This window comes from Sphingomonas hylomeconis (assembly GCF_025370105.1).
GTDB lineage: Bacteria > Pseudomonadota > Alphaproteobacteria > Sphingomonadales > Sphingomonadaceae > Sphingomonas > Sphingomonas hylomeconis.
Window position 1 is genome coordinate 56,216 of record NZ_JANQBK010000012.1, and the last position, 57,671, is coordinate 113,886.

At 67.9% G+C, this 57,671-nt stretch carries 50 protein-coding genes, 1 tRNA gene and 1 pseudogene (2 of these 52 running past the window's edge); 30 read left to right on the plus strand and 22 right to left on the minus strand.

What is annotated here, in order from left to right; all coding sequences use genetic code 11:
- Positions 1-1,879: the 5' portion of a putative bifunctional diguanylate cyclase/phosphodiesterase gene (locus tag NV401_RS13655; RefSeq protein ID WP_261294993.1), read on the minus strand. The gene continues 98 nt to the left of window position 1, outside the view; 1,879 of the gene's 1,977 nt are visible here — the first part of the coding sequence; the start codon lies at positions 1,877-1,879; its stop codon lies beyond the left edge, outside the window.
- Positions 1,880-2,004: 125 nt separating this feature from the next.
- Here NV401_RS13655 and moaA point away from each other — a divergent pair, with 125 nt between their 5' ends.
- From moaA to NV401_RS13670, 3 genes are all read left to right on the plus strand, one after another.
- A complete protein-coding gene (gene moaA, locus NV401_RS13660; protein ID WP_261294994.1) occupies positions 2,005-3,015 on the plus strand; it encodes a GTP 3',8-cyclase MoaA in 1,011 nt (336 codons plus the stop codon).
- Positions 3,012-3,788: an NAD kinase gene (locus NV401_RS13665; protein ID WP_261294995.1), complete on the plus strand. Its 777-nt coding sequence runs from the start codon at positions 3,012-3,014 to the stop codon at positions 3,786-3,788. Before moaA ends, NV401_RS13665 begins: the two co-directional genes overlap by 4 nt.
- A gap of 68 nt (positions 3,789-3,856) precedes the next feature.
- A tRNA-Asn gene (locus NV401_RS13670) sits at positions 3,857-3,931 on the plus strand.
- 123 nt (positions 3,932-4,054) lie between these two features.
- On the opposite strand, the gene asd is transcribed toward NV401_RS13670, so the two are convergent.
- Entirely contained in the window at positions 4,055-4,906 is an 852-nt protein-coding gene (gene asd / locus NV401_RS13675; protein ID WP_261294996.1) for an archaetidylserine decarboxylase, read from the minus strand.
- A gap of 182 nt (positions 4,907-5,088) precedes the next feature.
- Between asd and NV401_RS13680 the strand changes: the two genes are divergently transcribed.
- The 3 genes from NV401_RS13680 (at position 5,089) to NV401_RS13690 (ending at position 6,867) form a co-directional block, all read left to right on the plus strand.
- A complete protein-coding gene (locus NV401_RS13680) occupies positions 5,089-5,388 on the plus strand; it encodes a putative quinol monooxygenase (protein ID WP_261294997.1) in 300 nt (99 codons plus the stop codon).
- Positions 5,389-5,512: 124 nt separating this feature from the next.
- The gene (locus NV401_RS13685) at positions 5,513-6,679 is read left to right on the plus strand and encodes a PepSY-associated TM helix domain-containing protein (protein WP_261294998.1); all 1,167 of its coding nucleotides are present in this window, start codon (positions 5,513-5,515) and stop codon (positions 6,677-6,679) included.
- The gene (locus NV401_RS13690; RefSeq protein ID WP_261294999.1) at positions 6,676-6,867 is read left to right on the plus strand and encodes a hypothetical protein; all 192 of its coding nucleotides are present in this window, start codon (positions 6,676-6,678) and stop codon (positions 6,865-6,867) included. The genes NV401_RS13685 and NV401_RS13690 overlap by 4 nt, the downstream gene beginning before the upstream one ends.
- A 24-nt stretch (positions 6,868-6,891) precedes the next feature.
- Here the strand turns inward: NV401_RS13690 and NV401_RS13695 are convergent, their stop codons facing one another.
- The 4 genes from NV401_RS13695 to NV401_RS13710 all read right to left on the minus strand — a co-directional run bounded on the left by NV401_RS13695 (position 6,892) and on the right by NV401_RS13710 (position 9,415).
- Positions 6,892-7,779, minus strand: a complete 888-nt coding sequence (locus NV401_RS13695) for a hypothetical protein (RefSeq protein WP_261295000.1) — start codon at positions 7,777-7,779, stop codon at positions 6,892-6,894.
- 52 nt (positions 7,780-7,831) lie between these two features.
- On the minus strand, positions 7,832-8,437 hold the full coding sequence (locus tag NV401_RS13700; protein ID WP_261295001.1) for a TetR/AcrR family transcriptional regulator: 606 nt from the start codon (positions 8,435-8,437) through the stop codon (positions 7,832-7,834).
- A gap of 73 nt (positions 8,438-8,510) precedes the next feature.
- Positions 8,511-8,972 carry a DUF5991 domain-containing protein gene (locus NV401_RS13705; protein WP_261295002.1) on the minus strand — a complete coding sequence of 154 codons (462 nt, stop codon included), beginning with the start codon at positions 8,970-8,972 and terminating at the stop codon, positions 8,511-8,513.
- A gap of 50 nt (positions 8,973-9,022) precedes the next feature.
- Positions 9,023-9,415, minus strand: a complete 393-nt coding sequence (locus tag NV401_RS13710; RefSeq protein WP_261295003.1) for a hypothetical protein — start codon at positions 9,413-9,415, stop codon at positions 9,023-9,025.
- Positions 9,416-9,614: 199 nt separating this feature from the next.
- Here NV401_RS13710 and NV401_RS18790 point away from each other — a divergent pair.
- Together NV401_RS18790 and NV401_RS13715 are read left to right on the plus strand one after the other, a co-directional pair.
- Positions 9,615-9,680 (plus strand): annotated as a pseudogene (locus NV401_RS18790) (zinc-ribbon domain-containing protein); the annotation flags it as partial.
- A 6-nt stretch (positions 9,681-9,686) separates the two neighbouring features.
- Positions 9,687-10,304, plus strand: coding sequence for an OB-fold putative lipoprotein (locus NV401_RS13715; RefSeq protein ID WP_261295004.1), 618 nt, complete (start codon positions 9,687-9,689; stop codon positions 10,302-10,304).
- A gap of 14 nt (positions 10,305-10,318) precedes the next feature.
- On the opposite strand, the gene NV401_RS13720 is transcribed toward NV401_RS13715, so the two are convergent.
- Positions 10,319-10,654, minus strand: coding sequence for a hypothetical protein (locus tag NV401_RS13720; protein WP_261295005.1), 336 nt, complete (start codon positions 10,652-10,654; stop codon positions 10,319-10,321).
- Between the two features lie 57 nt (positions 10,655-10,711).
- On the opposite strand from NV401_RS13720, the gene NV401_RS13725 reads away from it, so the two are divergent.
- From NV401_RS13725 to NV401_RS13735, 3 genes are read left to right on the plus strand one after another with little or no spacing between them, the layout of a single operon-like run.
- The gene (locus tag NV401_RS13725) at positions 10,712-11,134 is read left to right on the plus strand and encodes a DUF4383 domain-containing protein (protein WP_261295006.1); all 423 of its coding nucleotides are present in this window, start codon (positions 10,712-10,714) and stop codon (positions 11,132-11,134) included.
- Positions 11,131-12,198: a hypothetical protein gene (locus NV401_RS13730; RefSeq protein WP_261295007.1), complete on the plus strand. Its 1,068-nt coding sequence runs from the start codon at positions 11,131-11,133 to the stop codon at positions 12,196-12,198. The genes NV401_RS13725 and NV401_RS13730 overlap by 4 nt, the downstream gene beginning before the upstream one ends.
- Positions 12,199-12,205: 7 nt before the next feature.
- Positions 12,206-12,490 carry a hypothetical protein gene (locus NV401_RS13735; RefSeq protein ID WP_261295008.1) on the plus strand — a complete coding sequence of 95 codons (285 nt, stop codon included), beginning with the start codon at positions 12,206-12,208 and terminating at the stop codon, positions 12,488-12,490.
- Here NV401_RS13735 and NV401_RS13740 read toward each other — a convergent pair.
- The 5 genes from NV401_RS13740 to NV401_RS13760 all read right to left on the minus strand — a co-directional run bounded on the left by NV401_RS13740 (position 12,418) and on the right by NV401_RS13760 (position 17,280).
- Positions 12,418-14,022: an FAD-binding oxidoreductase gene (locus NV401_RS13740; RefSeq protein WP_261295009.1), complete on the minus strand. Its 1,605-nt coding sequence runs from the start codon at positions 14,020-14,022 to the stop codon at positions 12,418-12,420. The genes NV401_RS13735 and NV401_RS13740 overlap by 73 nt on opposite strands.
- A 138-nt stretch (positions 14,023-14,160) precedes the next feature.
- A complete protein-coding gene (locus tag NV401_RS13745) occupies positions 14,161-14,481 on the minus strand; it encodes a hypothetical protein (protein WP_261295010.1) in 321 nt (106 codons plus the stop codon).
- Positions 14,482-14,566: 85 nt separating this feature from the next.
- Positions 14,567-15,223: a UPF0149 family protein gene (locus NV401_RS13750; RefSeq protein ID WP_261295011.1), complete on the minus strand. Its 657-nt coding sequence runs from the start codon at positions 15,221-15,223 to the stop codon at positions 14,567-14,569.
- Positions 15,224-15,346: 123 nt separating this feature from the next.
- Entirely contained in the window at positions 15,347-16,591 is a 1,245-nt protein-coding gene (locus NV401_RS13755; RefSeq protein WP_261295012.1) for a dipeptidase, read from the minus strand.
- Positions 16,588-17,280 carry a helix-turn-helix domain-containing protein gene (locus NV401_RS13760; RefSeq protein ID WP_261295013.1) on the minus strand — a complete coding sequence of 231 codons (693 nt, stop codon included), beginning with the start codon at positions 17,278-17,280 and terminating at the stop codon, positions 16,588-16,590. The genes NV401_RS13755 and NV401_RS13760 overlap by 4 nt, the downstream gene beginning before the upstream one ends.
- 119 nt (positions 17,281-17,399) lie before the next feature.
- On the opposite strand from NV401_RS13760, the gene NV401_RS13765 reads away from it, so the two are divergent.
- From NV401_RS13765 to NV401_RS13800, 8 genes are read left to right on the plus strand one after another with little or no spacing between them, the layout of a single operon-like run.
- On the plus strand, positions 17,400-19,409 hold the full coding sequence (locus NV401_RS13765; RefSeq protein ID WP_261295014.1) for a serine hydrolase domain-containing protein: 2,010 nt from the start codon (positions 17,400-17,402) through the stop codon (positions 19,407-19,409).
- The gene (locus tag NV401_RS13770) at positions 19,409-20,422 is read left to right on the plus strand and encodes a dipeptide epimerase (RefSeq protein ID WP_261295015.1); all 1,014 of its coding nucleotides are present in this window, start codon (positions 19,409-19,411) and stop codon (positions 20,420-20,422) included. Before NV401_RS13765 ends, NV401_RS13770 begins: the two co-directional genes overlap by 1 nt.
- The gene (locus NV401_RS13775; RefSeq protein WP_261295016.1) at positions 20,419-21,690 is read left to right on the plus strand and encodes a peptide MFS transporter; all 1,272 of its coding nucleotides are present in this window, start codon (positions 20,419-20,421) and stop codon (positions 21,688-21,690) included. The genes NV401_RS13770 and NV401_RS13775 overlap by 4 nt, the downstream gene beginning before the upstream one ends.
- 53 nt (positions 21,691-21,743) lie before the next feature.
- Positions 21,744-23,984 (plus strand): TonB-dependent receptor, encoded by a 2,241-nt coding sequence (locus tag NV401_RS13780; protein WP_261295017.1) that lies wholly within the window; start codon positions 21,744-21,746, stop codon positions 23,982-23,984.
- Positions 23,985-24,017: 33 nt separating this feature from the next.
- On the plus strand, positions 24,018-25,040 hold the full coding sequence (locus tag NV401_RS13785; RefSeq protein WP_261295018.1) for a DUF1611 domain-containing protein: 1,023 nt from the start codon (positions 24,018-24,020) through the stop codon (positions 25,038-25,040).
- Complete coding sequence (locus NV401_RS13790; RefSeq protein WP_261295019.1) at positions 25,037-26,137, plus strand: YkvI family membrane protein; 1,101 nt, start codon at positions 25,037-25,039, stop codon at positions 26,135-26,137. Before NV401_RS13785 ends, NV401_RS13790 begins: the two co-directional genes overlap by 4 nt.
- Positions 26,137-27,732 (plus strand): serine hydrolase, encoded by a 1,596-nt coding sequence (locus tag NV401_RS13795; RefSeq protein ID WP_261295020.1) that lies wholly within the window; start codon positions 26,137-26,139, stop codon positions 27,730-27,732. The genes NV401_RS13790 and NV401_RS13795 overlap by 1 nt, the downstream gene beginning before the upstream one ends.
- Positions 27,729-29,702, plus strand: coding sequence for a serine hydrolase domain-containing protein (locus NV401_RS13800; RefSeq protein ID WP_261295021.1), 1,974 nt, complete (start codon positions 27,729-27,731; stop codon positions 29,700-29,702). Before NV401_RS13795 ends, NV401_RS13800 begins: the two co-directional genes overlap by 4 nt.
- 45 nt (positions 29,703-29,747) lie before the next feature.
- On the opposite strand, the gene NV401_RS13805 is transcribed toward NV401_RS13800, so the two are convergent.
- The 4 genes from NV401_RS13805 to NV401_RS13820 form a co-directional block, all read right to left on the minus strand.
- A complete protein-coding gene (locus NV401_RS13805; protein WP_261295022.1) occupies positions 29,748-31,394 on the minus strand; it encodes an FAD-binding dehydrogenase in 1,647 nt (548 codons plus the stop codon).
- 312 nt (positions 31,395-31,706) lie between these two features.
- Entirely contained in the window at positions 31,707-32,189 is a 483-nt protein-coding gene (locus tag NV401_RS13810) for a hypothetical protein (protein WP_261295023.1), read from the minus strand.
- Positions 32,190-32,357: 168 nt separating this feature from the next.
- Positions 32,358-32,810 (minus strand): DUF2147 domain-containing protein, encoded by a 453-nt coding sequence (locus NV401_RS13815; RefSeq protein ID WP_261295024.1) that lies wholly within the window; start codon positions 32,808-32,810, stop codon positions 32,358-32,360.
- A 37-nt stretch (positions 32,811-32,847) separates the two neighbouring features.
- Positions 32,848-36,198 carry a TonB-dependent receptor domain-containing protein gene (locus tag NV401_RS13820; protein WP_261295025.1) on the minus strand — a complete coding sequence of 1,117 codons (3,351 nt, stop codon included), beginning with the start codon at positions 36,196-36,198 and terminating at the stop codon, positions 32,848-32,850.
- 268 nt (positions 36,199-36,466) lie between these two features.
- On the opposite strand from NV401_RS13820, the gene NV401_RS13825 reads away from it, so the two are divergent.
- From NV401_RS13825 to NV401_RS13850, 6 genes are all read left to right on the plus strand, one after another.
- On the plus strand, positions 36,467-37,144 hold the full coding sequence (locus tag NV401_RS13825; protein WP_261295026.1) for an ABC transporter ATP-binding protein: 678 nt from the start codon (positions 36,467-36,469) through the stop codon (positions 37,142-37,144).
- Positions 37,141-38,358 carry an ABC transporter permease gene (locus NV401_RS13830; RefSeq protein WP_261295027.1) on the plus strand — a complete coding sequence of 406 codons (1,218 nt, stop codon included), beginning with the start codon at positions 37,141-37,143 and terminating at the stop codon, positions 38,356-38,358. Before NV401_RS13825 ends, NV401_RS13830 begins: the two co-directional genes overlap by 4 nt.
- Positions 38,348-39,808, plus strand: a complete 1,461-nt coding sequence (locus NV401_RS13835; protein WP_261295028.1) for a TolC family protein — start codon at positions 38,348-38,350, stop codon at positions 39,806-39,808. The genes NV401_RS13830 and NV401_RS13835 overlap by 11 nt, the downstream gene beginning before the upstream one ends.
- On the plus strand, positions 39,805-41,094 hold the full coding sequence (locus NV401_RS13840; protein WP_261295029.1) for an efflux RND transporter periplasmic adaptor subunit: 1,290 nt from the start codon (positions 39,805-39,807) through the stop codon (positions 41,092-41,094). The genes NV401_RS13835 and NV401_RS13840 overlap by 4 nt, the downstream gene beginning before the upstream one ends.
- 87 nt (positions 41,095-41,181) lie before the next feature.
- A complete protein-coding gene (locus tag NV401_RS13845; protein WP_261295030.1) occupies positions 41,182-41,733 on the plus strand; it encodes an RNA polymerase sigma factor in 552 nt (183 codons plus the stop codon).
- Positions 41,730-42,710, plus strand: a complete 981-nt coding sequence (locus NV401_RS13850) for a FecR family protein (protein WP_261295031.1) — start codon at positions 41,730-41,732, stop codon at positions 42,708-42,710. The genes NV401_RS13845 and NV401_RS13850 overlap by 4 nt, the downstream gene beginning before the upstream one ends.
- A 33-nt stretch (positions 42,711-42,743) precedes the next feature.
- On the opposite strand, the gene NV401_RS13855 is transcribed toward NV401_RS13850, so the two are convergent.
- The 6 genes from NV401_RS13855 to NV401_RS13880 all read right to left on the minus strand — a co-directional run bounded on the left by NV401_RS13855 (position 42,744) and on the right by NV401_RS13880 (position 50,286).
- Complete coding sequence (locus NV401_RS13855) at positions 42,744-43,472, minus strand: PP2C family protein-serine/threonine phosphatase (RefSeq protein ID WP_261295032.1); 729 nt, start codon at positions 43,470-43,472, stop codon at positions 42,744-42,746.
- The gene (locus NV401_RS13860) at positions 43,469-44,461 is read right to left on the minus strand and encodes a type VI secretion system-associated FHA domain protein (RefSeq protein ID WP_261295033.1); all 993 of its coding nucleotides are present in this window, start codon (positions 44,459-44,461) and stop codon (positions 43,469-43,471) included. The genes NV401_RS13855 and NV401_RS13860 overlap by 4 nt, the downstream gene beginning before the upstream one ends.
- A gap of 16 nt (positions 44,462-44,477) precedes the next feature.
- Positions 44,478-46,136, minus strand: a complete 1,659-nt coding sequence (locus NV401_RS13865) for a serine/threonine-protein kinase (protein ID WP_261295034.1) — start codon at positions 46,134-46,136, stop codon at positions 44,478-44,480.
- Positions 46,133-46,867 (minus strand): LysM peptidoglycan-binding domain-containing protein, encoded by a 735-nt coding sequence (locus NV401_RS13870; RefSeq protein ID WP_261295035.1) that lies wholly within the window; start codon positions 46,865-46,867, stop codon positions 46,133-46,135. The genes NV401_RS13865 and NV401_RS13870 overlap by 4 nt, the downstream gene beginning before the upstream one ends.
- Positions 46,864-48,477, minus strand: coding sequence for a putative bifunctional diguanylate cyclase/phosphodiesterase (locus NV401_RS13875; RefSeq protein ID WP_261295036.1), 1,614 nt, complete (start codon positions 48,475-48,477; stop codon positions 46,864-46,866). Before NV401_RS13875 ends, NV401_RS13870 begins: the two co-directional genes overlap by 4 nt.
- A 408-nt stretch (positions 48,478-48,885) precedes the next feature.
- Positions 48,886-50,286 carry an amidase gene (locus tag NV401_RS13880; RefSeq protein ID WP_261295037.1) on the minus strand — a complete coding sequence of 467 codons (1,401 nt, stop codon included), beginning with the start codon at positions 50,284-50,286 and terminating at the stop codon, positions 48,886-48,888.
- A gap of 579 nt (positions 50,287-50,865) precedes the next feature.
- On the opposite strand from NV401_RS13880, the gene NV401_RS13885 reads away from it, so the two are divergent.
- The 5 genes from NV401_RS13885 to NV401_RS13905 form a co-directional block, all read left to right on the plus strand.
- Entirely contained in the window at positions 50,866-53,502 is a 2,637-nt protein-coding gene (locus NV401_RS13885) for a TonB-dependent receptor (RefSeq protein ID WP_261295038.1), read from the plus strand.
- Positions 53,503-53,556: 54 nt separating this feature from the next.
- On the plus strand, positions 53,557-55,122 hold the full coding sequence (locus NV401_RS13890) for an alkaline phosphatase D family protein (protein WP_261295039.1): 1,566 nt from the start codon (positions 53,557-53,559) through the stop codon (positions 55,120-55,122).
- A 100-nt stretch (positions 55,123-55,222) separates the two neighbouring features.
- Positions 55,223-55,816, plus strand: coding sequence for an RNA polymerase sigma factor (locus tag NV401_RS13895; RefSeq protein ID WP_261295040.1), 594 nt, complete (start codon positions 55,223-55,225; stop codon positions 55,814-55,816).
- Positions 55,791-56,741 (plus strand): FecR family protein, encoded by a 951-nt coding sequence (locus NV401_RS13900; RefSeq protein WP_261295041.1) that lies wholly within the window; start codon positions 55,791-55,793, stop codon positions 56,739-56,741. Before NV401_RS13895 ends, NV401_RS13900 begins: the two co-directional genes overlap by 26 nt.
- 2 nt (positions 56,742-56,743) lie before the next feature.
- A protein-coding gene (locus tag NV401_RS13905; protein ID WP_261295042.1) for a TonB-dependent receptor crosses the window boundary here: on the plus strand, positions 56,744-57,671 show its 5' portion. Its footprint extends 1,913 nt past the window's final position; only the first 928 of its 2,841 coding nucleotides appear in the window; the start codon lies at positions 56,744-56,746; its stop codon lies off the right edge, out of view.

The following is a 57,671-nucleotide window of genomic DNA, read 5'->3' on the forward strand; positions in this document are numbered from 1 at the left end:
CGAGCTGCTCCTCGGTCTCCACGCCTTCCGCGATCACCGACAGGCCGAGCGAGCGCGCCATGTCGATCACGCCGCGCACCACGACACGGTCGCGCACCGTGCCGGTAATGTCCTGCGCCAGTTTCTTGTCGATCTTGAGATAATCGAGCGGCAGCGATTTGAGATAGGCGAGGCTCGAATAGCCGGTGCCGAAATCGTCGATCGCGATGCGGCAGCCGGCCGAGCGGAACGTGGTCAGCAGGGTTGCGGCGATGTTGAGATCCTCGATCAGCCCGCTTTCGGTGATCTCCAGCGTGAGGCGCGTGCGCGGGAAGCCGCTGGTGTCGACGCGGTCGAGAAACAGATCGGCGAAACCCGGCCGGGCAATGTCCCCGGCGGTGAGGTTGAGCGACAGGCGCAGGCCGGACAGGATCCGCGGCCAGGCCGCCGCACGCTCGAGCACGATACGCTGGATATGATCGGATAGCGCGATCTCGAGATCGGCACGCGCGGCGGCAGCGAACAGCAGGTCGGCGCCGATCGTGCCGAGCGTGGCATGTTCCCAGCGCGCCAGCGCCTCGACGCCGACGATCGCGCCGCTGCCCATCGCCACCTGCGGCTGGAACAGGATGTCGATCTCGCCATGATCGATCGCCGGGCCAAGCTCGGCGGCGAGGCGGTCGATCGGCGCTTCCTCCTCGCCGGCATCGGCCACGCGCAGCGTGGCGCTGTCCGACGCCCGGGCGTCGGCCAGCGCCTCGCTCGCCCGGCGCAGCAGCGAGGCGGCCTCGTCGCCCTCGCCGCGCGCCGCCATGCCGATGCGGCAGCCGAGCACCGCGATCGAATCACCGACGACGAACGGCTTGGCCAGCGCGCCGACGATCCGCTCGACCGCAAGATCGATCCGGGCGCGCGGCTGATCGGTGGCGACGAGAAATTCCGATCCGCCCATCCGCGTGACGAGCGCACCCTTTTCCAGCGTCTCCGCCGCGGCCTGCTCGATCCGGCGGTGTGCACCGCGCAACAGCGCGTCACCCGCGGCGCGGCCATAGGCGGTGTTGACCACCTCGAAGCGGTTGAGCGCGACGAGCACCACGGCAAGCGGCTCCGCCGTCGCCAGACGCCGCTCGATCCAGCGCCGTGCCCCTCCGGCATCGCGCCCGCCGGCCAGCGCATCGCGCATCGCCACAGCCGAATCGGGCGCGCTGCCCAGCGGCTCGACCAGCGCGTCGATACGCCGCGTTGCCGGATCATATTGCAGATGCTGCACGATCCTGCCCAGACCCTCGATATCGTGCGCGAAGGCGGTCGCCGTGCGCGTCGCCAGACGGCGCAGCGCGAGGAAGGCCGCACGCCGCTCGGCCGCGTCGAGCCGGCGCAGGATCGCGCGCGGCGATGTTTCCTCGGCCAGATCGAGCAGCCGGGCAAAGGCCGGGGTCAATTGCATCGTGCCGCTGCTGAGATCCAGCCGCCAACCGAGCGGATCGGCCGGCGCGGTGGCGCGCCAGTCGCCGGCCATGCGCGCGGCATGGCGATGCGCGAAGCGCAGCGCCTGGACGAATTCCGCCTCGCTGAACGGGCTGGCCAGGAAATGCGTCGCGCCGGCATCGTAGAACCGCGCGATCGCCTCGATATCGCCGCGCGATACCAGGACGAGCATCGCCCCGCCGTTCGAGCCCACCGCCCCGTCCAGCGAAGCCGCCGCAGCCAGGCCGTCGGACAGCGCACCACGGGCATCGATCACCGCGACCGCCGAGCCGCTGGCCAGGAATCGGCGCGCCGCCCCGGCGGCACGGCGCGCGGCGACGACCTGCCAACCGGCATTGGCGGCCAGTGCGGCAAGCTCGTCGCGCTGCCGAAACGACAGGATATATAGCGGCGCAGGATCGACGTCGCTCACCCCTGATCCCCCTGTCGAAAAAAGCCCCGGCACCTTCCTTCACTCTCCGACGTTTACAAAAGACAAACAAGGCGTCTCGTGCTGCGCTCTTGTGACACTCCCTCCAAAGGCTTAGCTCTCCGCCCATGACCTGCGCGCCCAACCTTATCGACAGCCATGGTCGTACGATCAGCTATCTCCGCATCTCGGTGACCGACCGCTGCGACCTGCGCTGCCGCTATTGCATGGCCGAGCATATGACATTCCTGCCCAAGGCGGCGGTGCTCAGCCTCGAGGAAATGGCGATCATCGCCGAGCGCTTCATCGCGCGCGGGATCCGCAAGATCCGGCTGACCGGCGGCGAACCGCTGGTGCGCCGCGATGTCGAGCAACTCGTGCGGCGACTGGGCAGCCATGTCGGCGCCAACGGCGCCGCGGGCGGGCTCGACGAGCTGACCATGACGACCAACGGCAATCATCTCGTCGAGCATGCCGCCGCTTTGGTCGATGCCGGCATGCGCCGCATCAATGTCAGCCTCGACACGCGCGATCCCGATCTGTTTCGCTACATCACGCGGCACGGCGATGTCGCGCGGGTGATCGGCGGCATCTTCGCGGCCCGCGACGCTGGCCTGCGCGTCAAGATCAACATGGTCGCGCTGAATGGCCAGAACGACCGCGAAATCGCCCCGATGCTCGCCTGGTGCCGCGACGAGGGGCTGGATCTCACGCTGATCGAAACCATGCCGCTGGGCGCGATCGACGAGGACCGCACCGATCGTTTCCTGCCGCTCACCGCGGTGCTCGACGAGCTCAAGGAAGCCTTCCCGCTGGTCCGCGACACGCACAATAGCGGCGGCCCGGCGCGCTACTGGCGAATCGATGGCAGCGATACGCGGCTCGGCCTGATCTCGCCGCTGACCGCCAATTTCTGCAGCACGTGCAATCGCGTGCGGCTGACCACCGAGGGGATCCTCTATACCTGTCTCGGCCATGACGATCAGGTCGATCTCAAGACGATCCTGCGTCAGCAGGGCGTGGTCGGGCTCGATGCGGCGCTGGATGCGGCGATGAACACCAAGCCCGAGCGGCACGAATTCGATATCGCCGCCACCGCGCCCGCCGTCAGTCGGCATATGAGCGTGACCGGCGGATGAGCGAACAGCGCCGCGCGCTCGTCGCCTCCCCTACCCCGCCGGCGCAGGCCGCGGCGCGGGAACTCGCCGATACGCATGATTGGGTGCCGGTCGAGGACGCCGAGCTGATCGTCGCGCTCGGCGGCGATGGGTTCATGCTGCAGACGCTGCATGCGATGCTCGAGCGCCGCAAACCGGTCGTGCCGGTATTCGGCATGAATCTCGGCACGGTCGGCTTCCTGATGAACGAATGGCGCCGCCATGATCTCAACGATCGCCTCGCCCGGACCAAGACGTTCAAGGTCGTGCCGCTGGCGATGACCGCGCAGACGGTGGACGGCGAGATCGTCACGCTGCCGGCGATCAACGAAGTCTCGCTGCTGCGTGAGACGCGGCAGACTGCCAAGCTCGAAGTGACGCTCAACGATCGCATCGTGCTGCCGGAACTGGCCTGCGACGGCATTCTCGTCGCCACGCCGGCCGGATCGACCGCGTATAATTTCTCGGCGCAAGGCCCGATCCTGCCGCTCGGCTCGGCGATGCTCGCGCTGACCCCGATCAGCCCGTTCCGCCCGCGGCGCTGGCGCGGCGCGATCCTGCCCGACAAGGCCCGGATCGGCATCCGCGTGCTCGATCCGGGCAAGCGGCCGGTCAGCGCCGTTGCCGACCAGCGCGAGGTCCGCGATGTCGCGCGCGTCGATATCGTCATCGACCGCGCCCGCGAACTCACCCTGCTGTTCGATCCCGAGCATGCGCTCGACGATCGCATCACGATGGAGCAATTCGCCGCCTGAGCAATATTTGCCGTCGAACGGGGTTGCATCCCGGTTCGAGCCGTTTATAGACCCGGCCACGGCTTCATTCCCCGATAGCTCAGCGGTAGAGTAGGTGACTGTTAATCACTTGGTCGTTGGTTCGAATCCAACTCGGGGAGCCAGTCTTTACGATGTGACGCTGCCGATCCACCCAGTGGATCGGGAGCGCCATCGCCCCCCTCCCTTCTGATAGCCGACCGAACGGATGTCGCCTTGCGCCTGACGGCATTGCCGTCGGCGTGCGATCAGGCCGGGCGATCGCCCATCCGCTCACCGAGCCGCACCGGCCGTTCCGGCCTCCAGCCATCGTCGAACGCGATCGTTCCCGGCTGGAACAGCATCACCACCGTCGAGCCGAGCAGGAAGCGGCCCATCTCCTCGCCCTGCTCCAGAAAGATCTGCTGGTCGTCGTAGCACCATTCGCTCGGCGCGCCCGGGCGCGTCGCTTTGACCACGCCGTGCCACGGTGTGGCCATGCTCCCGACGATCGTTGCGCCGACCAGCACCATTACGAAGCGCCCGTGCGCCGGGCTGTCGAACACGCACACCACGCGCTCGTTGCGCGCGAACAGATTGGGCACGCCGCGCGCGGTGACCGGGTTGACCGAAAACAGGCTGCCGGGAATGTGGATCATGCGCATCAACCGGCCGGCACACGGCATGTGGAGGCGGTGATAATCGCGCGGCGACAGATAGAGGTTGGCAAAGCTGCCATGGCGGAACGTGGCGGCCAGCGTGGCGTCGCCGCCGACGAGATCGGTCGTGGTGAAGCGGTGCCCCTTGGCCTGGACGATATGATGATCGTCGATCGCGCCCAGCTGGCTGATCGCGCCGTCCACCGGGCTGACGAACGCTGCGGACGCCAGCGGCCGCGCGCCGTCGCGCAGCGGCCGCGTGAAGAAGTCGTTGAAGCTCGCATAGCTGGCAAGGTCCGGATTGGCCGCCTCGCGCATGTCGACGCCGTACCGGGCGACGAACCAGCGGATCAGCCGGGTGGTCATCGCCCCGCCGCGCGCGCCGGCGATCCGGCCCGCCAGCAGCGTCAGCCGCCGTTTGGGCAGGGCATGTTGCAGCAGGACGGCGAAACGATCGGACATGTGCGAAACCCTCGACTATCAAACAGTGCCTGTCGCGATCGATCGCGCGGTGCGGCACGCCCGTCGCGGGGTCGCACGCCACTGGATCGGCGCATGGCGCCAAATCCGGCTGCCGATCAAGCGCAATCCTTGCCTGATGCGCGCGGAAGGCGCAGATCGACGGCACAACCCGGGAGCATGTCATGGCCATCAAGATCGTCGCCTTCGTCACCGTCAAGCCTGGCGCGGAGGACGATTTCGTCGCCGCAGCGCAAATTTGCGTCGCGGCATCGCGCGCCGAGCCCGGCGTTCAGCATTACGATCTGTGGCGCGAAACCAGCGGCGCACGTCGCTTCGTGTTCAACGAACTCTATGCCGACGATGCCGCCGTCCAGGCGCATATGGCATCGGATCACTTCAAGGCGTTCGGCCTCGCCGCGCGCGACCTGGCCGCCGCCCGCCCCGAGATCATCGCGACGGAAGCCGTGGATGTCGCGGACTGAGGCGCGGCGGCTGGGCCCCGCCCCGCGCATGCCGGCCGATCGCCGCTGACGGCGCGGTTTGACAGCAGGCGGCGCCACCCCTAGCCCGCTGCTGCGACCCGTTCTCAACATTCCGGCACATTTCATGACGAGTTCCTCGATCCGCGCCTGGTATCTCGTGCACAAATGGACCAGCTTGGTCTGCACCATCTTCCTGCTGATGCTGTGCATCACGGGCCTGCCGCTGATCTTCAGCGACGAGATCGACCGGTGGGGCGGCGGCGCGCCGGATTACGGCATGCCCGGTGTGGGGTCGTCAGGCACCGCGCCGGGGCTGCTGCCGCTCGACGTGATGTTGGCCAAGGCGCTCGCCGCGCGGCCGGGCGAGGTGCCGCTGTTCATGGCGTTCGACAACGACCAGCCGTCGATGACGATCACCACCGGGCCGCGCCCCGATGCACCGGTCGCCGCGATGACGATCCAGCTGTTCGATCGCTCGACCGGCCGGCAGCTCGGCAAGGCGGAAGACAGCGGCGTGATGCCGTTCCTGCTGCAGCTCCATACAGACCTGTTCCTGGGGCTGCCGGGCATGCTGTTCCTTGGCGCGATGGGACTGCTGTTCGTCGCAGCGCTCGTCTCGGGCGTGGTGCTCTACGCGCCGTTCATGCGCAAACTCCCCTTCGGGACGCTGCGGACGCGGCGCAGCACGCGCCTCAAATGGCTCGATTATCACAACCTGCTCGGCATCGTCGCGTTGGCCTGGATGACGGTCGTGGGCGTCACCGGCGTGATCAACACGCTGGAAGAACCGATCAACACGCTCTGGCAGCAGGACGAGCTCGCCGCGATGACCCGCCAATATGCCGGGCGCGGCGCGCTACCACCGGCACGCTACGGGTCGCTCGACACGGCGATGGCCGCGGCGCGCAAGGCGCTGCCCGGCAACAACCCGCAATTCATCGGTTTTCCCGGCGGCAGCTTCAGCTCGAAGCACCATTATGCGGTGTTCTTCCAGGGCGATACGCCGCTCACCCAGCATTTGCTGACCCCCGCGCTGATCGATGCCGAAACCGGCGCCTTCACCACCGCGCGCTCGATGCCGTGGTACAACAAGGCGCTGTCGCTGTCGCGGCCGCTGCATTTCGGCGACTATGGCGGGCTGCCGCTGAAGATCCTGTGGGCGATGCTCGATATTTTCTCGATCATCGTGCTTATCACTGGCCTGTATCTCTGGCTCGGCAAGCGCCGTGCGTCCCCGGCCGCGCATGTCCGCGAGGTCGAGACCGGCGGCATCGCGGCCCCCGCGGAATGAGCGCACGCCGCACTTCGCGACGGCGCCTACGCGCGATCTTTGCCGCCCCGCTAGCGATCGCCGCGGCGAGCCTGGTGGCGCTGGTCGCGGCGCTGACCGGCGACGGCTGGCGCGACACGCTTTCCTGGGTCGGGCTTTCGGTACCGATCCTCACCGTCGTCTGGGCAATGCGCGCCCGCCCTTCCTGAACGCCGCTGATGACCGCGGCGCAGTTACCAGCCGGCCAGGAAATCGAAGTTGCTGAACACGGATTCGCCGGTCCAGCGTTTGCACAGCCGGTCGACCGGCCACATGAACAGACCGCCGACGGCGAACCCCACAAACACGGCGCCAAGGAACGCTCCGTCCGGCATCGCACCCGCCGGCCGCCCCATCAGCGCCGCGGCGGCTTGCACGCTCAGCAGGATGCCCGCCGCCAACGCCACGAGTTCCAGCACGAAGAACAGCAACAGCAGCACAACGATGCCCAGCGAACGCCGCCGGGCTGCGGGCGTGTCGGCGCGGCGTTCGTGCTTTTCCGCCTGTCGCGCGTGTGCCCGCTGGCCGGACGTCAGACTGCGGGCAAACAACCATCGCCGCCCCGCCACAAAAAGCGCGCATACCAGCCCGAAGATCGTCAGCGCGACGTTGAAGGCGAGCGGTTGCGGGCGGGCGACGACCGCGATCGACAGCACCGCCATCCACAGGACGATCGTCCAATAGCCGGGATGGCCGCCGAAATCGGCTGCGCGCGCCGGCCGCGTGGCGCGCCGCCCCGAGACGGCGCGCGCCGGCGCATCGGCGTGCCAGCGTAGCGAGCCGTAGATCACCAGCCCGATCGCCGACACGACGATGCCGACCACCGCCCCCATCGCCAGATCGCTCGATCCGGGCAGTGCCCGCGCCACGGCCAGCCAGGCGGCCCAGCAGCAAACCCCGAAGGCGCCCAGATGCAGCAGCAACGCTCGGTTGCCCGCCTTGGCAAGCGCGGCATGCTCCGCCGTGGTGACCGGCACCGCGGGGCCGCAGCCGCCGCGGCGAAACAGATAGCCGTCGCTGCTCGGCTCGAACTGCGCGGCGACGCCGGCCAGCCGCTCGATCGGCAAAGCATGTTTACGCATTGGCATTGTGGTCGGAGTCATGTCGGTCTCCTGTAACAAGGCGCGCCTCCGCTCAGGGGCGCGGGCGCGGGTTTCCGAAGGCGGCCAGGCTTTCCCGCACGCGGGTCAGCGCGACACTTTCGATATCGCTCTGGCCCATTGCCGCCCACGATCCGGTGATCGCGAAGCTACAATGGCCATGGACGGTGGCGACGAGCGAGCGCGCGAAGGTGCCCAGCTCCGGATCGAGCGGCCGCCCCACAGCGGTTGCGACTTCGGCGCCGACGATGCGCATCAGCCGCCCGCGCATCTCCTCTTGCTCAGCTGTGAGCGTCTCGCAGGCGGGGCGATGATCGTAGATCGCGGCCCAGCGTCGCGGATTCTCACGCGCGAAGCGGAAATAGCCGTGCGTCAATGCGGCGATCCGGTCCTCCCCCGCCGCCGCCAGGCTGCGTTCGAGTTCGTCCGCCCAATCGGCGAACGCCTGGGTATTGATCGCGGTGACCAGCCCGTCGACATTGCCGAACACGTTATGGATCGTGCCGATCGAATAGCCGACCCGCTTGGCGACCTCCCGTGCGGAAAAGTTGGCGAAGCCGACTTCGGCCATCAGCACGATCCCGGCCTCGAGAAGCAGGGCGCGCAGTTCGCTGCGGCTGTGGTCGGAACGTCTTCCCATGATGGCGGCACGATCTCCGGTTGTCGGGGGGCAATGGTCGGTGGCTGCCGCGGCGCTCACCGACCAGCCAGGCTCAGTTCGAGCGGCGGAACAACCGACCGCTATGCGGCGTCGCCGCACTGGACGGCTGCAGCGCCTGCAAACGCGTGACGATCCCGCTCCCCGTCCGGGTCATCGTGAACAGCGGTGCGGCCATACGATAGCGGCCGCGGCCGTCGACGGCAAACTTGTAGAATTTGATGATCACCGATTTTCCTTGCGGTGTCGCTGTGCACTGCATCTGCTCGTTGAGCTGAAAGCCCTCACCGCGCAGGCTGCACTGGGTCGGCCCGTTCCCCGGCCCGAGCGCCAGCGTGTAGGTGGTGAAGGCAACGATGCCTTCGGACGGCGTCGAGCCGCCGATCCGGCCGAGATTTTCTTCCCAGACATAGCGACCATGCCATGTCGCGAGCGGCGCAGCGCTGGCGCCCGTCGGCGCAACGGCGGCAAGCGTGGCGAGGCCGAGCGTGGCGGCGGTGGCGAAGGATCTGAACATCGTCTTACTCCCGTTAGGAATGGTTGAAACGTATGGAGCGCGGTTCGGCTTCACCGCGCATGGAGCGGCATGCGGCCGGTCAGCGGGGTGATGGCATAATCGCTGCCGCCGCGCGGCGACGGCCACAGGGCAATCTGGAAGCGCTGCTTGGCGCCGCATGCATTGACCGTCCACTGCTCGAAATGACCGCCGCGCGCGACGGCCGGCTTGGTCGGCTGCGTCGGCAGATAATTTCGCGGCATGACCTGCATATGGGCCGAGAAGAGGAAGTGGCATCCGCCACTCACCTTTGCGTAATCCGATATCTTGCGCAGCACATCGACCGTCAGTTGCGGGCTCGCAAGGGTGCGGCCGCTGGTCTTGAGGTCATAGGCTGCGGCCGGTGCGCTGGCGATGGCGGCCGCTGCGAGCGCCGCACCAGTGATCAGGAACTTCAACGTCATGGTCTTTCTCCTGTGCGCGATCCGGGGGGATCGCCTGCGGCCTATCAACGCCGCGATCCAATAAATAAGCACCGCTCAATTAACGCCAAATGAACAGCGTTCAATTATATTTGATGGGGTCGATGTGGCGCTAAAACAATCTGCTGGTGGAACGATCCTGGCGTCCCGTGCGTCGTTTCCGGGATACGGGAGACGAGAAATGGCATTCTGCACCGTTTGCGGGTCCGAGCTTTCAAAGGGCGCTCGTTTCTGCAGCACGTGTGGTGCTGCGGTGCAGGGTGCCGCCCCCTCCCCCGATATCGGCGTCGATCGTTCCGCTCAGGCGCCATCCGAGCGCGGCGCGACGGCGCCGATCGCGACGCCGTCGCGCGGCGGCATGTCGCTGGTGCTGCCCGTCGTGGTGGGGATCGCGGTCCTGATCATTGCCTATCTGCTGCTGACCGGTCGGAGCAGCGAACAGATGCCGGTCGCCGGGCAGGACGCGGCCGGCGCGCGGGTCGCCGACGATGCGGGCACGGCCCCCGCCGCGACCGGGCCGCGCGCGGCCGACGCGGCATCCGATCGCGCCGCCGGCCCGTCGCGCGCGCCCGCGACAGTTTCCGCCGCGATGCTTGATTCCGCCTTTGCCAGTGATCCGCGCAGTGCAGCGCAGCGCTATGCGGGCCCGATCCGGGTTTCCGGCGTGATCGCGACGATGGTGCAGCCCGGATCGACACCGGCGCTATCGATGGAGGGCCGGACGCGGTTCAACTACATGGTCGTCAACTTCCCGGCAGGCTATCGCGAGCGCCTCGCGCCGCTGGCCAAGGGGCAGTTGATCGACGTCACCTGCAACGACGTCCAGTCGTTGGGCGGCACCACGATCCTGTCAGGGTGCGCGCTGGTCTGACGGCGGCGGCCGGCTCACCCGATCAGCCGGCGGCCGAGCCGGTGCAGCCATATCATCGGATAGATCGCCACGATCGCCCCCAGACCCCAGCCAATCAGCACGCCGGCGCCAGTCCGCACGTTGAAGCCCCGATCCGCCAAGGCCGGCGACAATTGCTCGCCCACCAGGAACGCGATGGCGATGCCAATGCTGCATTCCAGCCACAGGTAGTACGCCCAGGCAAGGCAGCCCGCCGCGCGCGTGCCGGGCGTTCGGACGGCAGAAACCTTTGTCGTTGATCCGCGCCACTGCATCCGATCGCCCTTCGCCGAGAACCCCACGCGATACCATGCGCTGCCCCCGATCGCCATGCGCGCGATTGCGCGCGCGCCGGCCGACTGCCACTATGCCCTTGACGGGAGAGCGAAATGGACACGGTACGGCGGTTCGGCTGGATATATTGCCTCGGTTTCATGGCGGTCGTCGCGATCGGCTACGTACCGGCGTTCAACGATGCCGATGGCAATCTGTTCGGCCTGTTCAAGCTCGACCTCTATGACGACAGCCTGCACTTCTTCTCCGGCGTGTGGGCGGGCGTGGCCGCCTGGTCGTCGTACGGCGCAGCGCGAACCTATTTTCGGCTGTTTGGGCCGCTCTATTTCGCTGATGGCGTGATGGGCCTGTTTCTCGGCAGCGGCTATCTCGATGGCGGCATCTTCCTGTACGGGCCGATCCAGCAATCGCTTTACGCGCATGTCTTCGCCAATCTGCCGCACCTGTTGATCGGCGGGCTGGCGATCTGGGTCGGGTACCGGCTGGCGCGCGCGCCGCGCCCAGCGTTCGCCCGGTGAGGCGTCGCTGGCGCGCGCTCACCACGGTCGCAATCCTTCTCGCCGCGACGGTACTGGTACCGGTCGGCTATATCGAGCTCGGCTGCCGTGCGCCGCTGCCGACAATACCCGCCGATCGTGCCTGGCGATCGGCACTGGCGCCCGCCGAAAGACGGCCCGAGGCGCGCAGCTTCCTGACTTATCCCGAATGGCATATCGTCTATGAGGCCGATGCCTTCGCACGACATCTCTCCTCCGGTGCGCCGCCCAGCGGCTTTGCCTATGGCAGCCAGATCGGCAGCTTCTGGACCTCCTATTGCGCGGTCAACCGCGTGACGCGCGGCAGCGATGCCGCGGGCGCGGCCAAGGTGATGATCTACACGATCGGGATCAGCTACACGATCGAGCTGGCGGTGAAGGCAGCCTACGAACGCACCTTGGGCCAGCTGTTCGAATGGTTCGGCGGCTGGCACAGCGCAGACGATCGCTACGCCGCGGCGGTGCAGACGCGTTACGGCACGTTCATGCACGAAACGCCGTGGTACCGCTTTCCGTTCGGCGCGGCTCTAACCGGCGCCTGGCGCACGCAGGAACCGGTCCACCACGCCCGCCACTGGGAGCGGCGCTTTGCGCTCAGCGCCGAATATGGCGTGAAGGCCGGCTATGCGAAGCTCATCGATGCCGCGACCGGCGCCACGCTTGGCCGCGACGACCTCACGCTGCGCTTCGTGACGACCGCCGCCCCGGCCACGATCCGCGCGATCGATCCGCGGCTGAGGCCCGTGCGCACGCTCGCCGGCGGGCGGCTGGTGGTCGAGGCGCCGCGCTATCAGCAATTCAACACATTGCTCGACAAGCTGGCGGCGCGGCGCGTGCCGCTGATCGAGATTGCCGGCAACCGGGTGATCTTCGTCACGCTGCTGGTGCCCGCCCGCTCCGCCAGTCCTGCGGCAATATTCGACCTGCCGACCGAACGGCCGGGCTGGCGCCGGCTGGGCGTCGCGGTCCCGGTACCGCGCCTGTTCGACCTGCTGCGCAGGACCCGCGCCGAGGGCGGAAGCGTCGAGCATGTCTACGACTATTGAGCGTGCCATGCGCGTCGCTGCGGTGGCTGCGCTGGTGCTCGGCCTGTGGACGCTGGTGATGATCGCCCTGCCGTTCGTCGGCGCTGGCCGGCAGGTCGCGGTATTGGGCGACGACGCGGCGGCGTTTCGCGCCATTCGCGCGGCCGGCGGCCGGGTGGTCGAACGGCGGCGCGGGGCGACCCTCGCGCGTTCGTCGCATCCCGATTTCGTCGCCCGGCTCTACGCCGCCGGCGCGCCGCTGGTGATCGAGGGGCGCGTTGCCGCCGGCTGCTTGGCGAAGAACGGCGCATAGCGTGCGTGCCAGCTATTGCTGAACACCCCGTCCGGATCCCAGGCCTGTTTGGCGGCGAAGAAGGCACCGACCTCGGGATAGGAGCGCTCGAGCTGCTGCGGCGTATAATGGAGCTGATAGGGTAGGAAGAAGCGCCCGCCCTGCGCCGCCGTCAGGTCGATCAGGTCGCTGGTCAGTCGGCGCATCCGCTCGTTGCCCGCCACGGTGGTCGGCTGATTGAGATAGAGCACCACCGAAAAGGCCGGTGCCGGCGCATAGGACAGGGCATTGTCCTCCACCCCGACCGCGCGGATCGAGGCGTTGACGACATTGGCGTCCTGCGCACGGAAGATACGCCGCATGCCGTCGATGAACGGTACGATCCGGTCGCGCGGCACGAAATATTCGTGCAGGATATCGGTCTCGCCGGGCAGGTCGTTGAACAGATAGGCGACCGAATCGTGCATCGGATCGTTGCGCGCGACTAGGCATGCCTCGGCCGAGCCCTGCGCCTGCGCGCGGGTGACGGTGCAGGTTTCGATGCGGTGCTCGATATTCTTCTCGCTCCACCATTTGAGCGATTTGAACAGATCGTTCTTCTTGGCGAGGTTGACGGTCAGGCGCCGCACCTTGGTCGAGGCGACCTCGGCAAGCGGCGCGCGGACCAGCGCCTGATCCTCGGGAAAGCGGCGATATTGATAGACCAGCGCTTCCTCGAGCAATGTCTTGGGCGCGGTCGACAGATGGACGTAGCTCAGCCCCACGCTCGGATCGGCGGCGATCCGCGCGAACGTGGCAGGAAAGGCGCGATAGTCGATCAGCTGCCGTTCGGAGCGGTAGATGTCGTTGGGCACGATATCGAGCACCGCGGACAGGATCACGCCGAACAGGCCGTAGCCGCCGACCGCGTGGCGAAACAGCTCGGCATTCTCGTCGCGCGAGGCGGTGACGATCCGGCCGTCGGCCAGCATCAGGCGCACGCTGCGCAACGAATTCATCACCGCCCCGGCCTGATGATCCATGCCGTGCGCATTGACCGAGATCGATCCGCCGACCGAGAAGATGTCGGTCGACTGCATCGCCTTCACCGCGAAGCGCGGGTGCACCGCCAGCTGGATCGCATGCCAGGTCGCACCGCCGCCGACCGTCACGGTGCGCGCGGCCTCATCGAGCCGGATCGCCTGCAGCCCGCGCATATCGAGCACCACGCCGCCGGCGCGGAACGCCTGCCCGCCCATCGAATGCTTCACCCCCGCTGCGGAAACGGTCAGCCCGTGCGCACGGGCATAAGCGAGCGCGGTCGCGACATCGGCTTCGTCGCGCGGCCGGACCACGCCCGCCACCGCGGTGCGGCTGAGGCAGCTGGCATCGTTGACCGTCCCGCCGCGCTGCGACCAGCGCGGCTCGGCCACCGCTGCGCTGCGGCCGCGCTCCGCCGCAACGGGGGGGAGTACCGAGCCGCAATCCTTGATCCCCGCCGGATCGGCGATCAGCGGCCGGACATAGAGCGTCGTCGCCGCCGCGGCGATCGCCAGCGCGGAGGCACCCGCCAACCAATATCTGCCCCGCGACGTCATAGCGTTCCTCCCCGACGGCGATACGACGCGCCTGCCATGGCGCATCCTACCGACTTCTGCAGGCCCGCGATATGCCGTGGAACGCGCGTCGCAACCGACCCGCGACGGCGCGCCTCAGTTGCCGTCGGAATCGACCGTGAAGACCATCGCTTTGCCGCGCGACAGCGGTTCCCATCCCGCGCCCAGCGCCGCCCGTACGCAGCGCGCGATCGTTGCATCGTCGATCTGGATGCGGCCGCGCGGCAAGCCCTTCAGCAGGCGCTTGGGCGCGGGAAATTCGATCAGCGCCTCGCGCTGGGCATCGTGCTCCAGCAGCGACACCGTCATGCCTTTCCAGCCCTCGGCATCCGACAGTTGCGGCTCGCGTTCGAGCCGCCAGTCATAGGTTACGCCATCGACAAGGATGCTGCCGGCATTGCTTTTGGAATTGGACATGCCCCGGCCATAGCATGCCGGTCGCTTCAGGCCAGGCGTTCGGCGCTGTCGCCACGCATCGCGGCAGCGGCGTGGACCGCGTGGGTCATCCGCAGCAGCGCTTGCGCTTCTTGCCCGACCCGCAGCTGCAGGGCTCGTTCCGGCCGACCTTTGCCGGGCGGGTTTCCCCGGTCGGCATCGCGCCGGCCCCGTCAGCGCCACCCGCGGCATGGAGGCACACCATCACCGCGCCGATATCCTGCGGCGCGCGATCCTGCAGCGCGTTGATCTCCATGCTGTCCAGCGTGCTTTCATCGCGCGCGATCGCCAGTAGCAGCGATAGCGAGGCATAGGCATCGGCGATGGCGGGCTCACCATCGCCGAGCGCGGTCCAGTCGTCGGGGCGCAACGCCATCGCATCCGCGAACCCGTCGAGCCACAATTCCCACAGCACGTCGCCGTTGCGCTCGTCGATATCGAAGATCGGCTGCAGCTTGCCACGCTGCAGATGCCGCCGGATTTCTTCCTGCCGCGCCATCACCGCATCGGCGAACCACCGCACATCGCGCGGATCCTCGAACGGCGGCGTCCCATCGTCGACGCCCCACACGTTCTGCAACCATTCGTCGGGCGCAACCGGCTCGGGGCTCAGCAGCACACCGGTGAGGAAGCCGTCGAGCTCGGTGAGCAGCATTGGCTCGTCGAGCGGGAGATCGGCCAGCGCACCGTCGAGCCGGCTGAAACGGGAGGGTATCTTCTTCATGATGGTCGGGCGATCCTGGCAACGAAGCGCCGCTCATAGCCACTCGGACGGATCGGCACCTAACCTTTCCGTACCACACCGGTCGGCGCCGGCCGGTGCTGCGGCACATGTCGCCGCTCGTCGTTAGCGTCCAGCCGCCGCAAGGCTTGCCTGCACCCGCTCCGCCCCCCGCATCACCCGCAGCACGTTGGCGCCGGCGAGCTTGGCGATGTCAGCATCGCTCCAGCCCCGCCGCATCAGTTCGGCGAGCAGCGCCGGATAGGTCGCCACGTCCTGCAACCCGGCCGGCAGCGTCTCCCCCACGCCGTCGAAATCCGAGCCCAGCCCGACATGATCGACGCCGGCGATCTTGGCGATATGATCGATATGATCCGCCACCTCCGACAGTGTCACCGCGGGCGCCGGATGCGCCTTGAGCCACACGGCGTAATCGGCCGCGGCTTTGTCGGGCTGGCCGATATCGAGCCCGCCGAACGGCGGCGCATTGAGGCGGGTCTTCTCCGCCGCGGCGTCCGACGACCAGCGGCGATAGGCGTCCGAGACGTAGATCGGCGCATAATTGACCATCACCACGCCGCCATTGCCGCGCACCAGCCCCAGCACCGCATCGGAGACGTTCCGCGGATGATCGTCGATCGCCCGCGCGCTGGAATGCGAGAAGATCACCGGCGCCTTGGACACCGCCAGCACATCGCGCATCGTTTTCTCGCTGACATGGCTGAGATCGACCAGCATCCCGAGCCGGTTGAGCTCCAGCACCACCGTGCGCCCGAAATCGGTGAGCCCCTGATGCTTCGGGTCGTCGGTCGCCGAATCCGCCCATTCGATCGTGCGCGAATGCGTCAGCGTGAGATAGCCGGCGCCGAGCGCGGCATAGGACCGCAGCACCGAGAGATTGTTGTCGATCTGCCCACCGCCCTCGACGCCGATCATCGATGCGATCCGCCCGGCGGCATGCGCCCGCACGACATCGTCGGCGGTGCGCGCCAGCGCGAAGACCCGCGGATATCGCGCGGCGATCGATTTCACCAGATCGATCTGTTCCAGTGTCTGTTCGACCTGCTCCTTGCCGGCCAGTTCCGGCGATACCCAGACCGACCAGAATTGCCCGCCGACCATGCCTTTGCGCAGCCGCGCAATGTCGGTGTTGTAACGCTCGGGCCGTCCCGACAGGTCGTTGAGGTCGGCCGTCCAGCGCGCTTCGCCCTCGCGCTCGCGCAGCGCTTCGGGCCAATCGTTATGGCCGTCGATCAGCGGCGTCGCACGCAGCACGCGGGCAACGCGCGCGGCGTAATCGTCGGTCTTGGCACTGGCCGCCGGCGCCAGGAGCAGTGCGGGCAGCGCCAGCGCAGCGATCAGGCGCTTCATCGCTTTTGCCCCCTGCCGGCCTTCGCCGCGGGCGCGGGCGCATTCTCGTTCACGGCAACCGCCCCCTGGCGTTGTTCCTCGTGCAGCGTCAGCAGCGATTGCATCAGTTCCTCCTCCGCGCTCGACATCACCGCCAAGACTTCCGCTTCCTCGCAATCCTCCGCCGCCAGATAGGCGTGGCCCATGCTCGAATCGATATAGAGCACCTCGCCCGGCCCCAGCGTGACCGGATCGTAGAATTCGGTCTGCACCACGACCTTGCCGCTCAGCACGTAGAGGAATTCCTCCCCGCTGTGCCGCACGAGATCGCCGAATTCCTCGGCCGAGCGCGCGCGGATCTTGGTGACGACCGGGATCATGCGCTTGCGGCGCAGTTCGGTGCAGAGATAATAATAATCGTAGTTCGGCGTCTCGACGCGCACCGAGCGCGCGACATCGCCCAGGCTGCGCCGCGCGGTAATCGGCTGCACCGGCTCGTCGGCGGTCTCGGCGAACAGCTCGGACAATCTCAGCCCCAGCCGCTGCGCCAGCGTCTGCAGCTTGTCGTAGGTCAGCGTCAGCCGGTCATGTTCGATCTTGGACAGGGTCGAGACCGGAATGCCGCTCTTCGCGCTCATTTCCTTCAGGGTCCAGCCCTCTCGCGACCGCATGCCGCGCAACAAGGCCCCGAGCGTAGGTGGCGCTGCCACAGATTATCCCTCCAAATCGATTGACGCATTCTCCAATCCGGATAATCATGTCCTGATCAGATCATACTTATAGATTTATAGAAGTTCTGACGGCTGGGCAATGGCTGAGGAGAATGAGGATGCGGGCGGGAAAGCTTATCGCCATGGCGGCGGCGTTGATCGGGGGCATCGCCATGGCGCAGGGGCCGGTGCCCAGCCTCCGGCCACCCGCCCCCTCCCCGGCCTCCTCCCCGGCGATCGCCGGAGCAGCGACTCCCGGGCCGGTCGGCGCGCGCGCACTCACGCCGGTCGATCTCAATGCCTGGCTCGACGGCTTCATGCCCTATGCGCTGCATAACGGCGATATCGCCGGCGCGGTGGTGACGGTGGTCAAGGACGGCCAGGTCGTGGCGGCGCGCGGCTATGGTTATGCCAATGTCGCGAAACGCCAGCCGGTAGATCCGGCGCGCACCCTGTTCCGCCCCGGCTCCACGTCGAAGCTCGTCACCTGGACGGCGGTGATGCAGCAGGTCGAGGCGGGCAAGCTCGATCTCGATCGCGACGTGAACGCCTATATCGATTTCAAGATTCCGCCGCGGAACGGCCAGCCGGTCACGCTGCGTCAGATCATGACGCACACCGGCGGGTTCGAGGAGGTGTTGAAGAACATCATCTTCTATGATCCCGGCACAAACCTGTCGCTCGAGGCCTATCTCAAGACCTGGGTGCCGACGCGGATCTTCGATGCCGGCACGACGCCCGATTATTCGAACTGGGCGACCGCGCTCGCGGCGTACATGGTCCAGCGCACATCCGGCATGCCGTTCGACGATTATGTCGAACAGCGCATCTTCGCGCCGCTCGACATGCGCCATTCGAGTTTCCGCCAGCCGCTGCCGCAGCGGCTGCGCGGCGATTCCGCGATCGGCTATGAGCGCGCCTCGCTGCCCGCCAAGGGCTATGAATTCGTCGGGCCGGGGCCGGCCGGTGGCCTGTCCTCCTCGGGGCTCGACATGGCGCGCTTCATGATCGCGCATCTCGATAATGGCCGCGGTATCCTCAAACCCGAAACCGCGGCGATGATGCACGATAGCCCGCTCGACCGGGTCAATCCGATGTCGCTGATCCCACCGCTCAACCGCATGGAACTGGGCTTCTTCGAGACCAACATCAACGGTCGCAAGGTCATCGCGCATCTCGGCGACACCAATGAATTCCACACCTCGATGCACCTGTTCATGAACGAGCGCGTCGGTCTGTACGTGTCGTTCAACAGCGCCGGGCGCGAGGGCGCGGCGCATGTCGTGCGCGGGCAATTGTTTCAGGATTTCGCCGATCGCTATTTCCCCTCCACCGTCCGCGACGGCCGCGTCGACGCCAAGACCGCCGCCGACCATGCGCGGATGATGGTCGGCCATTGGGAGATCAGCCGCCGCTCGGTGTCCAACTTCATCAACATCCTGAACCTGCTCGGGCAGGTCGAGATCAGCGTCGACGACAAGGGCGCCTTGGTCGTGCCCTCGCTCAAGGGTGCAGGCGGCGCGGTGCAGCAATGGGACGAGATCGCCCCGTTCGTGTGGCGTAACCGGGGTGGCCATGATCGGCTGGCCGCCAAGCTGGTCGACGGCAAGCCGGTGCGCTGGAGCTTCGACACGATCTCGCCGTTCATGGTCTATGATCGCGTGCCGGCGTCGCGCTCGGCCGGCTGGCTGCTGCCGGCGCTCTATGCCAGCCTCGCCGTGCTGCTGCTCACGATGCTCTACTGGCCGGCCAGCTGGTACGTCCGCCGCCGCTACCGCACGCCGATCGCCGCCACCGGGCAGGCGCTCAAGGCCTACCGCGCAACGCGCATCATGGCCGGGCTGGTGCTCGCCGTGCTGGCCGGTTGGGCGACGCTGATCATCGTCCTGTTCGGCGACGTCAGCGCGATGACCGCCAGCGCCGATCTGTGGTTGTGGCTGATCCAGATCCTCGGCGCGATCGTGTTCGTCGGCGCGGTCGGCATCACCGCCTGGAATGCCTGGCTGACCTGGCGTGACGGGCGGCGCTGGACGCGCAAGCTGTGGAGCCTGCTCGTGCTGCTGGCGACGATCGTCGTGCTCTACGTCGCCTCGACCTACAGCCTGCTGGCGATGACGGTGGATTACTGATGCCGCGCCTGTCGCTCGGCCTCGCCACGCAGTCGCTGCGCCTCGCCCAGCCGTTCCGCATCTCGGGCTATGTCTTCGACTCCGCCGATGTCCTGGTCGTCACGCTCGACGACGGCATGCATCGCGGGCGCGGCGAAGGCGCCGGCGCCTATTATCTCGGCGACGACGTGCCGCATATGCTGGCCGAGATCGCGCGCACCCGCGCCGCGATCGAAGCCGGCCCGAGCCGTGAGGAACTGCGCGGGATCCTGCCCCCCGGCGGCGCGCGCAACGCGGTCGATGCGGCACTGTGGGAATTGGAGGCGGCGCGCGCCGGCCGGCCGGTATGGCAGCTGGCCGGGCTCGAGACGGCGCCGCGCGCGATCGTCACCACCTTCACGGTCAGCGCCGACACGCCGGAAAAGATGGCGGCGAAGGCGACCGGCTATGTCGGTGCCCGCTCGCTCAAGGTAAAACTGACCGGCGAGCTCGCGCTCGATCTCGAGCGCGTCGCCGCGATCCGCGCCGCGCGGCCCGACGTTTGGCTCGGCGTTGACGGCAATCAGGGCTTCGTGCGCGCCGATCTCGACCCGCTCGTCGCCGGCCTGACGCGTCACGACGTGTCGCTGCTCGAACAACCGCTGGCGCGCGGCCGCGATGCCGAGCTGCAGGGCTACACGTCCCCGATCCCGATCGCCGGCGACGAAAGCCTGTTGTCGCTCGCCGATCTCGCCGGCGCCACGGGCCGCTTCGACGTGGTCAACATCAAGCTCGATAAATGCGGCGGCCTGACCGAGGGGCTGCTGATGGCCGCCGAGGCGCGGCGGCTGGGCCTGGGCGTGATGGTCGGCACGATGATCGGCACCAGCCTGGCCACCGCGCCCGGCTTCGTGCTCGGCCAGATCGCCGATCTGGTCGATCTCGACGGCCCGACCTTCCTCGCCGAGGATTGCACGCCGAGCGTCGTCTATGCGCAGGGCACGCTCCATGCCGGGCCGGACGTGTGGGGATCGGGCACGGCGACCGCCGCATGACGGCGGAGCAGACCTGGTTCGGCCATCCGCGCGGCCTGACCGTGCTGTTCCTGACCAATATGTGGGAGCAATTCTCCTATTACGGCATGCGCGCGCTGCTGGTCTATTACATGACCAAGCAGCTGATGATGTCGCAGGGCTCCGCGTCGCTCGTCTATGGCGCCTATACCGCCTGCGCCTATTTCACCCCGATCGTCGGCGGGATCATCGCCGATCGCTGGCTCGGCAAGCGCAACGCGATCCTGATCGGCGGATCGGTGATGGCCGCGGGCCATTTCATGATGGCGTTCGAGCCGCTCTTCTATCCCGCGCTGATCACGATCGCGCTGGGCAACGGGCTGTTCCTGCCGAGCCTGCCGAGCCAGATCGGCGATCTCTATGCGCCGGGCGATGCCCGCGCGGGCTCCGCCTACAACGTCTATTATGTCGGCGTGAACATCGGCGGGTTCCTCGCGCCGCTGATCTGCGGCACGCTCGGCGAACTTTACGGCTGGCACTGGGGCTTCGGCGCGGCGGGGATCGGCATGCTCGCCGGCCTGGCGATCTATGTCGCCGGCCAGCGCCATCTCGCGCCGCAGCACCGGCCGCCCCGCCCGGACCCAGCCCCCGATGTGCCCGCCCCGATCCGCTTCCCGCGCAAGACCCTGCTCGTGCTGCTCGCCATCGCCCTGTCGGTCACCGTGTTCCGCGGCGCCTACGAGCAGGTCGGCAACACGCTCGCCTTATGGGCCGATGCCGGGGTCGACCGCCGCGTCGGCGCCGCGACCATCCCGATGACCTGGTTCCAGTCGCTCAATCCCCTGCTCGTCATGGTGATGACCCCGCCGCTGCTCGCTTTGTGGCGCCGCCGCAGCGCCACCGGCGCGGCCGAGCACCCGGCGCGGCGCATGGCGGTCGGCGCGATGATCGTCGCCGCCGCTTATCTGATGCTCGCCGCGGTCGAGGCGGCCGGCGGCCCGGCACACTGGCTGTGGCTGGTGGCGTTCTTCGTTGTGCTGACGCTCGGCGAACTGCATATCCTGCCCACCGGTCTCGGGTTGTTCGCCCGGCTTGCCCCGCAGGGGCTCGGCGCGACCACCGTCGCCGCCTGGTTCCTCGCCAGCTTCGCCGGCAGCCTCGCGGCGGGCCTGGTCGGCACCCTATGGAGCGGCACAACCCACGCCGGCTTCTTCCTGCTCCTCGCGCTGATCGCCGCCGCCGCGGCCGCCATGCTGCTGCTGACGGATCGCACCAAAGGATTAGAGATAAGATCATCCGATATAGGTTGACAGTTCTCTGATCAGGACAATAGCTTGCAAAACAGATATCGGGGAGATCAGCGATGACGGCGATTCGGCTTGGCGTATCAATGGCGAGCGTGCTCGCGTCGCTTACCCTGCTGCCCGCAGCGATGGCGCAATCGACCACCGCGGACCCGGCCGCGCAGACCGCTGACCCCGATCAGCCGCGCGACATCATCGTTACCGCGCAGAAGCGCGAGCAATTGCTGATCGACGTGCCGCAATCCGTTTCGGTGGTCAGCGGCGACATGCTCGAGCGGCAGCAGGCGACCAACTTCAAGGACTATCTGAAGCTCGTTCCCGGGCTGCAACTCAATCAGTCGACGCCCGGTTTTGGCCGCCTCGTGCTGCGCGGGCTGAACACCGGCGGCGTCGCCTCCACCGTGGCGGTCTATCAGGACGAGACAATCTTCGGGTCGTCCACCGGGCTGGTCAACGGCGGTATATTGGCAGGCGATTTCGATACGTTCGATGTCGCCCGGATCGAAGTGCTGCGCGGGCCGCAGGGCACGTTGTACGGCGCCAATGCGCTGGGCGGCATTCTGAAGTTCGTCACCAACACGCCCGATACCAGCAAGGTCGAGGCGCGCGGCCGCGCCAGCGTGGAAACGACGAAGGGAGGCGGCGAATCCTATATGGGCAGCGCGGTCATCAATCTGCCGGTCAGCGATACGCTGGCGGTGCGCGCATCCGGTTTCTACCGCGACATTGGCGGGTTCATCGATTCGATCGGCACCGCCGGGTCGGACGTGGAAAAGGACATCAACAGCTCGAAAAGCTATGGCGGGCGCGCTTCGGTGCTGTTCAAGCCGGTCGATGAATTCTCGATCCAGTTGAGCGCTTATGTGCAGAACCTCGACGTCGATGCCAGCGACAGTATCGATGCCGAACGCGGCACGGGGAAGACCAGCTATGGCCGGCTCAGCCAATCGCAGTTTACGCCGGAATTCGCCGACATCCGGTACCGCGTGTATAGCGGGCTGATCAATTACGATCTGGGCTTTGCCAGCCTGGTCTCGGCCACCAGCTACAGCACGTTGCGCCAGCGCTACCGCTCCGATTTCTCGCCCGCCTACAGCCCGATCATCGAAGGTGCGATTGGGCTGCCCAACGACTTCTTCCAGGATCAGGAGACCAAAGTCGATCGCTTCACGCAGGAAGTGCGGCTCGAATCCGCGGATAGCGACGTGTTCGAATGGATCGTCGGCGGGTTCTACACGCGCGAAAAAGGGCTGATCGAGCAGGACTTCACCGCCGCCACGCCGGGGACGGTGACGCCGATCGCCGGCCTGCCGTTGCTCGGTACCGCACGGCTGGCGTCGCGCTACCGCGAAGTGGCCGGGTTCGCCAATGGCACGCTGCACGTCGGCGAGCATTTCGACCTTACCTTCGGCGGCCGTTACAGCCACAACAAGCAGCGTGCGGATTCGTCGTCCGACGGCCTCCTGGTCAACGGGGCCACCGTGCTGCCGACGGCGCGATCGTCGGAAGGCGTGTTCACCTATTCGGTCGCCCCGAAATTCAAGATCGATGACAACGTCTCGGTCTATGCGCGCGTCGCCAAGGGCTTCCGCCCCGGCGGGCCGAACAGCCTGGCACCGGGCGCGCCGCCCGAACTGCGGTCGTTCGATTCCGATACGGTGATCAGCTACGAAGCCGGCATCAAGGCACAGACGGCTGACCGCAAATTCTCGATCGATGCCGCCGCGTTCCGGGTCGATTGGGACAATATCCAGGTGTTCGGCAGCATCGGCGTGTTCAACCTGAACTTCAACGGAGACAAGGCGCGCAGCCAGGGCTTCGAATTCACCGCCATCGCGCGCCCGACCAGGGGCTTCGCGGTATCGTTCAACGGCGCCTATACCGATGCCAAGCTGCGCGATGATACGCCGATCGCGGTCGGCGGATTTGCCGGCGATCGATTGCCGTACACGCCGCAATACAGCATCGCGGCGAATGCCGATTACGAATGGTCGATCGGTGCCGACGCCAAGGCCTATCTCGGTGCATCGATCCGGTCGCTGTCCAAACAGCCGGCGACGTTCGACGCCGACTACCGCGCCGCCACCGGGCAGCAGCCGACGCTGGCCGCCTATGAGGTGGTCGATTTGCGCGCCGGGGTAAATTTCGGCCGCTACTCGCTGGAAGTCTACACCAAGAACCTGACCAATTCGGATGGCAAGACGTCGCTCGATTACAACGGCAACGTGCCCTTCGATCGCGCCGATGCCGGCGTGATCCGTCCCCGCACCATCGGGCTGACGCTCGGCGCCGGCTTCTAAGCCATGGCGCTGGATCTGCTCGATCGCCCGGCCATGGCCGTTGCTACGCATACGTTGCCGGCGCCCTATCTGCTGTTCCTCGGCGACACGATCGAGCCCGGCTTCGCCAAGACCGCGTTCGGCCTGCGCGATTGGGCGCCGGAGCGCTGCCTCGGCGAATGGAGCCTGCCCAGCGCGACGGTGAGCACCGGGCTGCCACGGCTCAGCCCGGCACAAGCGGCGGCGCAGGGCGCACGCGCGCTGGTGATCGGCGTCGCCAATCCCGGCGGAATCATTCCGGCAAGCTGGATGCCCGAACTGCTTGCCGCGATCGAGGCCGGGCTGGATATCGTCGCCGGCATGCACGTGCGGCTGGCGAGCCTCGCGCCACTGGCCGAGGCCGCCGCGCGACACGGCCGCGCGCTGATCGATCTGCGCACGCCGCCCGCCGACCTGGCGGTGGCGACCGGGCTCAAGCGCACCGGCCGCCGCCTGCTGACGGTTGGCACCGATTGCGCGCTGGGCAAGAAATATACCGCGCTCGCCATCGCCCGCGGGCTCGCCGCGCGCGGGCTGGACGCCACGTTCCGCGCCAGCGGCCAGACCGGAATCATGATCGCCGGCCAGGGCATCGCGATCGACGCGGTGATCGCCGATTTCGCGGCCGGCGCGGCCGAGCTGCTCAGCCCCGCCGCCGCGCCCGATCATCTCGACGTGATCGAGGGGCAAGGCTCGCTGTTCCATCCCGCCTATGCCGCGGTGTCGCTCGCGCTGCTGCACGGCAGCCAGCCCGATGGCTTCATCGTCTGCCACCAGCCCGGTCGCGCGGCGGTGCTCGGCAGCCCCGCCTTCCGCGTGCCGCCGATCGCCGCGGTGATCGCGCAGACCGTGATGCTCGGCCGCCTGACCAATCCGGCGATCCGCTGTGTCGGGATCAGCCTCAACACCGCCGGAATGACCGCCGAGGACGCCGATCGCGTGATCGCCGAAACCGGCGCCGAACACGGCCTGCCCGCCGCCGATCCGATCCGTGGCGGCGCCGCCTTCGACGCCCTGCTCGACGCCTGCCAGGCATGAGCGTGGCGCGTGACCGCTTCCGGCGCTTCCTGCTGCCCGGGCTGGCGTTCAAGGCGGTGATCATCGGCGGCGGCTATGCCACCGGACGCGAGATCGCCGAATTCTTCCTGCCGGCCGGCCCCTGGGGCGGGCTGGCGGCGATGCTGCTGGCAACCGCGATCTGGACGCTGGTCGCCGCGGTCACCTTCCACTTCGCCTGGCGGATCGGCGCGCGCGATTATCGGCACTTCTTCCAGGCGCTGCTGGGGCGGTTCTGGATCGCGTTCGAACTGGCCTATGCCGTGTTCATCGTGTTGATCCTTGCCGTGTTCGGCGCCGCGGCGGGGGCGATCGCGGCGGCCACGTTCGGTCTGCCGCCGCTCGTCGGCACGCTCGCGCTGATGCTCGGCATCGTCGCCTGCGTGGCGTTCGGCAATGCCGGCGTCGAACGCGTGTTCGTCTGGGTCTCGGTGCTGCTGTATTTCACCTATGCTATCTTCTTCGTGCTGCTGCTGGCGGGGGTCGGCGATCGCATCGCCACCGCCTTTGCCACCTTGCCCTCCGCCGGCTGGATGTCGGGCGGGATCACCTATGCCGGCTACAATGTGATCGGCGCGGTGATCGTGCTCCCGGTCACGCGGCATTTCCGGAAAGGCAGCGATGCGGTGATCGCCGGAATGATCGCCGGCCCGCTCGCCATGCTCCCGGCGCTGCTGTTCTTCGTCGGGATGACGGCATTCCTGCCCGATATCGCGGGCGCCGTGCTGCCGTCCGATTACATGCTGGTACGGCTCGGCCATCCCGCCTTCCACATCCTGTTCCAGCTGATGATCTTCGCCGCGCTGCTGGAAAGCGGCACCGGCGCGGTGCACGCGATCAACGAGCGGGTCGCGCGCACCCGCGGCGTGGCGCTGACCCCGCTGTTCCGCGCGCTCGCCGCGCTGGCGCTGCTCGTGCCGTGCATGCTGATCGCCGAACGGGTCGGGCTCGTCGCGCTGATCGCCTCGGGCTATCGTGCGCTCGCCTGGGCGCTGATCCTGATCTACGTCCTGCCGCTGCTGGCGATCGTCGCGTTCCGCCGCCTGCGCGCCGTACCGCGCCCCCTGGAGACCGTGTGATGAAGCTAGCCGCCCTCGCCGCCGTGCCCATCGCCCTGCTCGCCATGCCCGCGCGGGCCGATCCGCCCGCCGGCTTCGATGCGCGGGTCGAGGCGGTGCGCGCCGCATCGGGCACGCCGGGCCTGGCGATCGCGATCGTCGAAAACGGCAAGATCGTGCTCGCCAAGGGATACGGCGTGCGCAAGCTCGGCGCGCCGGCCAAGGTGGATGGCGACACGCTGTTCATGATCGGCTCGACCTCCAAGGCGATGACCAGCGCCGCGCTCGCCACCCTCGTCGATGCCGGCAAGCTCGGCTGGGACGACAAGGTGATCGATCGCCTGCCCGGCTTCCAGATGAACGACGCCTGGGTCACGCGCGAGATGACGGTGCGCGATCTGCTGGTCCATCGCAGCGGCCTGGGGCTTGGCGCGGGCGACCTGCTGTACATCCCGCGCGGCAGCTATTCGCGCGCGGAAATCGTCCGCCGGCTGCGCTACATCACGCCGGCGACCAGCTTCCGCAGCGGCTATGCCTATGACAATGTGCTGTACGTCGTCGCCGGCCAGCTGATCGAGGCGGTCAGCGGGCAGAGCTGGGAAGGCTATGTCCGCGATCATGTGTTCAAGCCCGCCGGCATGACGCATGCGACCGACGATTATGCCGCTTTGTTCGCCAATCCCAACCGCGCGCAGCCGCATGCCCGCTATGGCGGCGCGGTGCGCGGCACCGGCGCGATGCGGCTGCTCGACGAGCAGGACCATCTGCCGCAGGCCTCCGCCCCGGCCGGGCTGATCGCGGCCAGCGCCGGGGACATGGCGCGCTGGCTGCAGATCCAGCTCGGCGAAGGCGTCGCGCCGGGCGGCACGCGCGTCTACAGCGCGGCGCAGGCGCGCGAGATGCACGCGCCGGTCACGCCGATCCCGATCGCCGATCTGCCCGCGCCCGTCGCCGGCACGCAGCCCGCCTTCCAGGCCTATGCGCTGGGCTGGGAGGTGCGCGACTATCACGGTGCGCGCATCGTGTGGCATGCCGGCGGCCTGTACGGCGCGACCACGGTCGTCGTGCTGATCCCCGATAAGAAGGTCGGCTTCTCGATCACGCTCAACAGCGAGGAGAGCGAGCCGCGCCACGGGCTGATGTTCGAATTGCTCGATCACTATCTCGGCCTGCCCGCGCAGGATTGGCCGACGCGCTTCAAGGCGGCGCGCACGCAGCGCATCGCCGCGGCCGAAGCGCTGGTCGCGCAGCAGGCGGCGTCCCCCGCCCGGATCGGCCCGTCGCTCGCGCTCGATCGCTATGCCGGGCGCTATATCGATCCCTGGTACGGCCCGATCGCCGTCACGGCCGGCAAAGGCGGGCTGCGGGTCGATTTCACGCCCACGCCGAACATGGCCGGGCGGCTGGAGCATTATCAGTACGACACGTTCGTCACGCGGTTCGACGATCCCGCCATCGAGCCCGCCTACCTCACCTTCGCGCTGGATGCGGACGGCAAGGTCGCGCGCGTCACCGCCAAGCCGGTGTCGCCGATCGCCGATTTCAGCTTCGATTACGGCGATCTGGCCTTCGCGCCCGAAGCGCCGCGTCCATCAACCGGGAACCCCGTCCGATGATCAAGAAATTCGGCCTCGCCGCCATGCTTGCCGCCGCGCTGCTGGCGATCCCCGCCACCTCGCAGGTCCAGCCGCCGGTCGCCCCCGCGCCCGCCACGCCCGCGCCGGCATCCGCCCCGCCCGCCCCCGGCCCGGCCACACCGGCGCTCACGCAGGCCGATCTGAGTGCCTGGCTCGACGGCTATTTCCCCGCCGCGCTGAAGGCCGGCAAGATCGCCGGGGCGCAGGTCGTGGTGGTCAAGGACGGGCAGATCCTGGTCAAGAAAGGCTATGGCTATGCCGATGTCGCGGCGAAGACGCCGATGGATCCCGATGTCACGATGATGCGCATCGGATCGACCTCCAAGCTGCTCACCTGGACTGCGGTGATGCAGCAGGTCGAGGCCGGCAAGATCGATCTCAATGCCGATATCAACCGCTATCTCGATTTCAAGATCACGCCGAAATCGGGCCGCGCGGTCACCATGAACGATCTGATGATGCATCGCGGCGGGTTCGAGGAGGGCCTGAAGGACCTGCTCGACACCGATCCCAAGCGGTTCAAGACGACCGAACGCTATCTCAAGGAGAACCGCCGCCCGATGCTGTTCACCGCCGGCAGCGTGCCGGCCTATTCGAATTACGGCGTCGCCCTGGCCGGCTATATCGTCGAGCGCGTCTCGGGCGAGCCGTTCGCCGCCTATGTCCAGCGCCATATCCTGGCGCCGCTCGACATGCGCCACACGACCTTCGTCCAGCCGGTCCCGCCCGAGCTCGCGCGCTTCCTCTCCAAGGGCTATCGCCAGAGCGATCAGCCGCCCGCCAAGTTCGAGCTGGTCACCACCGCGCCCGCCGGCAGCGTCAGCGCGTCGGGCGCCGACATGGCCAATTTCATGATCGCGCAGATGCAGGACGGCCGCTTCGGCAGCGCGCAGATCCTGCGGCCCGAGACGGTGCAACTGATGCACCGCCCGGAAACGCCGCCCCAGCCCGGCTTCGACACGCTGGCGCACGGCTTCTTCTACGGCCCGCGCAACGGCCGCCTGGTGCTCGGGCATGGCGGCGACACGATCGTGTTCCACACCGATCTCAACATGCTCCCCGCCGAAAAGACCGGCATCTTCGTCAGCTTCAACAGCCGCGGCACCAACGATGCGGTCTACGGCGTGCGCTCGCGGCTGTTCGATCTGTTCATGGATCGCTATTTCCCGGCCGCCCCGCGGCCGGACCAGCCGGCGATCGCCAGCGCGGCGCAGGATGCCGCGGCGCTGGCCGGGCATTACGAAAGCTCGCGCCGCGTCGAATCCGGCTTCATCAGCCTGTTCTACCTGCTGCAGCAGGACCAGGTGACCGCCAACCCCGACGGCACGATCAGCATGGCCTCGATCGAGGACAAGAAATTCCGCGAGATCGCGCCCGGCCTGTGGCGCGAAATGGGCGGCACGCAGCAGCTGCGCGTCACCGAGGTCGATGGCCGCCGCACGATCGTCGACAGCGCCAATCCGGTCTCCTACGCGCAGGCCGTGCCGCTGGCGCGCAATGCCGTACTCAACCTGTGGATCGCCGGCCTGTCGGTGCTCGTGCTGCTGGCGACCGTGCTGCTGTGGCCGGTCGCGGCGCGGCTGCGCAAGGTTCATGGCTTGCCCGTCACGCTGACCGGCCGGCCGGCACTGGCGCGCCGCCTGACGCGGATCGCCGCGCTCGGCGACCTGCTCTATCTCGCCGGCTGGTACACGATCCTCGCGCCGATCATGCAAAGCCAGGTCGAGGTCTATAATGACGGGCTCGACGGCTGGGTGCGCACGATGCAGCTGGCCGCGATTGTGCCGCTTGCCGGCGCCGCGATCGGCCTGTGGAACCTCGCCCTGCTCCGGCAGCCGGGCCGCACCTGGGGCGAGCGGCTGCGCGGCGTGCTCGTCGCGCTGGCGTTGCTCGGGATCGTGTGGATCGCCTGGATGGGCGGGCTGATCAGCCTCAACCTCAATTATTGAGCTGCCGGCCGGTGCGACCGGCGTGATAACGGGGCGGCGTCGGCGTTATGCGACGGCGCGGCCCGCCACCCGCCCGCTGAACAGGCACCCGCCGAGGAACGTGCCCTCCAGCGCGCGATAGCCGTGCATGCCCCCGCCGCCGAAGCCCGCCGCCTCGCCGACCGCGAACAGCCCGCCGATCGGCGCGCCATCGGTCGCCAGCACGCGCGCATCGAGATCGGTTTCCAGCCCGCCCAGCGTCTTGCGCGTGAGGATGTTGAGCCGCACCGCGATCAGCGGGCCGGCGGCGGGATCGAGGATCGGGTGCGGCCGCGCGGTACGCGCCAGCCGCTCGGCCCAGCCCGTTCGCGCCATGCGGATCGCCATGATCTGGAAGTCCTTTCCGAAGGGATTGGCCAGTTCGCGGTCCCGCTGCCGGATCGCCGCCTCGATCGCGCGGGGATCGAGCCGCGTCGCCTTGCCGATCCGGTTCATGCCGGCGACCAACGTGTCGATGTCGTGCGCCACGACGAAATCCGCGCCGTGCGTCTTGAACGCCTCGACCGGCGCGGGCGCGCGCGTCCGGCTGGTCACGCGCCGCAGCGTGGCGCTAAGGCTGCGGCTGACCAGATCGGGATTCTGCTCGGAGCCGGACAGGGCGAATTCCTTGCGGATGATCGCCTGGTCGAGCACGAACCAGCTGTACGGACTGTTGCGCTGCATCAGGTAGCGCAGCGTGCCCAGCGTGTCGTAACCGGGCAGGAACGGCGGCGGCAGGCGCACGCCGAACGCATCGAACCACATCGAGGATGGGCCGGGCAGCACGCGGATGCCGTGATCGCGCCAGATCGGCTGCCAATTGCGCAGCCCCTCGACATAATGCCACATGCGATCGGGGTGGATCAGCCGCGCACCCGCCTGTTGCGCGATGCCGATCATCCGGCCGTCGACATGCTCGGGCACGCCGCGCACCATCGTGGCGGGGGGCGTGCCCAGCCGCGCGGGCCAGGCGCGCCGCACCAGATCGAGATTGCCGCCGATCCCGCCCGAGGCGATGACGATCGCCCCGGCGCCGAACCTGAAGTGCCCCACTACATCGCGCGCCGTGGCGACGCCGCGCGCCGCATCGTCGGCGGCGAGCCGCGCCCCCGATACCCCGGTCACCCTGCCGGCTTCGGTCTCCAGCGCGTCGACGCGGTGCCGCCAGGCGAAGCGCAACCGTCCGTCGCGTTGCGCCCGCCGCGCCAGATCGACAAAGGGTCGCACGACCCCCGGCCCCGCGCCCCACGCCACGTGAAAGCGTGGCACGGAATTGCCATGGCCCTCGGCGCGCCCGTCGCCGCGCTCGGCCCATCCGACCAGCGGCACGAACGAGATGCCGTGCCGCCGCAGCCAAGCGCGCTTGTCGGTCGCCGCGAAGCGGACATAGGCCTCGGCCCAGCGCGACGGCCAGGCATCGTCGGCCCGGTCGAACCCCGCACTGCCGGTCCAGTCCTGCCAGGCGAGATCATGGCTGTCGCGGATCCCCAGGCGTCGTTGCTCGGGTGAATCGACCAGGAACAGGCCACCGAGCGACCAGAAGGCCTGCCCGCCGATGCTCTGTTCCCCCTCCTGCTCGACCACGATTACCGAGGCGCCGCGCGCCACCGCTTCGGTCGCCGTCACCAGCCCGGCAAGGCCGGCCCCGATCACGATCACGTCAGCGTCGGCCATCGGCACTACTCCCTGTTTCTCGACCGGATCGTCTCGCCGCCGCATCGGACGGTGGCGCACCGTCGCGGTGACCGGCGCGCACGGCAGGACCGCGGGACGATGCGGTCACCGGGACGATGCGGCCGCCCGGGCCGGCCGGGCCGGGAACGACAACGGGGAAGAAGGACCGAACGGCTCACCGGGCTGCAAAGCGGACCGGCGTCGTGTCGAAACGCGGTCGGGCAGATCGGCTGCAGCGCCGTTCGGTCAAGGGGATCATCGTCGATAGATGCGCGTGCGGACACCGGGCCATGCCCGATGTCCGCCGGCACGTCAGGGAACGGTATAGGTCACGGTCGGCGTGACACGCACCTGCCCGGTGATGCGGCAGGCGCCGATGCCCGACGTCGCCGGAATGGTCGCATTGGCGAAGGTGATCAGTCCGGTGGCCTGATTGTAGGAGCCGGTCAGCGTGCCGGCGCAATTGCCGGTGATGGCGGTCACCGTCACGCCGTTCAGCGTGATCGACGTGGTCGAGGCAGCGGACACCGCGTAGGGATAGCCGCTGAACGTGATCGATCCGCACAGGCCGCCGCCCAGCGTTATGTTCGTCACGCGGGCGGACGATGCCGACACCACCTGCCCGCTGCCGCTCAGCGAACAGGTCAGGGTGATGCCCTTGCTCACCGTCAGGGAGCCGACATTGGCCAGCGTGAAGCTGCCCGGGGCGGACGTGAAGGTCTGCGCGGACGCCTGTGGCGTCATCAGTGCAGTGGACGCGACAAGGGCTCCTGCAGCCAGGATCTTCTTCATCATCATTCCTCTCCTCTGTGGGGCTTTGACTGCCCGTTAGGAGGGGGCGCATGCGGCCTCCCCCATCACCAGAGACGCCCGCCGCCGGCGGCCGGGGGGATCGCCAGCGCGAATTGGCACCAAAGCCGAGGCAGAATTGGACCGATCCGGCGGCGAACGCCGGTGTATCGGTCAACGGGCACGCCGCCACGTCTGCGTCTTGCATAGGAACAGGGCGATACAGCCGCGGACCTTGAGCGTGTCCGGATCGACCAGCGTCAGCGTGCCGCTGCTCGCGGCGTTGCCGGTTTCCGGATCGTAGAGCGATCCGCCGCGCCACTCCGTCGGCCCGCCGGCAAAACCGTTCAACACGATCGCGCCGAGCACCTTGCGGCCGCGAAGCGAGCGATCGGGATTGCGGACGTCGCGCTGCCCGGGATTGGCGCGCAATCGCGTGCCATCGACGACGCGGCCGCACAGCAGCGCGCCGCACCGCTGGACGTCGACGATCCCGCCTTCGCGCTCGGTGTGCCAGCGCCCGAGCAATGCCTTGTCCTCCGGCCAAGCCCCCGGCGCGGCCCCTCCGAGGACCAGCGCCAGCACGGCAGCCCCCGCGCCGCGCCGACCGATCGATCCTGTCGCCATCGCCTTTATCCCACCCTTGCTGCGCCCGGACACGGCGTCAGAACCGCTTCGACAGGCGGAGCCCGACGATCCGGGGTTCCAGCGTGAAGACGTTGGTGGTCAGCCCGCTATCGTCCGAATTGGTGAAGGCGTCGGTGATCGGCGTGTCGTCGAACAGGTTCTTGACGTAGAATTGCGCAGTCAGGCCCCACGGCGCATTCTCCAGCGTGAGCGCGATATTGCCGTTGCCCCAGCCGCGCAGTCGATCATAGGCGGTGTTGTAGACGCGGGCATAACTGGGCCCCTGGCGATAATAGTCGCCACGCAGCGTCAGCTTCCAATCATCGAAGAACAGGCTGTACTGCGCACCGACGTTGAGCGTGAGGTGCGGCGAATTGGGCAGTTCGTTACCACCCAGATCGGCATAGAAGCCCTGCCCGCCATTGGGGGCGCCGCTGCGCGGCGCGGTGCTGCCGAGCGGCGCGAGCGGGCTGAGCGCCGGATCGTAGGGCAGCAGCGGATCATAGGTGAATCCCAGCAGCGCATAATAGGGCACCTGCCCCTCGGGCGGGGTCGGATCGTAATCGCCGATCCGCCCGGATGCGCTGCATAAGGCCGCCAGCGCGAAGGTACCGAGCCCGCCGTCGGGGCCCTGCGAAAACGGCGACGTGAGGATCTGCTCGACCGCCGCGCGCGGCGCGATGCAGTTGGACGGCACCTGCACCCATGGCCGCACCACGACCCAATCGGCATTGCCCTGCGTGCGGTTCATCACGTCGATCGATTGCTCGCCCTTGGCGATGCGCGTGCGCAGATAGCCGAGATTGGCATTCAGCCGAAAGCTGCGTGACGGTTGCCACCACGTCTCCAGTTCCAGCCCCATCGAGCTGGCATCGAAATTCTCGTTGAGCGAGATCCGGTCGACGATCTGCGAGACCTGATAGTTGGTATAGTCGTAATAGAAGCCGGTCAGGTTGACCCCGCCCTTGCCGTTGCCGAACACATTCTTCGTGCCGATCTCGAACGCGTTGACATATTCCGGCGCGAAGGTCTGCGCGATCGGCTGGTAGCGTACGATCGTGGGATCGAAATCGACCCGCGGCGGATTGGTGCCGCCGCCCTTGTAGCCGTGCGAGAAGGACGCATAGACCAGCGTCTCCGCGGTGAAGCGCAGATCCGGCTTCCAGTCGAGCACCGCGCGGCCGCTGAACCGCTGCCATTTCTGGACGATATCAGGTTGCGGCGGATAGCCGATCGCCGCCTTGCCGCCGGTCGATCCGGTCAGGACCGGGCCGATGCCGAGCAGCAACTGGCTGGGATAGGGCGTGCTGGTCTTGGCATCGCTGGTATAGCGCAGCCCGCCGGTCAGCTTGAGGCGATCGTTGAGCTTGAAATAGGTCTCGCCGAACAGCGCCCAGCTTTCGGTCTTCACTTCGTTCTTGCTGCGGAAGTAATTGTGCCCGTCGCCATTGATCTTATCGATCGGGTTCGGGTCGATATAGATGCAATCGGCGCTGCTGTCGTTCGGACCGGTCGGATTGCATGGCCGCGTTCCGACGAAATTCAACATTTTATCGAAGTCCACCCTGTCCTCAAAGGCAAGACCGTTGTAAAAATACTGCCCGATCAATGTGAACAAATTACTGAATACGTAATAATCGTCCTTGGATCTGAAGTTGAGATAGTTTCCGCCCAGATTGAAGTTGAGCGGCCCCTCCCAGGAGGATTGCAGGCGAAGTTCCTGCGTCCATTGCTCGTTGCTCGATTTGCTGAGGTCCACCGAAAGGAACCGATCGGACGGCCCGAGTTGCGGGTCGGTGAAGACTCCGCCGGGCGTCACATCGGGCGCCACGACTGGGAAACCAAAGCTGCCGATCAATCCGGGGGCGGTCGAATCGGCGAAGATTGGATTGGACGCGAACCGGCTGTAATCCTGCGAGGAATAGTAGCGATCGCGCGCAAAAGCGGTCTGCGAAATCAGCTGCAGCCCGTCGCTCAGCCCGACATCCAGGTTCAGCTGGAAAAAGTCGTTCTTGGCGCGGAAAACCGGATCATAGCTGGTCGAGATCTCGCGCAGGTTTCGCGATTGGGTGATGCCGGCATAGGGATCGCTCCCTTGCGGAACCACGAAAACAGGCATGCCGTCGGGTCCGTCACCAAGTCCGATGGAGCCTGCGAGATAGACATGCGGGAAGCTCGCCCCATTGGGGACCCCGAACGCGTCGTCCGAGAACAGGGTTTGCGGCAGGCAGCCCTGGCTGAACCTTGCGCGCAGCGGATCGGGCACCGCCGTCGTGCCGATCATTGCCGGCCCGGGGTCGCGCGTGCACAATTGCTTGCCGCTGCGCGAGCGCGTGTCGTCCTCGTCGAAATGCTGCCAGATCGCGCTCGCGCGGAACCCCGCCGACGGTTCCCACAGCGCCGACACCCGCGTCGACCACAGATCGCGCCCGTTCACCCGCGTCTTGTTGAAGCTGTTATATTCGAAGCCGTCGCGCTTGGTATAGGCGCCCGCGGCGCGCAGCGCGAGCGTGGCGCCGAGCGGCACATTGAGCATCCCGCTCACCCGGCGCGTGTCGTAATTGCCCAGTTCACCCTCGATCGCCCCGGCCCATTTGTGCTGCGGCAGCGCCGGCAGCACGTTGACCACCCCGCCGGTGGCGTTGCGGCCGTACAGCGTGCCCTGCGGCCCGCGCAGCACCTCGACGCGCTGCAGATCGAAGAATTCCTGCTCGAACAATCGGTTGCGGATCAACGGCGTGTTGTTGAAGCTGACCGCCACGGCCGGATCGGTGCTTGCCGATACCGCTTTCGTGCCGACCCCGCGGATCGAGAAATTATAGCCCGAGAAATTGCTCTTGGAAAAAGTGACGTTGGGGATGGCGCGCAGCAATTCGCCCCCGGTCTCGATCTTCATCGTCTGCAGCGCCGCTCCCGAAAAGGCCGAGACGGCGATCGGCACGTCCTGGATCGATTCCTCGATCTTCTGCGCGGTGACGACGATATCGGTGCCGGGGTCGGCCGCCGACGAGCCGTCTGCCGTCGGCGCCTGCGCCTGCAGCGCATCGCCCCCGGGCAGCTCGGCGCGCCCGTCGACCACCACGTACAGGTTGCCGCGCCGGCGGAAGCCGAGCCCCGAGCCGCGCAGCACCGCCGCCAGCGCCACCTCGACATCGCTGATCGCGGCATAGCGCGGCGCCATCTTGTTCGCGGTCAGTGCCGCGTCGGCCAGGATCGACACGCCGCTCTGCATCGCCAGGTCGCGCAGCGCCGTCGCCAGCGGCTGCGCCTCGATGCGGAACGCGGTCGCCCGCGCCGCCGCCAATCCGGGTGTCAGCGGCACGGCGAGCGCCATCGTGGCCCCGCCGATCATCAACAGGTGACGGCATGTCGGCACAAATACGCTCATCAATGTTCCCCCCCCGCGAGGCCCGTTGCCCCGATCGTTGCCGCAGCGGTCCGCGGTCGCCGAGTAAGACGCGGCGGGAGCAGGATCGGGGGGATGGCGCCAACAATAAATACAATAGGACGCCGACTCACTATTGATCCAGGTCATATCTCCACACAGGCCCGGCGATGCTGCATTGCACCAGCATTCCAACCATCCTCCTTCGCAGGTATACTGCTATTGACAAGACAAACGCTATGGCTTCCTTTCAGATGATATGGGGGTCGTCGTGCTTGAACTTGCCGATGTATCTAAGGTCTATCGCCAGGCCGAGCGGGTCGTTCCTGTATTGCAGGACATCTCGTTCTCCGTCGCGCGCGGCGAGCTCTGCGCGCTGGTCGGGCCGTCGGGATCGGGCAAGACCAGCCTGCTCAACCTGATCGGGCTGCTCGATCGCCCCAGCGCAGGCACGCTGGCGATCGACGGCGCGCGCGTGACGGACTGCTCGGCGGCGGCAGCGGCGCGGCTGCGCAACCGGCTGATCGGCTTCGTCTTCCAGTCGTTTCATCTGCTGCCGCGCCTCACCGCATGGCAGAATGTCGCGCTGCCGCTGCAATATCGCGGCGTGCCGCGCGCGCGGCAGCGGGCGCAGGCAGAGGCGATGCTGGCCAGGCTGGGGTTGGCCGATCGTAGCACCCACCTGCCCGGCCAATTGTCCGGCGGCCAGAACCAGCGCGTCGCCATCGCCCGCGCGCTGATCGGGTCGCCGCGCCTGCTGCTTGCCGACGAACCGACCGGCAGCCTGGACAGCGCTACCGGGCGCGAGGTCATGGCGTTGCTCGCCGCGCTCCATGCCGAGCTCGGGCTGACCATCGTCATCGTCACGCACGATCAGCAGGTCGCCGCCGCCTGCCCGCGCCGGATCGCGCTGCGCGACGGCCGCCTCGCCGGATCCGCGGACGAATGACCGCCCCGCGGCCCGCCGTGTGGAACCCGCCGCCGATCGCGCTCAGGCTCGGCGATACGCTGGCCGAGGGCTGGCGCAACCTGCGCGCGCAGGGGCGGCGGTCGGCGCTCGCCTTGCTCGGCATCGTCATCGGCACGGCCGCGATCATCGCGATGCTCAACAGCGGCCATATGGCCCAGCGCGCGGCGCTCAAGCTGTTCGCCAAGCTCGGGGTCGACATGCTTCAGATCCAGGCGGCGTCGACCGGCGCCGCCCCGGCGCAGCTGTCCCGCGCGGCGATCGAGGCGCTGCCGCGGCACGATCGCGCCGTGCTGCAGGCGGTGCCGCTGGCGATCGGGCGCAGCGCGGTGCGCGCGCATGGCCTGACCGCCGATCTGGCGACGCTTGCCGCCCCGCCGGCGCTCGGCGCGCTCGCGCGGCTGCCGATCGCCGCCGGCCGTGCGCTGCGCGCGATCGACGATTGCACGCTCGCCACCGTGCTGGGCGCGGGCGCGGCGCGCGCGCTGTCGGCGCCGGCCGGTGCGATCGCGCCCGGCGATACCGTGCTGATCGGCCAGTACGGCTATACCGTGATCGGCGTGCTCGCGCCGGTGGCGATCGAAACGCTCGATCCGGTGGATTACAACCTGGCTGCCCTGCTGCCGCCCGGATGCGCGGCGCGGGTCATTCCCGGCGGCGGCCCCAACGCGCTGCTCGTCCGGCTGCGCGATGGCGCACAGGGCGACGCGGTCGGCCAGCGGCTGATCGCCCGTTTCGCCGCGCCGGGCCTGTCGCTCACCCTGCTCGATGCGCGCACGATCCTGCGCACGATGCAGCAACAGCGGGCGATACAGTCCCGCATGCTCACCGCGATCGGCGCGGTCTCGCTGCTGGTCGGCGGCATCGGCGTGATGAACGTCATGCTGATGAGCGTGATGGAGCGCCGCCGCGAGATCGGGCTGCGCGCTGCGATCGGCGCCACGCCGGCCGATATCGGCCTGTTGTTCCTCGTCGAAGCCATGCTGCTGTCCGCAGCGGGCGGCGTGATTGGCGCGGCGCTGGGCGGCGGCATTGCCTATGCCATTGCGCGTGGCGCGGGCTGGACGTTCGCGCTCGCCCCATGGACGCTTGCGCTCGGCCCCGGCGCCGCCGGCACGATCGGGCTGGTGTTCGGCCTCTATCCTGCGATCGGCGCCGCCGGGCTTGCCCCGATCGAGGCGCTGCGTGCGGATTGAAACGCTGCTCATCGGCCTGCTGCTGTGTCCCGCAGCGCAGGCGCAGCGGCCAGCGCTGTCGCCATTCGCCGGCGTGCCGGCCCCGTCTGGCGCGCAGCCCGCGATCGCCGCCCCGGCGGTATCGATCCGGCTGGTCGAGGCGGTCGCGCTCGGGCTGCGCGACAATCGCACGATCCGCTCGGCCTTTCTCGCGCGGGTCGCGCAGCGCTTCCGGCTGCGCGCGGCCGAGCGGCGGTTCACGCCCCGGCTCGAAATCGTCGCCGATCTGTATCGTCAGGAACTGGCCGGTACCCGCTCCACTCAGGCCAGCATCGCCGGCACCGGCGGCGTGCTGCTGCCGACCGGCGCGCAGATCGCCCTCCAGTGGGACCGCCGCCGGCGGCTCGACGCGCGCAGCGACAGCGACGTGGCCACGCTCGCCCTCACCCAGCCGCTGCTGCGGGGCGCGGGGATCGCGGTCAATCGTGCGCCGGTGCGCATCGCCCGGCTGCAGGAAACGATCAATCGCCTCGCGCTGCGCAACAGTTTGGCGGAGGGCATCAGCCGCATCGTGTTCGCCTATCGCGCGCTGCAGCAGGCGCAGGAACAGGTCCAGCTCGCCGAACGCGCGCTCGCGCGTACCGCGACACTGATCGCCACCAATCGTGCGCTGATCGACGCGGGGCGCATGGCCGCCGCCGATATCGTCCAGGGCGAGGCCGAACAGGCCAGCCAGCAGGTCGCCCTGCTGCAGATCCGGCAACAGCGCGCCAGCGCGCAACTGGCGCTGCTCGAACAGCTCGCGCTGGCCCCGGCGACCAATATCGTCGCGGCCGACGCCGTCGCCGCCGATCGGATCCCGATCGATCTGTCCCGCGCGCTTGCCGCCGCGCGTGAGAACCGCATGGATCTGCTCGCGCAGGCCAATGCAGTCGAACAGGCACGCGAAGATCTGCGCATCGCGCGCAATCAACGGCTGTGGGATCTGTCGCTGGCCGCCACCGCGACCCGCAGCACCGGGCGCGATGCGCTGCTGGGCGCCTATCCGTCGCGCATCGACAACCGCATCGGCGTGCAGCTCGCCATCCCGCTGGGCGATCCCGGGCCGAAGCTCGCGGTGATCGAAGCCGATACGGGCCTGCGCACCGCCCAGCTGCAGCTGGAGTCGATCGCCCAGGCGGTCGAGACGCAGGTGCGCGATGCGGCACAGCGCGTCGATGCGGCATGGTTGCAGGTCGACACCGCCGAGCGTTTTCGCCTGCTCGCCGCACACGCGGTGGAGATCGGGCGCGAGAAGCTCGCCGCGGGCCGCACCAGCAATTTCGAACTGCTCGGCCTGCAGGATGGCCTGCGCGTCGCCGAAAGTCAGGCGCTGGCGGCGACGATCGGCTATCTCGATGCGCTCACCGCGTTCGACCTCCAGATCGGCGCCACGCTCGACAGCTGGAATGTCGAAGGCAGCGACGAATGACGCCGCGCCCGCCGGCATGGATTGCGCGCCCGGTGATTGCCTGGTCCGCGCTGGCATTGCTGCTGCTGGCCGTGCTCGGCTGGTGGTGGCCCCGGGACGGCAACGACGCAGCCGCGCCGCCGGCCGACCATAGCCTGGTCGTCCAGCGTCAGCCGTTCAGCGCCACGCTGACCTTCGCCGGCAAGCTCGCCGCCGGCGAGGCGGTCAGCGTCACGGCGCCCTTCGACGGTACGGTCCGCACGGTCCAGTTCGACGTCGGCCGGCACGTCAATGCCGGCGATGCGCTGCTCGTGCTGGATACCGAGGAGATCGAGACGGCACGCAACACCGCCGAAGCCGCCTGGCTCAAGGCGCGGCAACCCGCCATCGCCATCGCCCGCTGGGCGCACGGGCCGGAGGTCGGCGCGGCGCGGCGCCGGGCCAGGCTCGCCGCGGTCGATCTGGCCCGGCTCGAACGGGAGGCCCGCGAAAGCCGCCGGTTGCTCGCCAGGGGGCTGATCGCGCGCAATGAGCAGGACAGCGTCGAGCAGCAGCTCGCGGCGCAGCGCATGACGGTCGCGGGCGCCAACGACGATCTCGCCGAGACGCTGGCGCGTGGCGGGCCCGATGCGGCGCGCATCGCCCGGCTCGAACTCGCCAACGCCGGTGCCGCCCTGCGCCGCTCGGTCACGGCGATCGGCCGGGCTTTGGTCCGCGCGCCGGTCTCCGGCATCGTTCAGGCACCGCCGGTCGCGACGGTGCCGCCGGGTCAGGATCCGCTGCGCCCCGGCGCGCACGTCGCGCGCAGCCAGCGGCTCGGCACGATCGCCCGGGACGGCGCTCTCGCCGCGACGTTCGAGGTCGACGAGGCCGACGTCAATACGCTCGCCATCGGCCAGCCGGTCACCGTCACCGGGCCGGGATTTGCGGACGTCGCGCTGACCGGGACGGTCGCCACCATCGTCGCTGCGGGCGACGCTGGCGCCGGCCCGACACGCTTCATCGCCACCGCCCGGCTGCGGCCGCCCGCCACGGGCGCGGCAATGCGCGCACGCATCGGCATGACCGCTGCGGTCACCGTGCTCACCTATCAGCAGCCGGCCGCGATCGTCATCCCGGCCGCGGCGGTACGGGGCAGCGCCCCGGTGGCGCACGTCACCGTGCGGTCCGCTGGCCGCCCGGTCGAACGGCAGGTCAGGGTCGGTCGGGTCACCCCGGGCGGGGTGGAAATCCGCGGCGGCCTGCGTCCCGGCGAGACGCTGGTCTGGACCGATGCCCCCGTGCCGGCCGCAACGGCAGCGGACTGACATGCGGCGATCCCCCCGGCGGCGCGGCCCGCGCGTCATTCACCGCAGGGCGCTGGTCGCCCGGCAACGGGCAGGATCGATTGCGCGATGGCGTCCGACGCCACCTCTTCTTGGCCGCCGGCGGTGAGCGGCGCCCCGCATCCCCGCCCGGAGCTGGACGGCTGGGTGCGCCGCCACGGCACCGCGCTGCGGCGCTATTTCGCGCGTCGCGTGAGCGAGGCGGAGGCCGAGGATCTGGTGCAGGAAGTGTTCCTGCGCCTGCACGCGATGGGCCGCGATGCCCCGATCGAAAACATCGATCGGTTCATCTTCACCGTCGCCCGCAATATCCTGATCTCGCGGCATCGTTATCATCGATCGCGGCATGCCGGCGCGCACGAGCCGCTCAGCGCGACCTCCGATCCGGTCGACCCGCTGTCGCCCGAGCGTATCGTGATCGGCGCGGCGGAATATGAGCGCATCGTCGCCGCGATTCTCGCGCTGCCGCCGCGCGCGCGCGCCGCCTTTCAGTTCCACCGGTTCGAGCATATGACCTATCAGCAGATCGCCGACCGCATGGGCATATCGCATCAATCGGTGAAGGAGTTGATCCAGCGCGCCTTGGTGCGGCTGGCCGAGCATATGGACGACGGGACATGATCCGCCTCCGCCCCCCCGGGCTTGCCGATCGGCGCGCCCGCGCCGCCGCGCGGCTGCTGGACCGGCGCGCGCTGGCCGCAGCCGATCCTTCCGACCCCACCGCCACCCGCGACGCCGATGCGGCGCGCGAAATGGCCCGGCTGTGGGCGCTGACCGGCGCCGTCGCCGCGGATCCCCGCATCCGCGCCGCGGTTGCCGAGGATCTCGATCGCTTCCCGCCCGGGCGGCCGCATGCACTGCCGCGCATTGCGGCGCTCGTGGCGGCGGCCGCGCTCGGCATTGCCGGCGTGGGCTCGGTCACCTGGTTCGCGCATCGCGATCGCGCGGCGATTTCGGTCGCGGCGCCGCGCGTCGCAACCGCGATCGGCCAGCGCCGGCAGGTAGTGCTGGCCGATCGATCGAGCGTGGCGCTCGATACCGACAGCGAGGTCGGCATCGCGATGGATCGTGCGACGCGGCGCGTCACCTTGCGGCGCGGTCGGGCGTTCTTCAAGGTCGCCAAGGATTCCGCGCGGCCGTTCATCGTTACGGCGGGCGACAAGCGCATCCGCGCGGTCGGCACCGCGTTCGACGTGCGCCTGGAGCGCGGTGCAGTGACCGTCACCGTGCTCGAGGGGACCATCGAGGTCACCACCGGCGCCACCCCGCTACGCGCGCGCCTCGGCCCCAACGCTCAACTGGCGACCGGCGGCGACAGCAACTGGACGATGCGTCGTGTCGATGCCGCGCAATCGACAAGCTGGCTTACCGGTCGTTTGTCATTCGTCGACGAATCGCTGGCGACGGCAGTCACCGAAATGAACCGATACACGGCGCAGAAGATCGTCTTTCGCGATGACCGAATATTGGATGCGCGGATCGTCGGCGTGTTCCGCGCCGGCGATACGGTCGCCCTCGCGCATGCGATCGAGCTCAACGGCACGGCCCGGATTGTCGAATTGACGCCGACGGTGATCCTGGTGGAGGCGGCTCGCTGACTTGGGCGATGGCTAGCGCGGCCGGTCGCACGTTCAATCGATCGCCACGCACACCAGGCTGATATTGTCGCTGCCATCCCGGCGCAGCGCATCCGCCATCAACAGGCCGACCAGCCGATCCAGGTCGACCCGTTGCCGCATCGCGTCCGTTTCCAGCGAGCGCGACAGGCCATCGGAACACAGCAACAGGCGGTCCCCGCGCTCCAGGTCGATCGTCACCGTGGCGATATCGACATGCTCGGCGATGCCGAGCGCGCGGGTGACGACGTTCGCACGGGGATGGTTGGCCGCTGCGGCGACGGTCAGCAGCCCGGCATCGATCAGATCCTGCACGAAACTGTGATCACGCGAGATCTGCCGGACGGTGCGATCGCGGATGAGATAGGCGCGGCTGTCGCCGACCCAGGCGATCGTGGCGGTCCGATCGGTGATCTGGGCGGCGACGACGGTCGATCCGGCGTCGGTCGATCGCGACCGATTGTCGCGCACGATGGCAGCATTGGCCGTGTGAATGGCGGCCAGCATCGCGGCCTGGTCGATCGGCGCATCGCCATCGACCTGGGCGCGCAGCGCGTCGATCACCGCCTGGGCGGCCAGGTCGCCGCCGCTATGCCCGCCCATGCCGTCGGCGACCGCCCACAGCCCGCGCGCAGGACAGTCGAACACGCGATCCTCGTTGATCGGGCGCACCAGCCCGACATGCGTCCGCGACGCCGATTGTACGGCCAGCGGCTCCGGCTTGAACACGCGCCACGGCCTCACTTCGATGCAACCTCGGCAGCGTCATACGCCGCGACGAACGCCCGTTCGAGCATGCCACCATTGGCCGCTTCCAGCTGCTCGCTCAGATCGGCATGGCGCCGCGCGACCTCTTCGACCTGGCATGCGGCACGGCTCTTGAGCAGCGAGCTCTTGTCGGCCGCAGCGGCATCGAGCGCCTTGGGCTCGAACGCATTGATCGCTGCGCGCAGCGAGCCGTGCAACCCGGCGAAGGTCGCGATCAGGTGCCGCTTGATGTCGCGGAACGAGGCCTGCAGCGCGGCCGGGCCGGACAGGAAATTGCCCGATCCGGCAAGCAGCAGATCGACCGCCAGGCGCTGCGTCGGCGCCCATTTGAACGGGTTGTTGCCGGCGCCGCCGATCGTCGTGCGCGACAATTTATATTGCCCGCGCGCGCGATCACGCTCGGTCATCAGATCGCCGATGCCGAGCACCATCTGGCGATAGACCGCGCCGGCGCGGCGCATGATCTCGGCCGGATCCTCGCTCGACAGCAACGAGGCATCGAGCCCGGCCCCGTCGCAGAACGCCTCGAGCAACGATCCCCCGCCGCGCGCCGGCGGCGAGCCGCCATCGCTCCAATCATCCGGCACCGCGACCGAATGGCCGAGCGGCGGCGTCAGCACCAGGGTGCGCGCGGAATCGATCGTGTCCTCGGCATGCGGCGCCCGGCTGGCCTTGAGTCGGAAGCGGCCGAAGCGGATCGTCGAGGGGATGCGCACGGCGATATCGGTCGCTTCGGGAAAGCGCTCGCCGGTCGCGTCGTCATAGACGCCGTTCGCGCCAAGCGCGCGCAGCCGCAACCCGTCCGACGTGACCGCCAGTTCGCAGTGCGCGCGCGACAATTCGCAATCGGGATCGGCGATCGACCAATCCGCCGCACTGTCGCGCCCGATGCGCATCAGGCCGTCGCGCATCAGCCGCGCGTCGATCGGCTGGAGTTCGTTGGCGGCGTCGAACAATTGCAGCATGTACATGGGGTCTACCTCAGGCGGCAAGCTTGGTCGGGCCGGCGATGCGGGTCGCGAGCATGGCCGCCTCCCCCTCGTCCTCGCCCGTCAGGCGCGGCTCGATCGCCGCAGCGGTACGGTTGAACGCGTCGAATGCCGCGCCGAATTCGTCGCCGCGGCGGTGCGAGATGCGCAACGCGAAATCCGCCTTGGCGGATTCATCGAGCGCGCGGCGCAAGCGGGCCAGCGGCCGCGCGACCATCGCACCGCTGAGATAGCCGATCATCAGCACCGCCAGCATCACCACGATCGAGAGCAGGATCAGCGACATGCGCGCGCCCGCGATCGCGGCGTCGAGCCCATCGCGCTTGACCACCAGATCGACGGTACCGAAGCGCGCGCCGGCATAGGTGATCGGATGGACGAACCGGATGCCGGCACCTTGGCCGCCATCGGCTGCGGCGCTGACGATCGAGGCGCCGCCGCCCTGCATCACGGCTTCACCGCCCGTCCGGCGATAGCGCTGCCCGATCAGGCTGGCGTCGCCGGCGGCGCGGACCACACCGCGCGTGTCGGCGACGATCAGGTCGCGGATCGCCGGATCGCGCGTTGCGGTCAGCGCGAACGCCTGCAACGCCGACCAATCCTGCTGATCGGCGGGCAACCCGGCATTGTCGGCCGCCAGCACGGCGGCATTGTTGGTGACGAAGGCGGCGATCGATCCGCCCGAGGTGATCGCCATATGCTCCAGCGTCCGCGTCTCGCGCGACAGCGTGGTGGTGGTGCAGGCGATCAGCGCCGTCGCGGTGACGAGCGCGAGCGCGAGGGGCAATTTGATGCGCAGCGAAAGACCGCGGCGCGCGCCGGGCGCCTCGTCATCCGCCGCCAGCTCGCGCGCCAGGGCACGCTCCAGCGCCTCGCCGTCGGCAAAGCGCTGTTCGGGCTTCTTGGCGAGCAGCTTGTCGATCACGAAGCGCAGGCCGGGCGGGCAATCGGCGGTCGTGCGATCGATCGGCTCGACCTTTTCCTGCGCGATCTGAATCGCCAGGGTCGCCAGCGCGGTGCCGGGAAAGGCGACCTTCCCGGTGACCATCTCGTACAGCACCACGCCGAGCGAAAACAGATCGGAGCGCTGATCGACCGGCAGGCCGAGCGCCTGTTCCGGGCTCATATAGCGCGGCGTCCCGATCATCTGTCCGGCCTGGGTCCGGGTGACCTGGTCGGTATCGCCGATTCGTGCGACGCCGAAATCGAGCAGTTTGGCGGTCTGCCCGTCGGTCGACAGCAGAATGTTCGACGGCTTGATGTCGCGGTGCACGACACCGGCGCGATGCGCATAGGCCAGCGCGCTGGCGAGTTGCCGGCCGATCGCCAGCACGCGTTCATAGGGCATGCGGCCCTGCTGCAGCAGCGCGACATCCAGCGGCTGGCCGTCGACCAGCTCCATCGCGATATAGGCAACGCCGTCCGTCTCGCCGACATCGTAGATCGTCGCGATATTGGCATGGCTCAGCGCGCCGGCCGCGCGCGCTTCGCGCAGGAAGCGCGCGCCGATCTCGGGATCGCGCGCGTAATCGGGCTTGAGCACCTTGATCGCCACCGCACGATCGATCTCGGGATCATGCGCGCGGTAGACTTCCGCCATCGCGCCTTCGCCGAGGCACGAATCGATCCGATAGCGGCCCAGCATCGTCATTGGCGTGCTTTCACGGTGGCAGCAATCCGCTGCGCGCGTGCCAGATCGCGGGCGATCAGCGCATTGCCGGGATCGAGCGCGGCGGCGCGGCGCAACAGGCCCACGGCGCGTTGCACATTACCCTGGTTGAGCGCGGCGAGCCCGGCGGTCCGCGCCGCGCGTGCAGCAACGGGGTTGGCGACCGGCTTGGCCGGCGCCGGCGCGGCCGGCCTGGCCGCCGCCGGTTTGGGCTTGGCCGGCGCGGGCGTCGCGCGGACCGGATCGGGCCGGCGCACCGGTTCGGGGCGTGGCGCTTCGCCGGGGATGCGCAGCACCTGGCCAGGCGTCAGCACCACCGGCGCCTTCAGCCCGTTATAGCGACCGAGCTGATACGCCTTCAGTCGGTTGCCCAGGAACCGCTGGGCCAGCCCGACGATCGTATCGCCGGGCCGGGTGACATAGGGATAGCTGTCCGGCCCGAGCAGTTCCTTGGGATCGCGATCGAGCGAATCGTTCAGCAGCCGGGCGGACGGGTTCATCGGGTCGCGCTTCAGCAACGCCTTGAGCCGCTTGCGCGCGGCGCCCTCCTGGCCCTGATCGAGCAGGGTCGCGATCGCCTCGGCCTCGCCCGCGCTGCTTGCCGCCGGCGGTGGCGCCACGGCCTTCAGATGCGGGGTCCCGCCCGAACAGGCCGCCAGCGACAGTGCGCCCGCCGCGACAACCGCCAATTTTACGCTTTTACGCCCACTCATGCACTCAGCCTCTCGATACTCTCTGGCCGCTCGTCTCCGAGCGACAACAACATGGACAGCCCCGGCGCATCGCGCGCGAACGCCGCAAAGCGATCCGCGTCGAGCGGGCGGCTGAAATAATAGCCCTGGAAATGGTGGCAGCCGTGCGCGCGCAGCCAGGCATATTCGGCGTGCCGCTCGACGCCTTCGGCGAGCACGCGGATGCCGAGCCCGTGCGCCAGCGCGATGATGCTCTGGCAGATCGCCTGGCTGTCGACGCGCGTATCCACCGCGGTAACGAATTCGCGGTCGATCTTGATCTTGTCGAAGCGCAGGGTGCGCAGCGAGCTGAAGCCCGAATAGCCAGTGCCGAAATCGTCGACCGCCAGCTTGACGCCCATCGCGCGCAACTGCTCGAAGATGCGGCGGCAATGCGCCGCGTCGCTGGTCGCCACGCTCTCGGTCAGCTCGATTTCGAGGCAGTTCGCGCCAAGCTCATGGCGCTCCAACGTGCGTTCGATGAGGATCGGCAGGTCGTCCCCGTCGAGCTGCAACCCCGACACGTTCACCGCCATGCGCATGTCGACGAACCCGCGATCTTGCCACTCCCCGGCCTCGCGCACCGCCGCGTTCAGCACCCACATCCCAATCTCCCCCGCCAACCCGATCGCCTCCAGGACCGGCACGAACCGCGCAGGGGAAACCGCACCGCGCGTGGGGTGGTGCCAGCGCAGCAGAGCCTCGGCCCCGCACACGCGCCGTGCCTGGGCATCGATCAGCGGCTGGAATTCGAGCAGCAATTCGCGCCGCGCGATCGCCTGGCGCAGATCCTGTTCGAGATCATACCGATCGCGCGCGCGCTCGGCCGGATCGACCGTCACCTCGGCTGCGGCCACCATGCCCCCCGCCAAGGCGAAAGACGCCAGTGTCCGCGATAGGAACGCCGCCGCGGTCAGATCGTCGTGCTGGTCAAACGCGGCGATCCGATATTGTACCTGCGGTTCGATCTCGCGGCCCTCGATCAGGATCGCATCGCTCAGCGCATAGGATACGGCGTCGAGCTCGGCCTGAGCGGTCGCCGCATCCGCCTCCTGCCCGAACCAGATGCACAATTGGCCCCGGTCGACCTGTGCCAAGAAGCGGTTGTTAGGCACCATCCTGCGCAACCGTGCCGCCAGGATCGCGAACACGCGCTCGCCCAACGCCGGATCGAACGCGGTCAGGCGGTCGAAATCGGGGAAGGCGATCGCCCCCAGCAGCCCGCCGCCATCAACAGCGATCCTCGCCAGCAACGGCTCGCGCATCGGCAGGCCACTGAGCGGATGCGTTGCCGCCAGGCGGTGATCGACCCGCGCGAGACGATGCTGCAGATCGACGACCGCAACATTGTCCGCAGCACGATCCGTCACGGGCATTGCAGACGATTGTGCGGCGAGCCGCCGCTCCGCCCGGTCGACCGTCCGCTGAAGCCGCCAGTTCCATACCGCCAGAAAGGCGACGAGCACCACGCACAGACCGCCGGATACTGCCGGGCGCACGCCTAGCGTCGATATCGCGGCAATGGCGATAATCCCCCAGGGCGCCATCAGGGCGAGCTTGGGAGCCGTACCGGGGAAGAAACCGTGTCGCACCAGGCCGGTCTACGAACCAAACAATACGAGTCGGTTAAGCTCAGACAAGATTCGCGCAAAATCCGTAATTTGCGATCGGCACGATACACGATGTTCACGCCGCCGCCGCAGCGCTGCCCCTGCGCTAGCGTCCCCTCAGGCCCAGGCGCGTGGTGGCGGACGGCAGGCCCTTGCTCATCGGATGGCCGGCAAGTCGACGCTTTGCTCGCGGGCGCAATTCGCTCGTTCCTGTCGTCTGCACGCAAACATTGCCATCAGTGTTTCGTAAATGGCTGGACGAAACCCAGCCTGTCTCGCCAGTCCTTCGGGTATCCACTCACCGTATCGAGCCGATTTGCGAAAACCGACCTCGCCCGTTGGGGCATCAGCCATTTGCAACCTGGACCGCCGCAAACCACGCAGGGTCGATCAGGCAAGCGTCACCGGGCGCCGCATAGCCCAAGGCCTGGCTGCCTCGAGTTCGTATGCCAGCCCGAGCAGCAGTGCCTCGTCTCCGACTGCCGCGCCGAACTGGGCGCCGATCGGCAAGCCGGATGCCGACCACGTCCCGGGCACGCTCATGGCGGGGGCGCCGACGACGTTGTACGGCGTGGTGTACCCGACATAGCGGGTCAGCCGCTCAGCCATCGTGTCGACCGGCAGGTCCGGCGCGAGCCACCCGATGGTCGGGGGCGGCAGTGACAGGACCGGCGACAGGATGACGTCGAACTCGGCGAGCCAGGCGTCGTAGACCGGTCGAAGCGACCCGAGATACGCCATCGCCTGTTCGACCGCTCCTTCGGGTGCGCCCGCGACGATCGCCGCCATGGCCAGACTGAACGGCTCGACCTCGTCGAGCCCGGGTGGGCGGCCGAGGCGAGCGCCCGCCTCGGCGAGCAGATTCGCCGCGCCTTTCGACCAGACGAGCAGGAACGCATCGGCCATCCCGACCAGAGGCGCCGGCCACGCCGTCGGTGCTACTCGGTGCCCCAATTGTTCGAGCAGGGCCGCCGTATCCTGTATGGCGACCGCCACCTCGGGATCGGGCGACTGGCCCGACAGACTGTCGAGCACCAGACCGACCCGAAGCCGTCGCGACGAGGGTGCTCTGATCAGCCCGACCGGCGGCAGCCCGCTATCCTTTGCTTCGACCGCCGCAAGAAGAGCGGCACTGTCGCGCACGCTGCGAGAGACACACAATTGTACGCTCAGCGGCATCGGGAAATGGCCTGGATCGGTCGCCAGGGTGCGGTTTCTGGACGTCTTCAGCCCGAACAGCCCGCAGCACGATGCCGGGATACGGATCGATCCCCCGCCGTCGCTCGCGTGCGCGAACGGCACGACGTGTGCCGCGGTGGCCGCTGCCGCGCCGCCCGACGACCCGCCCGCCGAGCGCGTCGGATCCCAGGGATTGCGGGTCGGACCGAACGCCAGCGGCTCGGTGGTGGGAAGAAACCCGTGTTCGGGCGTCGCGCTCTTACCGATCGGGTTGAGTCCGGTCGCCAGCATGCCGTCGATCAGCGGCGCGTGGCGCTGTGCAGCGGAAAAGCCTCCCGTCGATCGCGTGCCGAGCCGGGTGGGAAGCCCGGTGAGATCGTCGAGATCCTTGATCAGAAAAGGCACGCCGGCGAACGGCCCGTCACCGAGTGGTGCACGTGCCCTGTCGCGGGCGCGGTCGTAATCATCGGTGACCAGGAAATTGAGCTTGGGATTGAGCGATTCGGAACGTGCGATCGCAGCATCGACCACTTCCAGCGCCGACACCGCCCCCGATCGGAGTGCCGCGGCAGTTTCCGTGGCATCCCAACCCGCGAAATCCGATTCACTCATGCCGGCCTCCCCCCGCTTATCGTTGCACCATTAGTGCCGATGAATAATGGCGTCGGCAATGCGGCATTCCCACCCACCCCCGTCGGACTGCTTGAAAACAGTCGGACAGGCTGGCGGGTTGACCATCGGACCGCGACATGCCGCTTTCGGTCCTGAAATCACCGCACGGTAAAAGGCACAAACCCGTCTCTGTTCATCTTGGGACGCTTGGTATTGCCCAACGGTTGGCAGCGACAGCAATCGGTCAGACACGGTTTATCACCGTTAAGGCATGACCCGCCGCACAATGGCGCCCGCGAGCCAAAACGACTTGGTCGTGGTCGTACAGCAAGGGGCTATGGATTGACCGGCCCCGGGCGGGCCACGGGGTCGATCGGCTGGAGGACGACCTCATACGGCAGCGGTGCCGCGATGGGGTCGCTTGCTCCGTTTCGACCCTGCCCGAAAGCGGACGCCATTTAAACTGACGCAATTAGGTCATTAAACTGTAACGTGCTGGTTTTTAGTGTTTATTTGCCGATATTCTGACGGAACTGTCATTCCACCGCATCCTCCATGGCAATAGCTTTGGAGATCAGCATGCGTTCGACCTGCCGCAGAATTGCCCTTTGTACGACGGTATCGCTTGGCGTCCTGACGCTTGCCCCAGCCGCGTTTGGCCAGGCTGCCCCGGCGGACGATCAGGCCGACATCGGCGCGGATATCGTCGTCACCGGCACCGCGTTCCAAAACCAGAAGGCGATCCAGACTCGCCGCGACTCCCCGGTCATCGTCGACTCGCTGGTGCAGGACGATACCGGCGATCTTGCCGATCAATATCTCTCCGAAGCGCTGGCCCGCGTGCCCGGCGTGTCGACGATGCAGGTGCTCTATGGCGAGCAGGAGAGCCAGTATGTCGCGATCCGCGGCATTACGCCCGATCTCAACTATGTCTCGCTCGACGGCATCGGCATGATCTCCGTCGCCAACCAGGGTGCGGGGCAACGCCGCGTCGATCTTGCGCTAATCCCGAGCCAGGCGTCGAGCCGCACCGACGTGTTCAAGACCTTTACCGCCGATCAGGAGGCCGGCGCGATCGGCGGCGTGATCAATATCGTGCCGTACAGCGCGTTCGACCGCCGGCGCGACCGCTTCCTGATCGAGGCGAACGTGAGCTACACCGACTATATCGATATCCCGGGCGGCAATTCGCTCGGCAAGTACAAGGACACGCATTGGGGCGGCGGCGGCCGCGCGCTGCTGACCAAGCGGTTCGGCGGCAACGAGCAGTTCGGCATCGTGCTGACCGGCACGTACAACCAGCGCACCTATGACGAGACCAAGCGCAATCCCAACGGCCGCACCTATTACAGCACCACCGGCACCGCGACGACGCCGGCCAGCGCCAACTATAACGGCTTCGATCCCGCGCCGACCGCGATGGTCTCCTACGACTTCACCAATTTCGTAAAGACCTATGGCGGCACCGCGACGTTCGAATTCAAGCCGAGCAACAACTGGTACGCCTCGATCCTGGCCTATGACTATCGCCAGACCGAGGATCAGACCGATCCGATCTTCACGCTGCGCGCGTTCGACCAGTTGAAGAACCAGACCGCGCATGGCGGCACGTTGCGCGTGCCGGACGTGCGCACCGCGCTCAACTACGATCGCTTCGAGACCGAGAGCCGCGGCGTGCTGTTCAAGACGCGCTATACCGACGATCGCGGCACCGAGATCGCCTTGCGCGCCGGCTATAACGAGAACAGCTTCCTCGATGCCGAGCAGGCCGCGGTCTACCAGTCCAAGCCGACCAACCAGTTCATCACCTATGATAGTTCCAACCGGTCGATCGGCTTCACGCTGACCGACCCGGCCGGCTTGCGCAATGCGGCAAACTATTCGCTGCTCACCGCCGGCGACACGCAGTATCGAGCCCTGGGCAAGGCCTGGGAAGGCCGGCTGGACGTCTCGAACAATGCCGACGGCAACGATCGCGGGTTCGGTATCAAGGGCGGGGTCGGCCTGCGCAATTTCGACATGCAACGCGACGTGACCGCGATCAATTACGTGGTCGGCACCAACACGCTCACGCCGGTCGCCTATGATCCCAACTTCACGCCCTACCTATTCGGCTACAACGTGCTGTGGATCGACTATCCCAAATTCGCGGAAACGGTGAAACCAACGCTGGGCGTCAATGCGAAGAGCTCGGCGACGGGATCGGCCGAGCAGGATTACGATTACCAAGAGACGATCGGCTATGCCTATCTGAGCGGCGTCTGGGCGAGCGATCACACCCGCGTCATCGCCGGCCTGCGGTACGATCTGGCCGATTACACCGCGCGTACGCCGGTGCAGATCGGATCGGTCTATCAGGGCAGTTCTGCCCAGACGGGCGGTAGCTATCGCAACCTGCTGCCCTCGCTCAACCTCGTGCAGGACGTGACCGACCAGCTGCGCCTCAAGGCCAGCTACAGCCGCACGATCGGCCGCCCCGCCCCCGAGGATCTCGCGCGTCCGACGACGCGCAACGATTCGACCTTCACGATCAACCGCGGCAATCCCGATCTCACCCCGCGCCGCGCCGACAATTTCGACCTCGCCGGTGAGTTCTACTTCAATGGCGGGCAGGGGCTGATGAGCGTCGGCGGCTTCATCAAGAACATCAAGGACGACATTTACGACCTTAAGGAGGAGCAGGTCATCGACGGCTTCACCTATACCGTCACCACGCCGATGAACGCGAGCGCGTCCAAGCTCAAGGGTATCGAGTTCCAGCTGATCGACAATGCGATCGGATTCATGCCGGGCTTCCTCAAGGACCGGATCGGCTTTGCGTTCAACGTCACGCGCACCTGGGGCGAAACCGATTATCTTGTCGGCGGGGTGCCGATCCACAAGAATTCGCTGCTTTACCAGCGCGAATGGATCGGCAACGCCGCCTTGTTCTACACCATGCCCCGGGGCGGCGAGGTGCGCGTCGCCTATGCCTATGGCGATGGCTATCTCGACGGGATCGGCGCCGATCCGACGCTCGACCGCGGCCCCGAAGCCCGCGGTCAGCTCGACGCTTCGGCCCGTTTCACGATCGCGCGGGACTGGATCGTCAAGTTGCAGGCCAAGAACCTCCTCGGCGAGGATATCTATCTCGGATACGGCGAAAACCTGCGCTACCGCCGCGCCGAGATGAACAAGGGCACGCAGTTCTTCGTGAACCTGATCTTCAAGCCCTGACGCCTCCCGGGCGGCCCCGCCCCTGCCCCTGTTCCCGCTCGCTAAGGACCGGCCATGAATCTCGATCGTCGTGCATTGCTCAAGGCGACCGGCCAGCTCGCCATCTTCGCCGGCCTGTCGTCGCAGGCCGGGTGGGCGGCGCCGCTCGCCAGCTATCCCTTCACGCTCGGCATCGCATCGGGCGATCCGGCGCCGGACGGGTTCGTGCTGTGGACCCGGCTGGCGCCGCGCCCGCTGGAGCCGGGCAGCGGCATGCCGATGAAGGTCGTGGCGGTGCAGTGGCAGGTGGCGGAGGATTCCGCCTTCACGCGCATCGTTCGGTCGGGGGAAGCCGCAGCGCGGCCCGAACTCGGGCACTCGGTCCATATCGAAGTCGCCGGGCTGCAGCCGTCGCGCCCCTATTGGTACCGCTTCGTCGCCGGCGCCGACATGAGCCCGGCGGGCACGGTCCGTACCGCCCCTGCCCCCGGCGCACCGGTCGACCGCGTGCGCATCGGCCTGGCCGGCTGCCAGAACTATGCGGCAGGCTATTTTACCGCCTATCGCCACCTCGCCGAGGAGAGCGATCTCGACGCGATCTTCCATTATGGCGACTATATCTATGAAGGCGGCGCCGACAGCGGCTGTCCCAAGATCAACGGCAAGCCGGCCTGCGTGCGGCTGCACGACGGCGACGAACTCTATTCGCTCGACGCCTATCGCCGGCGCTACGCGCTGTACAAGCTCGACTCCGACCTGCAGGCCGCGCACCGCGCCGCCGCCTTCCTGTCGACCTATGACGATCACGAGGTCGACAATAATTGGGCCGGTGCGTGGGATCAGGACGGCACCCCGCCGGAGATCTTCCTGCTGCGCCGCTATGCCGCGATGCAGGCCTGGTACGAGAACATGCCGGTGCGACGCGCGCAACTGCCCGCCGCTGGCCAGATCCAGATGTTCCGCCGGATCGACTATGGTGATCTCCTCCGCGTCCACCTGCTCGACACGCGCCAGTACCGCACCGACCAGCCGTGCGAACCGCAAGAGAAGACCGCCTGCCGCCCCGCCACCAATCGCAGTTCGGTGCAAATCATCGGCACCGCGCAGGAAAAATGGCTCGGCCAGGGCATGAGCCCCGCGTTCCGCTGGAACCTGCTGGCCCAGCAGGTGATGGTCATGCCGTTCACCTATCCCGGCACGCGGGCCGCCGGCACCGCCAACCTGGATTCGTGGAACGGCTATCCCGAAGCCCGCGCTCGGCTGATCGCCAGCATTCAGGCGCGGCGCTTGTCCAATGTCGTGATCGCCACGGGCGACGTGCACAAGCACCATGCCGGCGTACTGCCATCACGGCCCGACGATCTGAGCAGTGCACCGGTAGCGACCGAATTTGTCGGCAGCTCGATCAGCTCGGGCGGCGATGGCAGCGATATGCCGACCGGCTGGGACCGAGCGCTGGCCGACAACCCGCATACCAAATTGGTCAGCGATCGCCGCGGCTACCAGCTGTTCGACATCGGCCGCAAGGAATGGCGCACCGACGTGATCGCCGTCGATCGTGTCTCGACGCATGACGGCGCGCGCCGCACGATCGCCAGCTTCGTCACGGTGCCCGAGCGGCCGGGGCTGGAGCTTGGCTGAGCCTGCGCCGTGTCACGCAAATGACGGCATTGAGTCATCAAGCCGTCACGGCGGATCGGCTAGGGCCGCGTGCATGCACAGTCATGCGCCGGGGGGTGGCTTGGAACAGGGCCGCGACGATATCGTCGATTGGGTGGCGCGCGAGGTGCTGCCGCACGAAAAGCGCGTCCGCGCCTGGTTGACGCGTGCATTGCGCGATCCCGCCGATGTCGACGACGTCGTACAGGAGGCCTATTGCAAGCTCGCCGGGCTGAGCGCGGTCGACCATATCGATCATGGCGGCGCCTATTTCTTTGCCACTGCACGATCGATCGTGCTGCAGCGCGTGCGTCGCGAGAAGACCGTGCTGATCGATGTCGCGCGCGACGCGGACATGATGGACCTGATCGAAACCGAGGATCCCTCGCCCGAACGTGTCGTCGGCGCGCGGCGCGAGCTGCATCATGTGCTGCGGATGATCGGCGACCTTCCCGCCGCCTATCGTCACGTCATCGAACTGCGCCGCCTGCACGGTCATTCGCAAAAGGAGACTGCGTCGATCCTCGGCATCACCGAAAATATGGTGGAAAATCATTCGACCCGTGGCCTACGCATGATCCTGCAGGCGCTGGCGGGCAAGAAACCGCTTGCCGACGCCGACGATATTTCTTCCCCTGGTGCGGAAATCGATGCCCGACACAGCGCACGACATTGATGAGGCCGCGGCGGCGTGGGCGGTGCGCCGCGACGCCGCGCCGCTCGGTGCAGCCCAGCAGGCTGCACTCGACGCTTGGCTGGCCAGCGATCCACGCTGTCGCGGTGCCTATCTGCGCGCGCAGGCCGGCTTGCGCTATATCGATCAGGCGCGTGTCGCGCAGGACATCGCACAGCCCCTCGTCGACCAGCCAGCGCCCCGCCCCCGCCGATCGTGGAAACGCTACGCCGCCGGACTCGCTGGCGTGACCGCGATCGCCGCCGCCGCCTTGTTCTACATGATGACCCCGCTCGAATTCGCTACCGGTGTCGGCGAGCTGCGCCGTGTGGCGTTGGTCGATGGATCGACCGCGACACTCAACACCGACAGCGATCTCCGCGTCGCCTTCGCAGACACCGAGCGCCGCATCACGCTCGACCGCGGCGAGGCCTGGTTCCAGGTCGCCAAGGACAAGCACCGCCCGTTCGTCGTCCATGCCGGCGATGTCCGTGTCCGCGCCACCGGCACTGCCTTCGCTGTGCATCGTCTGGCCGACGGTGCCGATGTGGTGGTGAGCGAAGGCTCCGTGCTGGCCTGGATCGAGGGCAACAATCGCCCGCCCGCGGCGATCCCGGCCGGTCGCCGCGTCGCATTGCATGCCACCGATCCTGCGCCGGCGCGGATCGAATTGGTCAAGCCCGCGGCGGCGCTTGCCTGGCGCGACGGCGCGATCAGTCTTGAGGGGCAGACGATCGCCGCGGCGGCAAGCGAGTTCAATCGCTATAATAGGCTGCAGATCGAGATCGCCGATCCGGCGCTCGGCCGGCAGCGCGTGGTCGGCTATTTCCAGCTCTCGCGCCCGGATCAATTCGCCCGAGCCGCTGCTCAGATGAGCGGCGCGCAAGTGCGAACGCGGCCTGACCGGATCGTCCTCACCAAAAGGTGATCATGGCTGCCGCGCGCGCCTTCGCCGTCGCGGCGCCGTTGCTGCTGGCGCTGCCTTCCGCAGCGGCAGCGCAATCGCGCCGCTTCGACGTGCCGGCGCAGCCCGCGGCCAGCGCACTGCCGATCTTCGCGCGGCAGGCTGGACTCCAGATCCTCGCTCCCGCCAGCGCGCTGGACGGCATCCGTACGCAGCGCCTGCGCGGTACCTATCCGCTCGATCGCGCGCTGACCCTGCTGATCGCCGACACGCCGCTCAGGGTGCGGTCGCGCAGCGCGGATTTCATCCTGCTCGAGCGGATCCCGCCGCCTGCCCCGCCGCCCGCGCCGCCGCCGGTGGACGAGCCGGAGATCGTCGTCACCGCCTCGATCTTCCGCAATCAGGATGCGATCACCGCGCGCCGTCGCGCCGCGACCACCGTCGATACGCTGACGCAGGACGATACCGGCGATCTCGCCGAACAGTCGATCGCCGATGCGCTGGCACGCGTGCCCGGCGTCAGCACGATGCAGGTGCTCTATGCCGAGCAGGAAAGCGAATATGTCACCGTGCGCGGCATCACGCCGGATCTGAACTTCGTCTCGGTCGACGGGATCGGGATGATCTCGCTCGCCAATGCTGGCGCTGGCGAACGGCGGATCGATCTCGCCCTGATCCCCAAGCAATCCGCGCGCACCACCGAAGTGCACAAGAGCTTCACCGCCGATATGGACGCCGGGGCGATCGGCGGGCTGATCAATCTCGTGCCGCACAGCGCGTTCGATCCCGGCAATCGGCCGTTCTTCATCGACACGTCGGTCAATTATCACCCCAACAACGCGGTGCCGGCCGGTCGCAGCCGGGGCCGCTATCGCGATGTGACGGTCGGCGGCGGCGCCAATGCACTCTGGGCAACGCGCTTCGGCGCGAACCACGATTTCGGCGTCGTGCTGG

Bases quoted from the DNA above. Each gene is read 5' to 3' on its own strand.
- NV401_RS13860 (WP_261295033.1), bottom strand. From the start codon at position 44,461: ATGCTGCAATTGTTCGACGCCGCCAACGAACTCCAGCCGATCGACGCG.
- NV401_RS13725 (WP_261295006.1), top strand. From the start codon at position 10,712: ATGGACACGGTACGGCGGTTCGGCTGGATATATTGCCTCGGTTTCATG.
- NV401_RS13695 (WP_261295000.1), bottom strand. From the start codon at position 7,779: ATGCGTAAACATGCTTTGCCGATCGAGCGGCTGGCCGGCGTCGCCGCG.
- NV401_RS13720 (WP_261295005.1), bottom strand. From the start codon at position 10,654: ATGGCGATCGGGGGCAGCGCATGGTATCGCGTGGGGTTCTCGGCGAAG.
- NV401_RS13685 (WP_261294998.1), top strand. From the start codon at position 5,513: ATGACGAGTTCCTCGATCCGCGCCTGGTATCTCGTGCACAAATGGACC.
- asd (WP_261294996.1), bottom strand. From the start codon at position 4,906: ATGTCCGATCGTTTCGCCGTCCTGCTGCAACATGCCCTGCCCAAACGG.
- NV401_RS13770 (WP_261295015.1), top strand. From the start codon at position 19,409: ATGCCGCGCCTGTCGCTCGGCCTCGCCACGCAGTCGCTGCGCCTCGCC.
- NV401_RS13790 (WP_261295019.1), top strand. From the start codon at position 25,037: ATGAGCGTGGCGCGTGACCGCTTCCGGCGCTTCCTGCTGCCCGGGCTG.
- NV401_RS13850 (WP_261295031.1), top strand. From the start codon at position 41,730: ATGATCCGCCTCCGCCCCCCCGGGCTTGCCGATCGGCGCGCCCGCGCC.
- NV401_RS13880 (WP_261295037.1), bottom strand. From the start codon at position 50,286: ATGAGTGAATCGGATTTCGCGGGTTGGGATGCCACGGAAACTGCCGCG.
- moaA (WP_261294994.1), top strand. From the start codon at position 2,005: ATGACCTGCGCGCCCAACCTTATCGACAGCCATGGTCGTACGATCAGC.
- NV401_RS13690 (WP_261294999.1), top strand. From the start codon at position 6,676: ATGAGCGCACGCCGCACTTCGCGACGGCGCCTACGCGCGATCTTTGCC.
- NV401_RS13815 (WP_261295024.1), bottom strand. From the start codon at position 32,810: ATGGCGACAGGATCGATCGGTCGGCGCGGCGCGGGGGCTGCCGTGCTG.
- NV401_RS13710 (WP_261295003.1), bottom strand. From the start codon at position 9,415: ATGACGTTGAAGTTCCTGATCACTGGTGCGGCGCTCGCAGCGGCCGCC.
- NV401_RS13900 (WP_261295041.1), top strand. From the start codon at position 55,791: ATGCCCGACACAGCGCACGACATTGATGAGGCCGCGGCGGCGTGGGCG.
- NV401_RS13820 (WP_261295025.1), bottom strand. From the start codon at position 36,198: ATGAGCGTATTTGTGCCGACATGCCGTCACCTGTTGATGATCGGCGGG.
- NV401_RS13755 (WP_261295012.1), bottom strand. From the start codon at position 16,591: ATGAAGCGCCTGATCGCTGCGCTGGCGCTGCCCGCACTGCTCCTGGCG.
- NV401_RS13705 (WP_261295002.1), bottom strand. From the start codon at position 8,972: ATGTTCAGATCCTTCGCCACCGCCGCCACGCTCGGCCTCGCCACGCTT.
- NV401_RS13840 (WP_261295029.1), top strand. From the start codon at position 39,805: ATGACGCCGCGCCCGCCGGCATGGATTGCGCGCCCGGTGATTGCCTGG.
- NV401_RS13870 (WP_261295035.1), bottom strand. From the start codon at position 46,867: ATGAGTGGGCGTAAAAGCGTAAAATTGGCGGTTGTCGCGGCGGGCGCA.
- NV401_RS13700 (WP_261295001.1), bottom strand. From the start codon at position 8,437: ATGGGAAGACGTTCCGACCACAGCCGCAGCGAACTGCGCGCCCTGCTT.
- NV401_RS13810 (WP_261295023.1), bottom strand. From the start codon at position 32,189: ATGATGAAGAAGATCCTGGCTGCAGGAGCCCTTGTCGCGTCCACTGCA.
- NV401_RS13665 (WP_261294995.1), top strand. From the start codon at position 3,012: ATGAGCGAACAGCGCCGCGCGCTCGTCGCCTCCCCTACCCCGCCGGCG.
- NV401_RS13735 (WP_261295008.1), top strand. From the start codon at position 12,206: ATGCGCGTCGCTGCGGTGGCTGCGCTGGTGCTCGGCCTGTGGACGCTG.
- NV401_RS13885 (WP_261295038.1), top strand. From the start codon at position 50,866: ATGCGTTCGACCTGCCGCAGAATTGCCCTTTGTACGACGGTATCGCTT.
- NV401_RS13795 (WP_261295020.1), top strand. From the start codon at position 26,137: ATGAAGCTAGCCGCCCTCGCCGCCGTGCCCATCGCCCTGCTCGCCATG.
- NV401_RS13745 (WP_261295010.1), bottom strand. From the start codon at position 14,481: ATGTCCAATTCCAAAAGCAATGCCGGCAGCATCCTTGTCGATGGCGTA.
- NV401_RS13780 (WP_261295017.1), top strand. From the start codon at position 21,744: ATGACGGCGATTCGGCTTGGCGTATCAATGGCGAGCGTGCTCGCGTCG.
- NV401_RS13680 (WP_261294997.1), top strand. From the start codon at position 5,089: ATGGCCATCAAGATCGTCGCCTTCGTCACCGTCAAGCCTGGCGCGGAG.
- NV401_RS13800 (WP_261295021.1), top strand. From the start codon at position 27,729: ATGATCAAGAAATTCGGCCTCGCCGCCATGCTTGCCGCCGCGCTGCTG.
- NV401_RS13890 (WP_261295039.1), top strand. From the start codon at position 53,557: ATGAATCTCGATCGTCGTGCATTGCTCAAGGCGACCGGCCAGCTCGCC.
- NV401_RS13785 (WP_261295018.1), top strand. From the start codon at position 24,018: ATGGCCGTTGCTACGCATACGTTGCCGGCGCCCTATCTGCTGTTCCTC.
- NV401_RS13830 (WP_261295027.1), top strand. From the start codon at position 37,141: ATGACCGCCCCGCGGCCCGCCGTGTGGAACCCGCCGCCGATCGCGCTC.
- NV401_RS13845 (WP_261295030.1), top strand. From the start codon at position 41,182: ATGGCGTCCGACGCCACCTCTTCTTGGCCGCCGGCGGTGAGCGGCGCC.
- NV401_RS13775 (WP_261295016.1), top strand. From the start codon at position 20,419: ATGACGGCGGAGCAGACCTGGTTCGGCCATCCGCGCGGCCTGACCGTG.
- NV401_RS13865 (WP_261295034.1), bottom strand. From the start codon at position 46,136: ATGACGATGCTGGGCCGCTATCGGATCGATTCGTGCCTCGGCGAAGGC.
- NV401_RS13750 (WP_261295011.1), bottom strand. From the start codon at position 15,223: ATGAAGAAGATACCCTCCCGTTTCAGCCGGCTCGACGGTGCGCTGGCC.
- NV401_RS13805 (WP_261295022.1), bottom strand. From the start codon at position 31,394: ATGGCCGACGCTGACGTGATCGTGATCGGGGCCGGCCTTGCCGGGCTG.
- NV401_RS13765 (WP_261295014.1), top strand. From the start codon at position 17,400: ATGCGGGCGGGAAAGCTTATCGCCATGGCGGCGGCGTTGATCGGGGGC.